We start from the raw sequence: 57,274 nt of genomic DNA on the forward strand, positions 1-57,274 counted from the left end.
GAGCCGAGGAGACACTCCGGCGGGGCACCGCCCCACACCACCAAGCCCCGCCGGCGATTGAGGCGCGGGGCCCGGGGCAGCGCCCCAGCACCACCCACCCGCCGCAGCCGAACCGCAGGGCCCGCAGCGCCCCAGCACCACCGGCCAGCCGCAGCCGAACCGCAGGGCCCCGGCACCAACCGGCCCGCCGAACCCGGCGGCGGGGGCCGGACCCCTACGGGAGGACCGCCAGCCCGTCCAGTTCGACCAGCGCCGCCTCGTCCCAGAGGCGGACCGCGCCCACGACCGCCATCGCCGGGTAGTCACGGCCCGCCAGCCTCCGCCAGATCCGGCCCAGTTCGGCCGCGTGCACCCGGTACGCGGCCACGTCGACCGCGTACACCGTCACCCGCGCCAGGTCCGCCGGGGCACCGCCCGACGCGGCCAGGGCCGACAGGAGGTTGGCCAGGGCCGTCTCGAACTGCTCCGGCAGGGTCTCCCCCACCACCTTGCCGGCGCCGTCCAGCGCGGTCTGGCCCGCCAGGAACACCAGCCGCGAGCCCGTCGCCACCACCGCGTGCGAGAAACCCGTCGCCGGCGACAACTCCGCCGGGTTGATCCGCTCAAGGCTCACTGACCGGACACCTCCCCCTCCAACGCCCCGTACAGCTCCTTCGCGATGATCGTGCGCTGCACCTCGCTCGCCCCCTCGTAGATCCGCGGCGCCCGCACCTCCCGGTAGAGGTGTTCCAGCAGGTGCCCGCGCCGCAGGGCGACCGCCCCGTGCAGCTGGACCGCGTGGTCCACCACGTACTGGGCCGTCTCCGTGGCCAGCAGCTTCGCCATCGCCGCCCGCCTCGGCACGTCCGCCGCGCCCCGGTCGTACGCCCCCGCCGCCGCGTACACCAGCAGCCGTGCCGCCTCCGTACGGGTGGCCATCTCGGCCACCCGGTGCGCCACCGCCTGGAGGTCGCTCAGCGTTCCGCCGAACGCGGTCCGCCCGGCCGTGTGGGCTAGCGTCGCGTCCAGTGCGGCCCGGGCCATGCCCACCGCGAACGCGCCGACGCTGGGCCGGAAGAGGTTCAGGGTGCCCATGGCGACGCGGAAGCCCCGTCCGGGCTCGCCGAGCAGGTCCTCCGGGCCGACCGGGACCCCGTCGAAACGGAGGGATCCGATGGGGTGCGGGGCCAGCATGTCCAGCGGCTCGCCGCTGAGGCCCTCTCGGTCCGCGGGGACCAGGAAGGCCGACACCCCCTTCGCACCCGGCCCTTCACCCGTACGGGCGAACACGGTGTAGAAATCCGCCTCGGGTGCGTTGGAGATCCAGCACTTCTCGCCGCTGAGCCGCCACCCGCCCCCGCCCCCGGCGGCCCCGGCGGCGCCGCCCGCCGGATCGCGCTCCGCGGCCAGCGCCAGCGCCGCCGCGTCCGAGCCCGCCCCCGGCTCGCTGAGTGCGAACGCGGCCACGGCCCGCCCTGCCCGCACGTGCGGCAGCCACCGCTGCCGCTGCGCCTCGCTCCCCGCCCGCAGGACCGGGTACGCCCCCAGTCCCTGCAGGGCCAGCGCGGTCTCGGCCTCCGTGCAACCGTAGGCCAGGGACTCCCGCAGCAGGCACAGCTCCAGCGCGCCCGAGGCGAACACCCGCTCCAACAGGCCCAGCTCACCCAACGCCGCCAGCAGCGGCCGGTTGACCCTGCCCGGTTCCCCCTTCTCCGCCAGCGGCCTCAGCCGTTCGGCCGACAGTGCGCGCAACCGCCCGCACCACTCCTCCTGGTCCACACCGAGCGCGAATCCGGTCATCCGAACATCCCCGCATCTATCGCGTCCTGTTGACTGCCGTCATCATCACGATACGCTCCAAGGAGTACCTCCCGGCGGTCGCCGGGAGAAACGACCGCACGGCCGGCCCCACCCCACTCCGGACCGCTGCAAGGGGGGCGAACCCGCCTTGGACCTCAAGCCTTCCGCTCACGTCGACACCTTCGCCCGCGACCATCTGCCACCCGCGGACGCCTGGCCGGAGCTCCTCTTCGATCTGCCCGAACTGGCCTATCCCGACCGGCTGAACTGCGGTGCCGAGCTGCTCGACGCCACCATCGCCCGGTTCGGGGACGCCGGCGCCGACCGCCCGGCCTTCCGTGACGGCGCCGGCGAGGTGTGGACGTACGGCGGACTGCGCGACCGCGTGGACCGCCTCGCCCACGTCCTCACCGCCGACCTCGGCGTCGTGCCGGGCAACCGGGTGCTCCTGCGCGGGCCCACCGGCCCCTGGCTCGCCGCATGCTGGCTCGCGGTGATGAAGGCGGGCGCGGTCGCCGTCACCGTCCTGCCCCAGCAGCGCGCGCAGGAGCTGGCGACGGTGTGCGCGATGGCCCAGGTCCGGCACGCCCTGTGCCATGCGGGCGTGCTGGACGACCTGGTGAAGGCCGAGGTGCCGGGGCTGCGGATCACCGCCTACGGGGGCGGTGCCCCGGACGACCTGCTGAGACTGGCCGAGCGCCACGACGCGCCCTTCCCCGCCGTCCCGACCTCCGCCGACGACGTCGCCCTGATCGCCTTCACCTCCGGGACCACCGGCCGGCCCAAGGGCTGCATGCACTTCCACCGCGACCTGCTCGCCGTCGCCGACACCTTCTCCCGGCACGTGCTGCTGCCCCGCCCCGACGACGTGTTCGCGGGCAGTCCTCCGCTCGGCTTCACCTTCGGCCTCGGCGGGCTCGTCGTCTTCCCGCTGCGCGCCGGCGCGTGCGCGCTGCTGCTGGAGGACGCGGTGCCGCGCCGGCTGCTGCCCGCGCTCGCGGAGCACCGGGTGACGGTGCTGTTCACCGCGCCCACCGCCTACCGGGCGATGCTGGACGCCCTCGGCCCGTACGACGTGGGCATGTACGACCTGTCGGCGCTGCGCCGCTGCGTCTCGGCCGGGGAGAACCTGCCCGCCGCCACCTGGCGGGCCTGGTATGACCGCACCGGCCTGCGGATCGTCAACGGCATCGGGGCGACCGAGCTGCTGCACATCTTCATCTCCGCCGCCGACGAGGACATCCGGCCCGGCACGACCGGCAGGGTGGTGCCCGGCTGGGAGGCCCGGGTGGTGGACCGGGCCGGACGGCCGGTCGCGGACGGCGAGCCGGGGCTGCTGGCCGTGCGCGGCCCGGTGGGCTGCCGCTATCTGGCCGATCCCCGGCAGGCGGAGTACGTGCAGGGCGGCTGGAACCTGACCGGCGACACCTACGTGCGCGATGCCGAGGGCTACTTCCGCTACGTCGCCCGCGCCGACGACATGATCGTCTCGGCGGGCTACAACATCGCGGGCCCGGAGGTCGAGGAGGCCCTGCTGCGCCACCCGGACGTGGTGGAGGCCGCGGTCGTGGGCCGCCCGGACGAGCGACGCGGGCAGGTCGTCGTGGCGTACACCGTCGTCCGTGAGGGCGTGGTCCTGACCGAGGACGCCCTGCGCACGTTCATGCGGGCGGAACTGGCCCCGCACAAGTGCCCGCGCTCCTTCGTCTTCCTCCCCGCGCTCCCCCGGACGGCCACGGGCAAGCTCCAGCGCTTCCGGCTGCGCGATCAGGAAACCCGGCCCGGTCGGCGAGACGCCCTAGAGTGAAGCCGTGGTCGAGCAGCACACTCCGCGATCCCTGATCGTCACGTTCTACGGAGCCTACGGGCGGGCCTTCGGGGGCCCGGTCCCGGTGTCCGCGCTGGTCCGCCTGCTGGGCGCGGCCGGCGTGGACGCCCCGTCGGTCCGCTCGTCGGTGTCCCGGCTGAAGCGGCGCGGCTTCCTGCTGCCCGCGCGGGCGGCGGACGGCGCGGCGGCGTACGAGCTGTCCGGCGAGGCGCGCCGGCTGCTGGACGACGGTGACCGCCGGATCTACGGCGGCCCGCAGCCGTCGGACGAATGGCTGGTGGCGGTGTTCTCCGTACCGGAGCAGGAGCGGAGCAAACGGCACCTGCTGCGCTCCCGGCTGGCCGGGCTCGGCTTCGGCGCGGTGGCGCCGGGCGTGTGGATCGCGCCGGCCCGGCTGGCGGAGGAGACCGCTCACACGCTGGAGCGGCTGCACCTGACGCCGTATGTGGAGCTGTTCCGCGGCGATCACCTGGGCTTCGCCCCGGCCGCCGAGGCGGTGGCCCGCTGGTGGGACCTGGCGGCGCTGGCCAAACAGCACGAGGAGTTCCTCGACCTGCACGAACCGGCCCTGCGCGCCCTCCAGTCGGGCCACCTGCCGACACCGCAGGAGGCGTACCGCGGCTACCTTCTCGCGCTGGACAGCTGGCGCCGTCTGCCGTACGCCGACCCGGGCCTGCCGCGCGAGCTGCTCCCGGCGGGCTGGCCGGGCGACCGGGCGGCGGCCGTCTTCGCGGAGCTCCACGCCCGTCTGCGGGACATCGGGGCGCGGTTCGTGGAACTGCAGGCGCCCACGTGAAATGACGTGCGGGCGGCCCGGCCGTCGCGGCAGGATGAGCCATGACCTGGACCTTCACCACCGATCTGGCCGCCTACCGGGCCGCGGCGGGCCCGGCCGTGGCCGCGCAGCCCGTGTCCAACACCCTGTTGCTGAGCGTCGCCGACGCGCTGGAGCGGCGCGGGCTGCACACCTTCGGCCCCGAGTCCCCCGTCTTCGGCTGGTGGACCGGGCCCGACGGTGTCGTCTCCGGCGCTCTGGTGTGCACTCCACCGCACCCGCTGCAGCTCGGAGCGCTGCCCGGGGAGGCGGTGCGCGCGCTGGCCGACGCGCTCGCCACCGAGCCGCTGCTGGTCGGGCTCCCGGGGATCAACGCCCGCCGCCCGGATGCTGAGGCACTGGCGGCGGCCTGGGGCCGGCCAACCGTCGTCGCCGAGGAGCTCCGGCTGTACCGGCTGGCCGGCCTGGTCGCACCGCTGCCCTTCCCGACCGGCCGGGCGCGGGTGGCGTCCGAGGAGGATGTGCCCCTGCTGGTCGAGTGGATGGAGGCGTTCCACACCGAGCTGGAGATACCGGCCGGGGCTTGCGAGGCGCTCGTGCGCGACCGGCTCTCGTACGGGGGCCTCCGGCTGTGGGAGGACTGCGGTGTCCCCGTCTCGCTGGCCGCCTTCTCCCGTCCGATCGGCTCCGCCTCCCGTGTCGGGCCGGTGTACACCCCGCCCGGGCTCCGGGGCCGCGGGTACGCCGCCGGGGTCACGCACGCGGTGAGCGGGGCGGCGTACGCGGCTGGAGCCTCGGAGGTCGTCCTCTTCACCGACCTCGCCAATCCGACGAGCAACGGGCTCTACCTGCGGTTGGGTTACGTGCCGGTGGAGGACCGCGCCCGGATCGAGGCGGCCTGACCGGCGTCAGCCGCGGCCCGTGGGGGGTTTGCGGCTGCCGGCGCGGTACGGCGTCGGCCAGGGGGCGGCCGGGCCTTCGTAGGACTGGTCGGCGGCCGCGTGCAGGGTCCAGTGGGGGTCGTAGAGGTGGGGGCGGCCGAGGGCGCACAGGTCGGCGCGGCCCGCCAGCAGCAGGGAGTTGACGTCGTCCCAGGAGGAGATGGCCCCGACGGCGATGACGGGGACGCCGAGCGCGTTGCGGATCCGGTCGGCGTACGGGGTCTGGTACGAGCGGCCGTACTCGGGGGCCTCGTCCGCGACGACCTGGCCGGTGGAGACGTCGATGGCGTCCGCGCCGTGGGCGGCGAACGCGGCGGCGATCTCCACGGCCTCCTCCGGTGAGGTGCCGCCCGGTGCCCAGTCGGTGGCCGACAGGCGCACGGTCATGGGCCGGTCCCCGGGCCAGACGGCGCGGACGGCGTCGAAGACCTCCAGCGGGAAGCGCAGGCGGTTCTCCAGGGAGCCGCCGTAGGCGTCGTCGCGGTGGTTGGTCAGCGGCGAGAGGAAGCCGGATAGCAGGTAGCCGTGGGCGCAGTGCAGTTCGAGGAGGTCGAAGCCGCAGTCCGCGGCGCGGACGGCGGCCGCCGCGAAGTCGGAGCGCAGTGCGGCCAGGTCCGCCCGTTCCAGGGCGCGCGGGAGCGCCGAGACGCCCGGCCGGTAGGGCAGGGCCGAGGCGGCCACCAGCGGCCAGTTGCCGTCCGGGAGGGGGTCGTCCATGCCCTCCCACATCACCTTGGTGGAGCCCTTGCGGCCCGCGTGGCCGAGCTGGACGCCGAGTGCGGCGCCGGGCGCCGAGGTGTGGACGAAGTCGGCGATGCGCCGCCAGGCGGCGGCCTGCTCCTGGGTGTAGAGGCCGGCGCAGCCGGGGGTGATGCGGCCCTCTTCGCTGACGCAGACCATCTCGGTCATCACCAGGCCGGCCCCGCCGAGGGCCCGCGCGCCGAGGTGGACGAGGTGGAAGTCGCCGGGCACGCCCTCCTCGGCCGAGTACATGTCCATGGGAGAGACGACGACCCGGTTGCGCAGGGTCAGGCCGCGCAGGGTGAGCGGGGTGAACATGGGCGGGGTGGTCTCGTCCGGGCAGCCGAAGTCCCGTTCGACGGCGCGGGTGAAGCGCTCGTCGCGCAGCCGCAGGTTGTCGTGCGTGACGCGGCGGCTGCGGGTGAGGAGGTTGAAGGCGAACTGCCGGGCGGGCTGGTCGACGTATCCGGCGAGTTCCTCGAACCACCGGCTGCTGGCGGCCGCGGCCCGCTGGGTGCTGGCGACCGCCGGGCGGCGGGCCGTCTCGTACGCGGCGAGGGCGGCCGGTACGTCCCCTCCGGCCGCGTCGACGGCTTCGGCGAGGGCGAGGGCGTCCTCCACCGCGAGTTTGGTGCCGGAGCCGATGGAGAAGTGGGCGGTGTGCGCGGCGTCGCCGACGAGCGCCACGTTGCCGTGGGACCAGTGCTCGTTGACGACGGTGCGGAACTGCGTCCAGGTGGAGCGGTTGCCGTGCAGCGGGCGGCCGCGCAGGGCCTCGCTGAAGATCTTGGCGCAGCGGGCCGCCGATTCGTCCTCGTCGCAGAGGTCGAGGCCCGCAGCCCGCCAGACCTCCTCCCGCATCTCGACGATGACGGTGGAGGCGTCCGCGGCGTACGGGTAGGCGTGCAGCTGCATGACTCCGTGCTCGGTCTCCGCGATCTCGAAGCGGAAGGCTTCGAAGGCGAAGTCGGCGGCGAGCCAGATGTAGCGGCAGCGGCCGGCGGTCAGCGTGGGCCGGTAGTGGGCGGCGTCCGCTTCGCGGATCGCGCTGTGCACTCCGTCCGCCGCGACGACCAGGTCGTGGGTGGTACGCAGCCGGGTGACGTCCGGGGCTTCGGTGCGGAAGCGGAGCCGGACGCCGAGTCCGGCGCAGCGCTCGTGCAGGATCTCCAGCAGCCGGCGCCGTCCGATGGCGGCGAAGCCGTGGCCGCCGGAGGTCAGCAGCCGTCCGCGGTGCACCACGTCAACGTCGTCCCAGCGCACGAATTCCCTGCTCAGGGCGCTATGGACGACGCTGTCGGCGCGTTCGACGCCGCCGAGGGTCTCGTCGGAGAGGACCACGCCGAAGCCGAAGGTGTCGTCCGGGGCGTTGCGTTCCCACACCTCCACGGTGTGGCCCCGGCGGGCCAGCAGCGCGGCGGCGTACAGCCCTCCCGGTCCGCCGCCGACGACGGCGACCCGCAATGCGCTGCCGTGCGGCATGGCGTTACCTGCCCTTCCACTCCGGCTGCCGTTTCCCGGTGAAGGCCGCGTGGAACTCCGCGTAGTCCTGGCCGTTCATGAGCAGGGCCTGGGTGGCGGCGTCGAGCTCGACCGACGCGGCCAGCGGCATGTCGAGTTCGGCGGTGAGCAGCGCCTTGGTCTGCGCGTGGGCGAGGGAGGGGCCCGCGGCGAGGCGGGCGGCGAGTTCGGCGGCCCGCACGTGGGCCTTGCCCTCGTCGGTGAGCTCGCTGAGCAGGCCGATCCGCTCGGCCTCGGCGGCGTGGACGGGCTCGCCGAGCATCAGCAGGCGGGTGGCGTGGCCGAGGCCGACGACGCGGGGCAACAGGTAGGCGGCGCCCATGTCGCCGCCGGAGAGGCCGACGCGGGTGAAGAGGAAGGCGAAGCGGGCGGTGGGGTCGGCGATCCGGAAGTCGGCGGCGAGCGCGAGGACGGCGCCGGCGCCGGCGGCCACGCCGTGCACGGCGGCGATCACCGGGAAGGGGCATTCGCGGATCGCGCGGACCACTTGGCCGGTCATCCGGTTGAAGTCGAGGAGCTGGGCGGTGTCCATGGCGAGGGTGGCGCCGATGATCTCGTCGACGTCTCCGCCGGAGCAGAAGCCGCGGCCCTCGCCGCCCAGGACGAGGGCGCGCACGGAGCGTTCGCGGGACAGTTCGGCGAGCAGATCGCGCAGGTCGGCGTAGGCGCCGAAGGTGAGTGCGTTGATCTTTTCGGGGCGGTCGAAGGTGACGGTGGCGACGCCGTCCTGCCGGGTGAGGCGGAGGTGGTGCCACCGTTCGGTCGCTGGAGTGGAACCGGTGAAGGGGCTCACCCGATCGACGTTATCACCAGATCGTGACCACCGTCAGAGAAGCGCTACACATGGGGGACCTGCCGCCGGCCGGCCCCACCTGCCGAAGGTCCCCGCCTCCCTCGCGGCGCATTCACCCGGCCGACGTGTGAACGCGGCGCCCGGCGCGCCGACCGGCCTCGTACGACTATGCGTCATTCGGGCCGGGACGGCCGAGGGTGGCGACGAGCACGGCCTTGATGGTGTGCAGCCGGTTCTCGGCCTCGTCGAAGACGACGGAGTGCTCCGACTCGAAGACCTCGTCCCTCACCTCCAGCGAGTCGAGCCCGTGCCGCTCGTGGATCTCCCGGGCCACCTTGGTGCCCAGGTCGTGGAAGGCCGGCAGGCAGTGCATGAACTTCACGTCCGGGTTCCCGGTGGCCCGCAGCACGTCCATGGTGACGGCGTACGGCGCCAGGGCCGCGATCCGCTCGTCCCAGACCTCCTTGGGCTCCCCCATGGACACCCAGACGTCGGTCACCACGAAGTCGGCCTGGGTGACCCCCGCGTCGACCTCCTCGGTCAGGGTGATCCGCGCACCGCTGTCCGCCGCGAGCCTGCGCGCCTCGGCCACCACGTGCTCGGCGGGCCAGTAGCTCCTGGGCGCGACGATGCGGACGTCCATGCCCAGCAGCGCGCCGGTCACGAGGTAGGAGTTGCCCATGTTGAAGCGGGCGTCGCCGAGGTACGCGAAGGAGATCCGGTGCAGCGGCTTGGCGCTGTGCTCGGTCATGGTGAGGACGTCGGCCAGCATCTGGGTGGGGTGCCAGTCGTCGGTCAGCCCGTTGAAGACGGGGACGCCGGAGTGCGCGGCGAGCTCCTCGACGGCCGCCTGGCTGTCACCCCGGTACTCGATGCCGTCGAACATCCGGCCCAGCACCCGGGCGGTGTCCCGGACCGACTCCTTGTGCCCCATCTGCGAGCCCGTCGGGTCGAGGTAGACGGTGTGGGCGCCCTGGTCCGCGGCGGCGACCTCGAAGGCGCAGCGGGTGCGCGTCGAGGTCTTCTCGAAGATCAGCGCGATGTTCCTGCCTCGAAGCAGAGGCTGCTCGATCCCGGCCTTCTTGGCCGCCTTCAGATCGGCGGCGAGCTCAATGAGGCCGCGGAACTCGGCGGCCGAGAAGTCGAGCTCCTTGAGAAAACTGCGGCCTTTGAGGTCGGGGGCCATGGGGTCGCTCCAGCGTCACGGTGACAGGGGATACTGGAAGTCTATACGACGCACTGTATTGGTATACAGACCTGCGGGGGTCCCGCGCGTGTGACCTTTTCCCCACTCCGCCCCGCAGGACCTGCTCAGACGGGGTCCCGCTCCACCGGGCAGCTCATGCAGCGCGGCCCGCCCCGGCCCCGCCCCAGCTCGCTGCCCGGGATCTCGATCACCTCGATGCCCTGCTTGCGCAGGTGCGTGTTGGTGGTCACGTTCCGCTCGTAGGCGACCACCACGCCCGGCTCGACGGCGAGCACGTTGCACCCGTCGTCCCACTGCTCGCGCTGCGCCGAGTGCACGTCCTGGGTCGCGGTCAGCACCCGGATCGAGTCGAGCGACAGCGCCGCGGCGATGGCCAGGTGCATGTGCTCGGCCGGATGGTCGGTCACCTTCAGCTCGGTGGCGCCGTCGCCCGGCTCGATCGTGTAGGAGGGGAGCATGCCGAGCCCCTCGTACTGAGTGAACGTATCTCCGTCGACCATCGTCATCACGGTGTCCAGGTGCATGAAGGCCCGGCGCTTCGGCATGTCGAGGGCCACGATGGAGGTCGCCGAACCGGCGGCGAACAGACCTCGCGCCAGCATCTCCACCGCTTGCGGCGTGGTCCGCTCGCTCATCCCGATCAGCACCGCGCCGTTGCCGATGACGAGGACGTCCCCGCCCTCGATCGTCGAGGGGTAGTCCGCCTGCCCCTGCGACCAGTAGTGGAAGGCGCCGGAGGTGGTGAAGAGCGGGTGGTGGCGGTAGATCGCCTCGAAGTGCACGGTCTCGCGCTGCCGGGCGGGCCAGCGCATCGCGTTGATGGACACTCCGTCGTAGATCCAGGCGGAGGTGTCGCGGGTGAAGAGGTGGTTGGGCAGCGGCCCGAGCAGGAAGTCGTCCAGGTCCAGGGCGTGGAAGCGCACCGACACGGGCTCGGCGTGCCGTTCCAGGAACTCCCGCTTGGTCATCCCGCCGACCAGCGCCTCCGCCAGGTCCGCCGAGGCCAGCCCGTCGAAGACCGACCGCAGGTGGTCGATGGCGAGCGGCCCGTACTCCTTCTCGTCGAACACCCGGTCCAGGACGAGGCGCCTGGCCTCCGGGACGTCCAGGACCTCGCACAGCAGGTCCCCGAAGAGGTGGACCTCCACGCCCCGGTCCCGCAGCACGTCCGCGAAGCCGTCGTGCTCCTGGCGGGCCCTGCGCACCCACAGCACGTCGTCGAAGAGGAGCGCGTCCTTGTTGCCGGGTGTGAGCCGCTTCAGCTCCAGGTCGGGCCGGTGGAGGATGACGCGGCGAAGCCGCCCGGTCTCGGAGTCGACATGGAATCCCATGCCGTACACGTTCGCAGACCGGGCGGCCTTTTGAGGTGGCGTCGACTCAGCGGGGCAGGGCGACACCGAGAAGTGCCTCCGGCGCTCCCGTGACCTCCGGCGCGAGGAGACCCAGCTTGGGCGTGGTCAGGTTCGGCAGGCCGAAGTTGGAGCCGTCCGGCATCGTGAGCGGGGAGCCGACGACCGCGCCCGGGGTACGGGTGCGGACGGTGGTGGCGGGCGACTCCAAGGACCCCTCTCCGTCCGTCTCCGGACGGCCCGCCAGGTTCGGCAGCGGGGAGGTGACCAGGGTCTCGCCGAGCTCCGTGGCGACCGGGACCGCCGGGAGCAGTGGCGAGGGGAGCATGTCCCCCTTGTGCATGCGAGGAGCCTCGGGCGCTCCGACGACCGGCAGCGGCACCGCGGTGGCGATCCGCGGCACGTCCAGGCCCGTCGTGGTCTCCACACCCTCGAGCGGGACACCCACCGGCACCCCGTCGGCGACGGCCGGGGTGGCCACACCGGCCGCGGCCATACAGGTCAGGAGCGCCGCAATGCTTCCGCGCGCGGTCATCTTCATAGGTGATGTTCCGTCCTTCCAGGCTGGCGGTCATTCCGCTGCCCTGGATGAACGATCCCGCCGGTGGTTTCCCCGGCGTTCTCCACGAAAGTTCCCCCATACGACCTAATTCAGGGCCGTACGGGGGCTTCGCCTTTACGTCTTCCTTCACGCGGCCCTGCAACCGGCCGCCGGCGTCGCCGCGGTCACAGCCGCGGGTCGACCGGCTCCGACTCCAGCGCCAGCACGGCGAAGACCGGCTCGTGGACCCGCCACAGCGGCTCCTCGGCCGCCAGCCGGTCCAGCGCCTCCAGCCCGAGCGCGTACTCCCGCAGGGCGAGCGAGCGCTTGTGTCCCAGGAACCGGTCCCGCAGCCGCTTCAGCTGGTCCGGACGCGTGTACTCCGGGCCGTAGATGATCCGCAGGTACTCCCGTCCGCGCACCTTGATCCCCGGCTGGACCAGCCGGCCCTTGCCGTCCCGGGCGTAGGCCTGGAGCGGCTTGACGACCATGCCCTCACCGCCGGCGGCCGTCAGCTCCAGCCACCAGTCGGTGCCGGCCCGCACGGAGTCGGCGTCCCCGGTGTCGACCAGGATCCGGCCGGTGCGGCGCAGCAGGCCCGTGCCGCCCGGGGTGCCCGGATCGTCGGCCGCGACCAGCCGGTCAAGCCAGGCCAGCTGCTGGTCGTGGGGTACGGCGGCCAGCTGCCGCCCTGCCGCGGCCAGCAGCTGGAACGGCGCGAACCGTACGCCGTCGAGCCCGTCGGTGGTCCAGCAGTAGCGGCGGTAGGCCTCGGTGAACGCCGCCGCGTCGGCGGCCCGGCCGCGCTGGCGCTCCAGCAGGGCGCCGGTGTCGGCGCCGCGGGCGGCCGCCGCCTCCAGGGCTGCGAGGGCGCCGGGGAACACGGCGCGCGAGGCGGCGCCCACGGCGGCGTACTGGTTGCGCAGCAGGCCGCCCGACTTCAGCGACCAGGGCAGGAGTTCCCCGTCGAACAGCAGCCAGTCGGTGCCCAGTTCCTCCCACAGCCCGGCACCGGTGACGGCCGCGCGCAGCCGCGCCAGCACCTCCTCGGTGACCTCGGGGTCGCGGAAGAAGGGCCGCCCGGTGCGCGTGTAGACGGAACCGGACGGGCCGTCGACGCCGAACCGCTCGCGGGCGGCGTCGGCGTCCCTGCAGAGCAGGACGGTGGCGCGGGAGCCCATGTGCTTCTCCTCGCACACCACCTGCGTGATGCCGTCCTTGCGGTACTGGTCGAAGGCCTCGGCCGGGTGCTCCAGGTAGCCCTCCTCGCGGGAGGTCGCGGTCGGCGCCATGGTCGGCGGCAGGTACGGGACCAGCCGCGGGTCGACGGCGAAGCGGCTCATGACCTCCAGGGCAGCGGCCGCGTTCTCCTCGCGGACGCCCACGTTGCCCAGGTGCCGGGTCTCGACGACCCGGCGCCCGTGCACGTCGGCCAGGTCCAGCGGACGTCCGTCGTGCCCGCCCGGCACCTCGGTGACGAGCGGCTTGACCGGCTCGTACCAGACCTTCTCGGCCGGTACGTCGACCAGTTCGCGCTCGGGCCAGCGCAGGGCGGTCATCCGGCCGCCGAAGACGGCGCCGGTGTCGAGGCAGATGGTGTTGTTGATCCAGGCGGTGTTCGGGACGGGGGTGTGGCCGTAGACCACGACGGCCTTGCCGCGGTAGTCCTCGGCCCACGGGTAGCGCACGGGCAGGCCGAACTCGTCGGTCTCGCCGGTGGTCTCCCCGTACAGGGCGTGCGAGCGGACCCGGCCGGAAGTGCGGCCGTGGTACTTCTCGGGCAGGCCTGCGTGGCAGACCACCAGCTTCCCGCCGTCGAGGACGTAGTGGCTGACGAGGCCGCGGATGAACTCCCGCACCTCCTCGACGAACTCCTGCGGCTCGTGGGAGAGCTGCTCGATCGTCTCGGCGAGGCCGTGGGTCTGCTGGACCTTGGAGCCCTTGAGGTGACGGCCGAGCTTGTTCTCGTGGTTCCCGGGCACGCACAGGGCGTTGCCGGACTTGACCATGCCCATCACGCGGCGCAGGACGCCCGGGCTGTCGGGGCCGCGGTCGACGAGGTCACCGACGAACACGGCCGTGCGGCCCTCGGGGTGGACGCCGTCCTCGTAGCCGAGCTTGGCGAGCAGGGTCTCCAGCTCGGAGGAACAGCCGTGGATGTCACCGACGATGTCGAAGGGTCCGGTGAGGTGGGTGAGGTCGTTGAACCGCTTCTCCAGGACAACCTCGGCGGTCTCGGCCTCCTCGACGGAACGCAGCACGTGCACCTTGCGGAAGCCCTCGCGCTCCAGGCCGCGCAGGGAGCGCCGCAGGTCGCGGCGGTGCCGCTGGATGACCGCGCGGGGCAGGCCGGCCCGGTCGGGGCGGGCCGCGTTGCGTTCGGCGCAGACCTGCTCGGGCATGTCCAGGACGATGGCGATGGGCAGGACGTCGTGCTCGCGGGCGAGCTGGACCAGCTGCCGGCGGGCGTCGGCCTGGACGCTGGTCGCGTCGACGACGGTCAGGCGGCCGGCGGCGAGGCGCTTGCCGGCGATGTAGTGCAGGACGTCGAAGGCGTCCCGGCTCGCGCCCTGGTCGTTCTCGTCGTCGGACACCAGGCCGCGGCAGTAGTCGGAGGAGATGACCTCGGTGGGCTTGAAGTGCTTGCGGGCGAAGGTGGACTTGCCCGAGCCGGTGGCCCCGATCAGGACGACGAGGGACAGGTCGGTGACGGGAAGGGTCCGGGGCCGGGGGGCCCTCGTGCTCCGGGTGGCCTCGGAGGTCTCGGTGCCGGTCATGCCGCCTCGCCCTCCTTCGGGGTGTCGGTGGTGGTGCTGTCGGTGCTGTCGCTGTTGTCAGTCTTGTCGGTCTTGGCGGTGTTGTCGCGGGTCTCGGTGGCGGCGTCCTGGGTGAAGACGGCCATCTGGGTCGGCGGCCCGACCTCGGGGTCGTCGTCGCCCACGGCGACGTACGCGACCGCGTAGCCGAAGCGCGCGGCGACCTGCCCGGCCCAGGCGCGGAACTCCTCGCGGGTCCACTCGAAGCGGTGGTCACCATGCCGGACGTGCCCGGCCGGGAGGGTCTCCCAGCGGACGTTGTACTCGACGTTCGGGGTGGTGACGAGGACCGTGCGGGGACGGGCCGAGCCGAACACGGCGTACTCCAGCGCGGGCAGCCGTTCCAGGTCCAGGTGTTCGACGACCTCGCTGAGCACGGCCGCGTCGTAGCCGGCGAGCCGCTTGTCGGTGTAGGCGAGCGAGCCCTGGAGCAGGGTGACGCGCGAGCTCTGCCGCTCGCCCATCCGCTCCAGCCGCAGCCGGCGGGCGGCGACGGTCAGGGCCCGCACGGAGACGTCCATGCCGACGATCTCGGTGTACGCGGGGTCCCCCAGCAGCGCCTGCAGCAACTGCCCCTGTCCGCAGCCGAGGTCGAGCACCCGCTGGGCGCCGGCGGCGCGCAGGGCGGCAAGGACCGCGTCGCGCCGCTGCACGGCGAGCGGTACGGGCCGCTCCTGCGTGTCGCGGGTCTCGTCGACGGCGTTGTCGAGCTCCTCGACCTCGCTGCCGTCGGACTCGGCGAGGCGCACCAGCTCCAGCCGCTCGACGGCTTCCTGGGTCAGCCGCTTGTGGCGGGCCAGGTAGCGGGAGCTGATCAGCGCGTGCTCCGGGTGCGCGGCGAGCCAGCCCTCTCCGGCGCGCAGCAGCTTGTCGACCTCGTCGGGGGCGATCCAGTAGTGCTTGGCGTCGTCGAGGACCGGCAGGAGCACGTAGAGCTGCCGCAGGGCGTCGGCGAGGCGCAGCTCACCCTCCAGTACGAGGCGTACGTAGCGGGATTCCCCCCACTCGGGGAACTGCTCGTCGAGCGGTACGGCCTCGGCCCGTACGAGGTCCCAGCCGAGCGGGTCGAAGAGCCTGTGCACCATGGCGGCGCCGCCGCGCGCGGGGAGGACGGGGATCTCCACGCGCAGCGGGCGCGCCTGGTCGGGGAGTTCGGGGCGCAGGACGCACTGCCCCTTCAGGGCGGTGCGGAACACCCCGCTCAGCGCGACGGCGAGCAGCGAGGACGCGGCGTACGGCCGGTCGTTGACGTACTGCGCGAGCGCGGCGTCGGGTGCTCCGCCGCGGCCCTTGCCCTTCCCGCGGCGGACGAGCGCGACGGGGTCCACCTCCAGCAACAGGGCCGCCGTGCACCGCTCGGCCGTGGCCTCGGGGTAGAACACGTGGGCGGTGCCGTGGGACTGGTTCTCCACGCGGACCCGATCCGGGTGTTTGTGCAGGAGAAAGCCCAGGTCAGTCGCCGGATTCTCGGCGGTCCCGGTGGTGGTGATCGTAAGGAACATGCGGTTCAGCATGACTGTCGGATCACGCTCGGGCCAACGGATTTCGAGCGAAAACAAGTACGATCTTCAACCTCCTGGATAAGCTCGCGCGCTCCGCACCCTGCACAGCCTCCAGGAGCGCCATGTACCCGCCCCCTCATGCCTGCGCCCCCGCACCGGTGCCCGTGCCCGAACCTCCGCGCCGCTGGTGTCAGCACCCCGCCCTGATCATCACGGCGCTCGTCGTCCTTCCGCCCGTGAAGGCGGCCGGCGCGGCCCCCATCCGCCGTGGAGACCCCGGGTACGGCCGGCACCTCGACCGCGACGGCGTCGGCGTCGGCGCCGGCTGCGAGCGTTAGCCGACGCGGCCGGGCCCGCCGGTCCCTCGGGCCAGGTCCGCGATGTGGTCGGGGCCGATGCGGCAGCAGCCGCCGACGAGGCGGGCTCCGGTGCGGCGCCAGGCGGTCGTGGGCCACGGGGGCATGGTCGCGGGGGCCCGCCAGGTGCCGGTGGCCCCCTCCCAGACGGAGCCGTCGTTGGGGTAGGCCAGCAGGGGTTTGGCGGTGGCGGCGGCCGCCGCCCGGAGGGCCGGGAGGACCTCGGCGGGGTCGCAGCAGTTGACGCCGAGCGCGATGACCTGCGGGGCCCCTGCGGCGAGCGCGAAGGCTTCGGGCAGCGGGTGTCCCGAACGGGTGCGGCCCCCGGCCACGGTGTAGCTCAGCCAGGCCGGGGCGCCGGTCTCGGCGAGGACGGTGAGCACGGCCTCGGCCTCGTCCGGGTCGGGGAAGGTCTCGACGGCCAGTACGTCGGGGCCCGCGGCGAGCAGGGCCTCGATGCGGGGGCGGTGGAACGCCGCGAGTTCGCGCACGCTCAGGCCGTACCGGCCGCGGTACTCGGAGCCGTCCGCGAGCACCGCTCCGTACGGGCCGACCGAGGCGGCCACCCACACGTCGTGGTCGGCGGCCTCGGCCGCCCGGGCGGCGAGCGCGACACTGCGGTGCAGCAGGGCGGTGGTCGCGTCGCGGTCATGGCCGCGGGCGGCGAAGGCCTCGTAGCCGACCTGGTAGCTCGCGGTGGTCAGCACCTCGGCGCCGGCCCGCGCGTACGCCGTGTGGGCGGCCTCGATCTGGACCGGCCGCTCGTCGAGGACGCGGGCGGTCCAGAGGCCTCCCGTGAGGTCGCAGCCCTGGGCGGCGAGCTGGTTGCTGAGCCCGCCGTCCAGGACGACGGTCCGGTGGGCCAGTGCTTCGGCGAGCGGGCCGGTCGCGCGCGGCATGGGTGTCCCCCTGGGGAGTGTGGTCGAAGTGGCGCCGACCGCCCGTGGGGCGGTGGTCGGCGGGGTCTGCTGCCTGCGGTCGCAAGGCGGAGGAGGGAACCGACGCGGAGCGTCGGTGACCGACGAGACGGGTCTCTGCCGACCCGACCTAGCGGAGCTGTGAGAGCACCTGGGCGGAGATGAGCTCCAGGTGGTCGAGGTCGTCGAGGTCGAGCAGCTGGAGGTAGACGCGGGAGGAGCCGGTGGCGGCGTAGGCGCCGATCTTTTCCACGACCTCGGCCGGGGAGCCGGCCAGGCCGTTGGCCTTGAGCTCGTCGACGTCCCGGCCGATGGCGGCGGCCCGGCGGGCCACCTCGGCGTCGTCCTTGCCCACGCACACCACGAGGGCGTTGGAGTAGACGAGGTCGTCGGGTCCGCGGCCGGCCTGTTCGGCCGCCTCCCGGACCCGGCCGAACTGCCGCGCGCTGTCCGCGATCGACGCGAACGGCATGTTGAACTCGTCGGCGTACCGTGCGGCGAGCCGGGGGGTGCGCTTGGCTCCGTGGCCGCCGACGAGGACGGGGATCCTGGCCTGGACGGGCTTGGGGAGCGCGGGCGAGTTCTCCACCCGGTAGTGGTCACCCGCGTAGTCGAAGGTGGCGCCGGGCGCGGTGGCCCACAGGCCGGTGACGATGGCGAGCTGCTCCTCCAGCCGTGACATCCGGTCCGCCGGGAAGGGGATCCCGTAGGCCTTGTGCTCCTCCTCGAACCAGCCGGCGCCCAGCCCCAGTTCGATGCGGCCGCCGGACATCTGGTCGACCTGCGCCACCTGGATGGCGAGGACGCCGGGCAGCCGGAAGGTACCCGCCGTCATCAGGGTGCCCAGGCGGATCCGGCTGGTCTCACGGGCCAGGCCGGCGAGGGTGATCCAGGCGTCGGTGGGACCGGGCAGTCCGTCGGCGGTGCCCATCCGCACGTAGTGGTCGGAGCGGAAGAACGCATCGAAGCCCAGGTCCTCGGTGGCCTTGGCGACGGTCAGGAGGGTGTCGTAGCTCGCACCCTGCTGGGGCTCGGTGAAAATGCGAAGATCCATAACCCCATCCTGCCCGCCGCGCCCCGCCAGGGTGAATCTGCGTCAACCTGACGTGTCGGCGCCCGGAGCCTCCAGTGACCAGCCCGGAGGGGGATCGTTTGCTCGGACGGAGCCGGACCGCCCGGCCCGCGTGCCGGCGGTCTCTCGCCGGTGCGTCCACCGCCCCCTTCCCCCTCGGAAGGGCCAGGGCCGAGGAGGCCGCCATGTCCCACGAGGCCGTGCCGCAGACCCCCCGACAGACCGGCTGGACCGGACAGGCAGCACACGACGCACAGCCCGAGTCCACTGTGCCCGACCAGAACGCCGGCGCACCGAGGGGCCTGTTGCAGCAGATGGAGGAGCTGATGGCGGCACTCGACGCCGACCTCTCGCAGCTCGACGCCGATCTCCAGTCCTCCACGGGCCGCACCACCGAGGGCGAGCGCCCGTCCCACCGGTCCTCCTGACCGTGCGGGTCCGTCGCGCACGGCGGGACCCGGCCCGCGCGCGTGCCGTGCCGCCCGCGCGCGTGCCGTGCCGCCCGTGCCGGAATGTGCCCGGCTCAGGCCACGCCCGAGGCGGACCCCCGCTCGCGCACCGCCATGCGGCGCAGGATCGCCCGAACCCGGTCGCTCGACTCGTCAGCCGCGTCGATCGACTCTATGCACTGCCAGTACAGGGCCTCGTCGTCGGTGGCGCAGGCCACCCCGACCAGGGCTATCCCCACTTCACCCAGCAGCGCCTGGAGTCCGAGCAGCGCCTGCCGGACATCCGACACGCCGCCCAGCTGTGCGGCCCGCGGCGGATACTCCGGCGCGCTGCCCTCGCCGCGCAGGGCCGCCCGGTCCAGGACCCCGCATCCTCTTCCTCCCGCTTCCCCCAGCCCCCGTGCCTCCGATCTCAGCTCCGGCGGCCCGGTGACCGCCAGCCAGCTCCCGATCCCCTGCGCGAGTGCCTGGGCCTGCCAGGCCTCGCCCACTATGTCCCACGCAGCCCCGCTCTGTGCCAGCGCGTGCCGGCCGGCCGCGATGAGCCGTACCGCATCCATATGCCGTCCCCCGTCCGCACGACATCCCGCCATCCTCACCACTACCCAGAGTGAGGGCAACGGGCCAGTAAAGCCAGGGGTATTCGGAAAATGTGGACAGAAACGTGATTGTGGAAGAGTCCATCACTCCGAAGAGTGACGATTCGGTGTCGGACCACCCGTTACGGGGAAGCGGAGTTCATTCCTCTCGATCTTCGCGGCGAGCGCATCCAGCACATCCACCCCGAGAACCTCACAGAACTGCAGCAGATACGCGAGTACGTCGGCGACCTCATCCGCCACGCGGTGGGCGGATTCCGGTTTCTCCATGACCTTCGCCGACTGTTCCGGTGTCAGCCACTGGAAGATCTCCACCAGTTCGGCCGCCTCCACGCTCAGCGCCACCGCCAGGTTCTTGGGCGTGTGGTACGGCTCCCAGCCGCGCGCCGCCGCGAACCGCGCGAGCCTGCGCTGCAGCAGGTCCAGCCGTTCATCGGGCCGCCGCTCGGGCGGTCGGGGCCCCTGCGTCTCCGTCTCGTTCATACCGACAGGTCTACCACCGACACGCCCGCCAGGGAGCGGGCGGCGGCCACGGTCCCCTCCCCCACGGCCGCCACCAGCCGGACGTGGCCGCGGCCGCAGGACAGCAGCGCCAGCCGCAGCAGTTCGGCGCTCTGGCTGCCGTCCAGGCCGTGGTCGAAGCCGTCGGCCAGGACGGTCAGCGCCTGCCGTGCGGAGAGCAGTTCGGCGGCGGGGTCCATGTCCAGCACCCCCGGCCCGGTGAGCAGGACCAGCGCGAGCGCGAGGAAGCGGAGTTCGCCCGAGCCGAGCCGGGCGAGTTCCGTGGCGGGGCGGCCGGGTCCGCGGTCCAGGACCGCGGTGACGGCGCCGCCCTCCGGAGCGCGTACGTCGAGCCCGGTCACGGGCCCCGAGCAGCCAGTACGCGCGGCCTCGGCCAGCAGCGCGTGGCGGGTCCCGCACTCGTCGCGGGTCCGGCGCAGGACGTCCGCCAGGTTGGCGCAGTCGCCCAGCAGCCGGCCCTCGCCCCGCGGGACGGGCGCGCGCATCCGGTCCGGGCGCGGATCGCAGGCGAACACCGAGCGCAGGGCCACCACGACCTGCTCGGCCGCGGCCAGCACCTGCCGCTGGCCGGCCGTGGACCCGGCGACGCGCAGCGGGAGCAGCGCGGTGCCGAGCCGGTCGTCGGGCAGCGGGGCCCGGGTGACGCCGACCGCGCCACCGGTCAGCCAGGCGGCCTGCACCGAGCGCCGGCCGGGGTCGCGCAGGGCGGTGGCGAACAGGATCTGCCCGTCCTGCGAGAGCCGTTCGCCGACGATCCGCAGGGCGGGTTCGGCCTGGACGGCGAGGTCGAGCCGGACCGGTCCGGCGGGGCCGTCGACCGTACAGCCGAGGCGGAAGCCGCGCCGTCGCTGCGCGTCGGGGAGCGCCCGGTCGGGGATGAGGGCGCCGGCGTCGGGGAACGCCTCGTCGAGGGTGGCGCCGGCGCCCAGCCCGGTCAGCGCCCCGTAGGCGGCCAGGGCCTGGGACTTGCCGCTGCCGCTGGGCCCGGCGAAGAGGGTGACGGGCCCGAGCGGGAAGGCCGCCGACCGGTGCCGCCCGAAGGCGGAAAGCCGCAACTCGGTGATCACGGGCCGAGCGTGTCGCTGCGCGGGCTCGGCAGGACGACCGGAGCCGCGGGGGGCCGCCTGCGCCGGCACGACCGGATCACCGACCGTCCCGACCGTCCCGGCCGTCCCGACCGACACCGCAGCGGGGGCGGCCGGGAACGCGGGCACCGCAGCGGAGACGGCGGAAGCCGCGGAGACGATCGGTGTCCCGGGATGGCCGGCCGGGGCCGCGGACGCCGCCCGGTCGCCGGCCCGCAAAGGGCCGACCGGGGCGCCGCCCGTGCAACCGGTCGGCGACGCAGGAGACTTCGGCGGGTCCAGGTGCAGGGGCGGGGCCGGTTCCGGGGGCGTCGCCGCGGCAGGACCCGGCCGCGCCCCGGCCGCGGAAGCGGCGGAGGTGCCGGAGGTCGCGGAGGCCGCGGAGGTCGCGGAGGTGCCGGAGGTCGCGGAAGCCGCGGACACGGTTGGCGCGCCGGAAGGCACGGGCGGGATCGGGGCCCGCGGTTCCGTGGCCGCGGGCCCGTCGGCCGGTCCGGTCCCGGGAAAATCGACACGGGTGCGGGTGGCGTCGCCTAACGCGACGGCGGTGGCGTCCATCCGCCGGACGGTACGGGCCGCCGGGCCCCCCGCGGCCCCGGCGAACCGTTCCTGCGTACGGACCTTCCTACGATCGGGGGACGGCCGCGGCCGCGATCCCCTCGACCTCGGTCCCCACGGGCGCCAGCAGGAAGACGTTCCGGTCCACCCGGTGCATCCCACTGCCCAGCCCGAAGACCACCCCGCTGCTGAAGTCGAGGATCCGCTTGGCCACTTCGCTGTCCGCACCGGTGAGGTCCAGCAGTACCGGGATCTGCGCGATCAGGTACTCGGCCACCTCCCGCGCGTCCGCGAAGATCTGGACTCTGATCACCACGAAGCGCCGCTGCTCCGCCGCCGCCGCCCCGGGCGACTTGGGAATCGTGCGGTGGTCCACCCGGGAGGGCCATTCGTTGCGACTGCGCAGCGGTACCACCTGCGCGAGCCCCTCCCACTGTTCGTCGGTGACGTCGTACCTGCTCACCGGGCCGCCTCGGCCGCGCGCTTCATGTGCATCCCCCCATCCTCTCGTGTTTCACCCGTTCAGCCCAACAACGACACGAACCGTGCCGGGTACTCTCAGGGACCAGGATGAGTTAGGTTAGGCATGCCTAACTCACATGGACGATGGAGAGATCCGCATGCGCCTGTTCGGTGACCCCGCAACGTCGGCCGCCCTGCCCACCGCCGCCGAGCGGATCCGGTCGGTCCTGGCCGCCGCCCACTCCATGACGGTGGTCACCGACGGCCTGCGCACCGAGGTCCGCCACCTCGACGGCGGCGACCCCATGGGACGCCTGCACCTGCACCCCGCCGAGCCCGGCGGTCACGCCGAGCACCGGCCCGCCATCCGGCTGGAGTTCACCGACGTCGCGCCCACCCCCGTACGGGACCGGGTGCGCGCCCGCGTCACCGTGCTGGGGCGGCTGCTCACCCCCTACTCCGATCTGTCCGCCGAGTCCGGCGCCGACTCCACCTGCATGGAGTTCGAGCGGGCAGAGCTGGAAACCGCGGAGGGCATCGCCCACGTCGGCCTGGAGGAGCTCGACGCGGCCCGGCCCGACCCGCTGGCCCCGTACGAGGCGGGCATGCTCACGCACCTCCTCGACGACCACCACGACCTCGTCACGCTGCTGCTGCGCCTGGTCCACCCCCAGCCCACGGCCGCGGTGGTGCGCGCCCTGCCGCTCGCCATGGACCGCTACGGGATCACCCTGCGCCTGGAGGAGCGGCGCGGCCACCGCGACGTACGGCTGGCCTTCCCTTCGCCCCTCGACGACGTCGAGCAGTCGGGTGCGCAGATCCAGGCGCTGTTCGCGGCGGCGCGCAGGCGCTCGCACCGCAACACGCTGCCGGCCTGAGCGGTCCGGAGGCAGCGGGTGGGGAACGGCCTGTACCGAACGGCCGGTGCGCTGGTCGGCGCGGAATAGCCGGCGCGGAATAGCCGGCGCGGGAGCCGCGTTGGGCACGATCATGAAGGCCATCACATACAGCGCATATGGAACTCCCGCCTCCCTCAAGCTCGTTGACGCCCCCCAGCCCAAGGTGGGGCCCGGCGAGGTGCTCGTCCGCGTGAAGGCCGCCGGGGTCAACCCGGTGGACTGGAAGCTCGCCGCCGGATACCTCGATCCCATCCTCGAAGTCCGCCACCCGGTCATACCCGGCTGGGACGTGGCCGGTGTCGTCGAGGCGGTCGGCCAGGACACCTTCGACTACGCCGTGGGCGACGAGGTGTACGGCTACGTCCGCAAGGAGTGGGTGGAGCTGGGCACCTACGCCGAACTGGTCGCGGCCCCCGTGCGCACCCTCGCCCGCAAGCCGCGCGAGCTGACCTTCGAGCAGGCGGCCGGCCTTCCGCTGGCCGGTCTCACCGCGTACCAGTCGCTGACCCGCGTCGGTGTCGAGGCCGGCGAGACCGTCCTCATCCACTCCGCGGCCGGCGGTACGGGCTCCTTCGGCGTGCAGATCGCGGTCGCCCTCGGCCTGCGGGTCATCGGCACGGCCGGCGCGCACAACCACGACTACCTCCGCTCGCTCGGCGCGGAGCCCGTGCTCTACGGCGAGGGGCTGGCGGACCGGGTCCGCGAGCTCGCGCCCGAGGGCGTGGACGCGGGCCTGGACTTCTACGGAGACGGCGTCGTCGAGACGCTGCAGTCGCTGGTGAAGCGGCGCGACCGGGTGGTCTCCATCGCCGACCAGGAGGCCGCCGCCAAGGGCGCCCACCAGCTGTGGGTGCGCCCGGACACCGCCGATCTGACGTTCCTCGCCCAGCTGGCGGACGCGGGGAAGCTCACGGTGAACGTGGAACACGCCCTGCCGCTCGCCGACGCGGCCAAGGCCTGGGAGCTGAGCGCGGCCGGCCGCACCCGCGGCAAGATCGTCCTGACGGTCTGACGCCACGGCGCGTGCCGCCGGAGTTCCCCACGCCGGCGGCACGCGTCCGTTCCGTTCGGACGCCGGTGTCGTCCGTCACGAGGCAGCTGTCACGTACCGGTTGGCCGGGCGGGGCAGGCCGTAGTTCTCGCGCAGGGTGCGGCCGGTGTACTCGGTACGGAAGAGCCCGCGGCGCTGGAGGATCGGCACGACCTGGTCGACGAAGTCGGTCAGGCCCGTGGGCAGCACCGGCGCCATGATGTTGAAGCCGTCGGCGGCGCCCCGCGTGAACCACTCCTCCAGCTGGTCGGCGATCTGCTCGGGGGTTCCGGCGAAGACCCGGTGGCCGCGGCCGGCGCCGAGACGGGCGATGAGCTCGCGCAGGTTGAGGCCGTCACGTCGGGCGAGTTCGGCGACGAGCGTGAAGCGGCTCTTGTTGCCGTTGATGTCCCGTTCCTCGGGCAGGTCGGGCAGCGGGCCGTCGAGCGGCAGGCCGGTGAGGTCCACACCCAGCATCCCGGAGAGCTGGGCGAGGCCGTACTCCGGCACCTGGAGGTCGGTGAGCTCCTGCTCCAGCGCCTTCGCCTCGGCCTCGGTGGATCCGATGACGGGTGCGATGCCGGGCAGGACGAGGAGGTCCGACTCGGCGCGCCCGTACCGGGCCAGGCGGGACTTGAGGTCCTTGTAGAAGGTCTGGCCGTCGGCGAGGGTCTGCTGGGCGGTGAAGACGGCTTCGGCGTACTGGGCGGCGAACTCCTTTCCGGACTCGGATGACCCCGCCTGCACGAGAAGCGGATAACCCTGCGGCGAACGCGGCACGTTGAGCGGCCCGGCGACGCCGAAGTACTGGCCGCGGTGCGCGGCGGGATGCAGCTTGTCAGTGTCGGCGTAGATGCCGGCTTCCTTGTCGAGGACGATCGCGTCGTCCTCCCAGCTGTCCCAGAGCTTGGTGGCGACGTCGAGGAACTCGCGGGCCCGGTCGTAGCGCAGGCTGTGTTCCAGGTGCTCGTCCCGGTTGAAGTTGCGCGCCTCGTCGAGGGTGCCGGAGGTGACGATGTTCCAGCCGGCCCGGCCGCCGCTGATGTGGTCCAGGGAGGCGAACTTCCGGGCGAGGTTGAAGGGTTCGTTGAAGGTGGTGGAGACGGTGGCGATGAGGCCGATGTGTTCGGTGACGGCGGCGATGGCGGAGAGCAGGGTGAGCGGCTCGAACCCGCCGAGGGCGTTGTAGCGGGCCTTGCCCCAGAGGGCGAGCCCGTCGGCGAAGAAGATGGAGTCGAGCCTGCCGCGCTCGGCGGTGCGGGCCAGTTCCTGGAAGTACTTCAGGTCGGTGACGCGTTCGGGGCGGGCGGCGGGATGGCGCCAGGCGGCGTCGTGGTGCCCGGCGTTCATCAGGAAGGCGTTGAGGTGGAGGGTGCGGGCGGCGGCGGGAGCGGCAGCGGTCATGGCGGGTCCTCGTGGTTCCGGGTCGTGGCGTGATGCGTCGGGAAGGGGCGTCGGGACGTCAAGGCGTCGTGGCGTCAGGGCGTCAGGGCGTCAGGACGGGACGCGCCAGGTGCTCAGGCGGCGTTCGATCGTGACCAGCAGCTGGTTGAAGGCCACGCCGATGGCGGAGATGGTGACGATGCCCGCGTACATCTGCGGGATCGCGAAGTTGAACTGCGAGGCGTTGATCAGATAGCCCAGGCCCGCCTTCGCGCCGATCATCTCGGCGGCCACGAGGACCAGGATGGAGACGGCGCCGGCGAGCCGGATGCCGGTGAAGACGGCCGGTACGGAGGCCGGCAGGATCACCTTCTGGAAGAGCCTCGGGGTGGATAGGTCCATGGAGCGGGCCAGCCGGACGAGGGTGGGGTCGGCGTTGCCGACGGCGCTGATGGTGTTCAGCAGGATCGGCCACACGCAGGCGTAGACGACGATGGACACCTTCGAGGTCTCGCCGATGCCGAGCAGGAGCACGAAGACCGGCAGCAGGGCCAGCGCGGCGGTGTTGCGGAACACCTCCAGCAGCGGGCCGAGGAGGGCGGCGACCGGCCGGTACCAGCCGATGAGCAGCCCCAGCGGGACGGCCACGACGACGGCGATGCCGAAGCCGCCGAAGGAGCGGACCAGGCTGGCCCAGGTGTGCCGGCCGAGCTGGCCGTCGCGCAGCAGCTCCCACCAGGCGACGGCCACCTCGCTGACCGGCGGCAGGAAGGTGGGGTCGGCCAGGCCCAGCCGGGGCGCGGTCTCCCAGACGGCGAGGAGCGCGAGGATCGCCGCCGAGCGCAGGGCGAGGGCGCGCAGCCGGCGCCCCAGCGCCCTGAGGGGATGCCGGGCCGGGCGGCCGCCGGCCTTCCCCACGGCTTCGTCCGGCAGCGGCCGCGGCGCGGGCGCGGAGCCGCGTACCTCCACGGCGGGGGCGGGCGGGGCGGGCAGCACGGCGGGGGCAGCGGTGTCGGTTCCGGTGCTCATACGGAGGCCTCCTCCTTCTCCAGTTGCTGGGCGCGGGCCACCTCGTCGTGGAGGAGGGTCCAGATGTCGTGGCGGTAGCGGGCGAACTCCGGGCTGGAACGCAGTTCCTCGCCCTGCGGGCCGGTGGCGGTGCCCGTGCCCGGTCGCTCGCCGAAGGCGACGGGGACGATCTCCTTGATGCGCCCCGGCCGCGAGGTCATGACGGCCACCTTCTGGCCGAGGTACACGGCCTCCTCGATGCCGTGCGTGATGAAGACGACCGTCTTGCCGGTGCGCTGCCAGATGCGGCGCAGCTCGTCCTGGAGGGACTCGCGGGTCTGCGCGTCGAGGGCCGCGAACGGCTCGTCCATCAGCAGCACGTCCGGGTCGTACGCGAGCGAGCGGGCGATGGTGACGCGCTGGCGCATGCCGCCGGAGAGCTGGTGCGGGTGCCGGTCCTCGAAGCCGCTCAGCCCGACGAGGTCCAGGAACTCCCGGGCCCGGGACTTGCGTTCGCGGCGCGGGACGCCGGTCGCCTCCAGGCCGAACTCGACGTTGCCGAGGGCCGTCCGCCACGGCAGCAGCGCGTACTGCTGGAAGACGATGCCCCGGTCGAGGCCCGGCCCGGTGACCGGTTCGCCGTCGAGCAGGATGCGGCCGGCAGTCGGGGTGGACAGTCCTCCGAGGAGGTCCAGGAGGGTGGACTTGCCGCAGCCGCTGGGGCCGACGACCACGAGGAACTCGCCGCTCTCGATCTCCAGGTCGATGCCGTCGAGGGCGGTGAAGTCCCCGAAGGTCTTGCGGACCCCTTCGAACACGATCTTCGCCATGGCCGTCGTCACCCCTTTCCGTCTCCGTTGAACTCGTTGGTGTAGAGGTCGGTCGCCTTCAGCCGGCCCTCCTTGATGTCGCCGCGCTCGGCGAGCCAGTCCAGCCAGACCTGGAACTCCTTGTCGGATATCCGGCCCCCGGTCTCCGCGACGCCGTACGAGCGCCAGTACTTGAGGGTGGCGGTGTCCTCGTTGCGGCCGCGCTTGGTGACGATCTCCGTCATCCGGGCGATGACCTGCTCGTGCGGGGTGGTGCGGGACCACTCGATGGCCTTGCCCACTCCGGTGACGAAGGCCCGGACGGTGTCGGGGTTCTCCTTGACGAAGCGCTTCGTCATCACGTAGCTGCCCGCGCTGAACGGGCCGAGCAGCTCGAAGTCGGTGAAGAGGGGGCGGATCCCGCCGGTGGCGAGCGCCTTGTCGCGCAGTACGCCGCCGAGTACGGCGACGTCGATCTGCTTCTGCCGCAGGACCTGTTCGGTGTTGACCGGCGGGACGACCAGCGACTCGACCTTGGCCGTGTCCGCCTTCGACACCCCGTTGCGCCCCAGGTATATCTCCAGCATGGCCTGGGCGTGTGCGCCCAGGGTGTTCATGCCGACCTTCTTGCCGATCAGGTCGCGGGCGGACCGGACGGGGCTGTCCTCCAGCACGTAGTAGCCGCTGTAGGAGTGCTGGTCGGAGCCGTAGTAAGAGATGACCGAGGTGATCGGGGCCTTGCTGCTCGCCAGTTTCACGACGGCGCCGTTGAAGGCGCCGCCGAAGTGGATCTGGCCGGTGGCGGCGGACTGGATGTCCTGCGGGCCGCTGATGGTGTTGCCGACCCACTCCAGCTTGACGTCGCCGAGGTAGCCGAGGTCGGCGGCGAGTTCGGGGAGCGTGACGGCCCCCACGTTGCCCTGGTACTTGAGGGTGGTGACCTGGCCGCCGGAACCGGAGCCGGATCCGCCGCGGGCGGTGGCCGTGCCGCAGCTCACCGCGGCCGCCGAGATGCCGAGCAGGGTCAGGAACTGGCGCCGGGAGGTGGTGGTCGAGGTGAGGGCTGCGGGCATGGCGGATCCTTGTCGGTACGGGTCGTGAGGGCGGGGACGGACTTACGGGGCGCCGGTCAGCACGGTGGCGGCTGCGAGCGGAGCGGCCGGGGCCAGCACATCGGCTTGGGCCGGCGGATCGGCGGGGGCCGGCGCATCGGCAGGGGCCTGCGGGGTGGCGGCGCGCAGGGCGTCCGCGAACTCGTCGACGGCCTGGAGGAGGTCGATCTCCGCCTCGGGACGCAGCCGGTCGGGGCCGGAGCCGCGCTCGACGGAGGAGTCCAGGACGAACCGGCCGGCGGTGACGTGCCGGGCGCCGAGGGCGGAGAGCACGGGGCGCAGGGCGTAGTCGATGGTCAGGACGTGCGCGAGGCTGCCGCCCGTGGCGAGGGGAAGAACCGTTTTGCCGACGAGGCCGTCCTGCGGGAGCAGGTCGAGGAAGGCCTTGAGCAGGCCGGTGTACGAGGCCTTGTAGACCGGGGTCGCGATGATCAGGCCGTCGGCCTCGGCGACGGCTTCGAGGGCGCGGCGGATCTCGGGCTCGCCGCGGCGTGCGGCGAGCAGGTCGGCGGCGGGGAGCTCGCGCACGGCCAGGCGGGCGGTCTCGAAGCCGGCGTGGGACCGGGTCAGGTGGCGCAGGGCGTGGTCGGCGACGACCGCGGTGCGGGAGTGGGCGGAGGGGCTGCCGGTGAGGGCGAGCAGCTTGGGCACGGGGGCTCCTTGGGCGGCGTACGGTCTGTGCCGGATCAGACGGCGGGGGCGTCGGAGGTGGAAGCTCCGGAGGCGATGCCGAAGGAGGGGTCCGGGACGGTCTCCGGGCTGATGAGGCGGGACGGGGCTCCGTCGGGGCCGACCGGGACGTCACCGTCGACGGTGACGCGGCGCAGGGTGCGCTCGTGGTCGTCGGAGTCGTCCACGCCGTAGTGCTGGGTGGCCCGGTTGTCCCAGATCGCGACGTCGCCCGGCTGCCACTGCCAGCGGACGGTGTTCTCGGGGCTCTCGATGTGCGACTGGAAGAGGTCGAGGAGCGCCCGGCTGTCACGGCCGGTGAGGCCCTGGATCCGCTGGACGAAGTTGCCGAGGAGCAGGATGCGTTCGCCGGTCTCGGGGTGGACGCGGACCACCGGGTGCTCGGTGAGGAACTTGGTGGAGGTGAACACCTCGCGGTACTCGGCCAGGGCCTCGGGGAGGGCGTCGGGCCTCAGGGCGGCGTAGTCGTACTCGTTGGAGTGGACCGCGCGCAGGCCGTCCGCGAGGGCGCGGAGCGGCTCGGGGAGCCCGGCGTAGGCGGTGGCCGTGTTGGCCCAGAGTGTGTCGCCGCCGTACGGGGGGATGGTCACGGCGCGGAGGATGGAGAAGGCGGGGTAGGCGGGGACGAAGGTGACGTCGGTGTGCCACTGGTTGGCGCGGGCGCCGTGGTGGGAGTCGATGCCGAGGGCGTAGCGGCCGTCCGCGGAGGGGACGGTGGGGTGCGCGACCGGCGCGCCGAGCCGCTCGGCGAAGGCCTCGTGGGCGGCATCGTCGAGGTGGCCCTGGTTGCGGAAGAAGACGACCTTGTGGGCCAGGAGGGCGGCCCGGATCCCGGCGACGTCGGCGTCGGGCAGATCCCCGCCGAGCCGCACGCCACCGATCTCGGCGCCGATGCGTCCGCCGATCTTCGAGACGGTGAGGGTGGGGATGGAGGTGGGGGTGTGGGTGGCAGTGGCCATGGTGACTCCTTGATGGGGGGGGCGGGCCGCGGGGTTATTTCCGCAGCGGAAGAAACGGAGCGAGACGGTGGGGCGCTGTGCTGTGCGGATGGTGTGCGGGGCGGTGCGGTTCGGTGCGCGGGTGCTGCGGATACGGGTGCGGTGCCGTCGCCGTGCGCTGCGGTGCGGATGGGGTGCGGTGCGGGTTCGGTGCCGGTTCGGTGCGCAGGTGCTGCGGGTACAGGTGCGGTGCCGTCGCCGTGCGGTGCGGGTTGGGTGCGCGGGTGCTGCGGATACGGGTGTGGTGCCGTCGCCGTGCGGTGCGGGTTGGGTGCGCGGGTGCTGCGGATACGGGTGTGATGCTGTCGCGGTGCGGTGCGGTGCGGTGCGGGCCGTGCGCTGCGCAGTGCGGATGGGGTGCGGTGCGGGTTGGGTGCGCGGGTGCTGCGGATACGGGTGTGGTGCGGTGCGGTGCGGGGGCGGTGCTGTCGCCGTGCGCTGCGCTGCGGATGGGGTGCGGTGCGGGTTCGGTGCGCGGGTGCTGCGGATGCGGGGCGGTGCTGGGGGGCGTTCGGGGAGGTGGTACGGGCCGGGGTGTGCGGACCGGGGGCGGAAGTCCCCCTGTCCGGCGGTCCGGTGGCCTGCGGGCCGCCGCCCCGGGCCGATCCGCCGGTCGGCCGCCGGGGCCCGCAGACCACCGGGTTCGTGACCCGGTCGGCCCGCCGGGCGCTACGAACCGATCGGTCCGTGGAACATCGGCCCCCCGGGCTCGCGACGGGGCCGGCCGTCGGCCGGCCCGCGCACCGACCGCCGCCGTCCGGCGGAACGGGGGTCCGCTGCACCGGAGCCGTCGGGCCGGTGGGCCCGCTCGGCCATGGGCCCGGGGCTGCTGCGAGCCGCGGACCTAACGGATCGCGGCCGGCAGGCTGACCGGTCCACCGGACCGGCGGCCGGGCGTGAACCGCCGTATCGCGGGGGCGGCCGGGGATCTACCGGGACCGTGGGGTCAGGGGCGACAGGGGGCCGGACAGCGGCCCGGACACTGGCCCGGCGCGGTGCAGGGGCCGGGGGTGCGGAGCCGCGGGGCGAGGCGTTCGTTCGCGGACATGTCCCGGAGCGTGTCAGCGCCTCCGACCCGGGTCAACCCCCGTCCGCGGCCACCGGACGCGCCTCTCGCCGGCTCTCGCGTCCACCCCGTACACCCCCTACGACCTGCCCTTTCACCCGTACTCCGCCTCACGCCCCACCCCGCCCCCGCGGCCGAAAACCGTGGCTGGATTTCATGCCCCCGCAATGCGGCCGCCACGCGTTCGCCGGATCCGGCCCGGGCCGCGCCCCCACCCCCGCCCCGCCGGGCCCGGCGAGGCGCGGCGCCGGGCGCCCCGGGGTCGGTGGGACATGTCCTGAGCGGGCGCGTCGCCGGACACCCCCGGGCACCGGCCCCGGATGCGCCGCCGCGGATCTCCCCGCACGGCAGCCCGACCCGCCAGGCGACCCGCCGCCGCCCAGGGCCACCGGGACGCGCGCCTCACCAGACGGAGCTCCGCCCGGTGCCGTGCCGGACGGACACCCCCGGGCACCGGCCCCGGATGCAGCCGCCGCGGATCTCCCCGCACGGCGGCCCGACCCGCCAGGCGACCCGCGCGGTGCCGGACGCCGCCCGTCGAGCACCCCGCAGGGGCTCGGTAGGGGAACCGGCATCATCGGGGGACGTACCCCGCCCCCGAGGAGACCGAGTGACGCGTATGGCCGGTGACAGCCGGACGGCCGCCAATGCCGCCGCCGTGCTGCGGACGGTGCTGGACCACGGACCGGTCGCGCGCAGTGACATCGCCGGGCACAGCGGGCTGAGTGCGGCGGCCGTGTCGCGGCAGGCCACCGGGCTGCTCCGGGCCGGGCTGCTGCGCGAGCTGGCCGGGCCCGGCGGCGGGGTGGGGCGGCCGCGGGTTCCCCTGGACCTGCACACCGGGGCCGTCGGCGGGCCGGTCGCCGCCGGCCTGCACATCGGTGTGCCCGCCTCGACCTTCAGCCTCGTCGACCTGCGGGGCCGGCTGCTGGCCCGGCGGGCCTTCCCCCACGAGGGGCGGGACCCGGCCGGGCTGTCCGGCGAGATCACCGCCGAACTGCGCCGCTTCCTCGCCGCGTTCGACTCGGGGCGGCCGCTGCTCGGGCTCGGTGCGGCACTGGGCGGCTGGGTCCGGCCCGACGAGGGCGTCGTCGTACACCACCCCGTGCTGCGGTGGCGGCGCAGGCCGCTCGCCGCCGAGCTGTCCGACGCACTCGGGCTGCCGGTGCGGATCGACAACCACGCCCGGGCGGTCGCACGGGCGGAGATCCTGTTCGGCCGGCCCGAGGCCCGCCGGAGCCTGGTGCACCTGTTCATCGGCAACGTCGTCGACGCCGCGTTCGGGACCGAGGGGGCCGTGCACCAGGGTCCGGGCTCCGCGGCCGGCGACGTGGCGCACCTGCCGGTGCCCGGGGCGTCCGTCCCGTGCGCGTGCGGACGTACCGGCTGCCTGCAGGCGACCGCGTCCGACACCGCGCTCGGCGCCGAGGCGGTGCGCCGCGGCATAGTGCCGGACCCGTCCGTGCCGCTGCTGGTGGACGCCGCCGCCACCGGCGACCCGCGCGCCGACCTGCTGCTGCGCGAACGGGCCCGGGCGGTGGGCCGTGCGGCGTCCCTTCTGTTGGATGTCTTCAATCCGGCGGTCATGGTCGTGACCGAGCTGGCGAGCGTCCTGCACGAGGGGTACCTGGAGGAGCTGCGGGCCGCCGCGATGGAGCTTTCGCACGTCTGCGACGACCCCGAACGGATCGTGGTCCCGCACGCCGGTCCGGCCGTGCTCCCGGAGGCCGCCGCAACCGTGCTGCTCAGCCGGGTGTTGCAGGATCCCCTCGGCACGGTCCGAGAGGGGGAGATCACACCCGTCGGTATGGTGCCACCTGAGCGCACTCCCCTACATTCGAGCCATGACGGTCCTGCCTGACGACGGGCTCTCCCTGGCCGCCGAGTTCCCTGACGCGACGCATGAGCAGTGGCAGCGCCTTGTAGAAGGCGTACTGCGCAAGTCGGGCAAGGAAGCATCCGGCGAGGCTGCAGAAGATGCGCTGTCCACCCGACTCGAGGACGGGCTCACCACCCGCCCGCTGTACACCGCGCCGCCCGACGGGACGGTTCCCGACACCGGTTTCCCCGGCTTCGCCCCCTTCGTCCGCGGAGGCAGGCCGGAAGGCACCACCGCGAACGGCTGGGACGTGCGCCAGCGCCTCGCGGGCACCGATCCGCAGCGCCTGAACGAGGCGGCCCTCGCCGACCTGGAGAACGGGGTCACCTCCCTCTGGCTCACGGTGGGCCGCGGCGGCATCCCGGCCGACGGTCTCGCCCGCGCCCTGGACGGCGTCTACCTCGACCTCGCCCCGATCGCCCTGGACGCCGGCGCCGACTACGCCGAGGCCGCCCGCGCCCTGCTGGACCTGTTCGCCGACCGCTCGGTGGCTCCGGAGGCCGTGCGGGCCTCCCTGGGCGCCGACCCGCTGGGCCACGAGGCCCGCACCGGCGAGGCGCTGGACACGGCCGCCGCCGTCGAGCTGGCGCGGGAGGCCGCCGCCGGTCTGCCGGGGGTGCGCGCACTGACCGTGGACGCCCTGCCGTACCACGAGGCCGGCGGCAGCGCCGCCGAGGAGCTGGGGCTGTCGCTGGCCACCGGCGTCGCCTACCTGCGCGCCCTCTCCGCAGGTGGGCTGAGCGTCACAGCCGCTCTCGGACAGCTGGAGTTCCGCTACGCCGCCACCGCGGACCAGTTCCTCACCATCGCCAAGTTCCGTGCCGCGCGCCGGCTGTGGGCGCGGATCGCCGAGGCCTCGGGGGCCCCGGAGGCCGGTGCCCAGCTCCAGCACGCCGTGACCTCGCCGGTGATGATGACCCGCCGCGACCCGTGGGTGAACATGCTGCGCACCACCGTGGCGTGCATGGCCGCGGGCGTCGGCGGCGCCGACTCGGTCACCGTGCTCCCCTTCGACAACGAGCTGGGCCTGCCGGACGCCTTCGCGCGCCGCATCGCCCGCAACACCTCCACCATCCTGCTGGAGGAGTCGCATCTGGCCCGGGTGATCGACCCGGCCGGCGGTTCGTACTACGTCGAGCGCCTCACCGACGAACTCGCCCACGCCGCCTGGGAGTTCTTCCAGACCCTGGAGAAGGCCGGTGGTCTGGCGGCCGCCCTGCGCTCCGGGACGGTCGCCGAACGGCTCGCCGCCACCTGGGCGGAGCGTTCCGAGAAGCTGGCCAAGCGCCGCGAACCCATCACCGGTGTCAGCGAGTTCCCCCTGCTGTCGGAGAAGCCCGTCGTACGCGAGCCCGCGCCCGCCGCTCCCTCGGGCGGCCTGCCGCGCGTACGGCGCGACGAGGCGTACGAGGCCCTGCGCGCCCGCAGCGACGCACACCTGGCGGCGACCGGCGCCCGGCCGAGGGTCTTCCTCGCCGCGCTGGGCCCGGCGGCCGCGCACACCGCGCGCGCCACCTTCGCCTCGAACCTGTTCCAGGCGGGCGGCATCGAACCCGTGCACGACCCGGTGTCGGTGGACCCGGCGACGGCCGCCGAGGCGTACGCCGCGAGCGGCGCCGACGGCATGGCCGTGCTCTGCTCCAGCGACGCGCTGTACGAGGAGCAGGCCGCGGCAGTGGCCGAGGCCCTGCGTGCGGCGGGCGCCACGACCGTCTTCCTCGCCGGCCGGCCGGGCACCGCAGAGGCATCCGTGGACGAGTACGTCTTCGCCGGCTGTGACGCCGTCGCCGTGCTGTCCTCCGTACTCGACCGGATGGGAGTGCCCGCATGAGCATCCCCGATTTCTCCGAGCTGGCGCTCGACCCGACCGCGGCCCCCGGGGTGACTGAGGAGCAGTGGCGCTCGTCGGTGAAGGAGTCCACCGGCACCGCGGCCGCCGACCTGCTGTGGGAGACGCCCGAGGGCATCGGTGTCAAGCCGCTGTACACCGGGCGGGACGTGGAGGGCCTGGACTTCCTTCACACCTACCCGGGCGTGGCCCCGTACCTGCGCGGCCCTTACCCGACGATGTACGTCAACCAGCCCTGGACGATCCGGCAGTACGCCGGCTTCTCCACGGCCGAGGAGTCGAACGCCTTCTACCGGCGCAACCTCGCCTCCGGCCAGAAGGGCCTGTCGGTGGCCTTCGACCTGCCGACCCACCGCGGCTACGACAGCGACCACCCGCGGGTGACGGGCGACGTCGGCATGGCGGGCGTGGCGATCGACTCGATCTACGACATGCGGCAGCTGTTCGACGGGATCCCGCTGGACAAGATGTCGGTGTCGATGACGATGAACGGCGCGGTGCTGCCGGTCCTCGCGCTGTACATCGTGGCGGCGGAGGAGCAGGGCGTCTCCCCCGACAAGCTCGCCGGGACCATCCAGAACGACATCCTCAAGGAGTTCATGGTCCGCAACACCTACATCTACCCGCCCAAGCCCTCGATGCGGATCATCTCCGACATCTTCGCGTTCACGTCGCAGAAGATGCCGCGGTACAACTCGATCTCCATCTCCGGCTACCACATCCAGGAAGCGGGGGCCACGGCCGACCTGGAGCTGGCCTACACCCTCGCTGACGGTGTGGAGTACCTGAGGGCCGGGCAGGCGGTGGGGCTGGACGTGGACGCGTTCGCGCCGCGCCTGTCGTTCTTCTGGGCGATCGGCATGAACTTCTTCATGGAGGTCGCGAAGCTGCGCGCGGCCCGCCTGCTGTGGGCGCGCCTGGTCAAGCAGTTCGACCCGAAGAACGCCAAGTCGCTCTCGCTGCGCACCCATTCGCAGACCTCGGGTTGGTCGCTGACCGCGCAGGACGTCTTCAACAACGTGACGCGCACGTGCATCGAGGCGATGGCGGCGACCCAGGGCCACACCCAGTCGCTGCACACCAACGCCCTCGACGAGGCGCTCGCGCTGCCGACGGACTTCTCGGCGCGCATCGCCCGCAACACCCAGCTGCTGCTCCAGCAGGAGTCGGGAACCTGCCGGTCGATCGACCCGTGGGGCGGCAGCGCGTACGTCGAGAAGCTGACGTACGACCTGGCGCGGCGGGCCTGGCAGCACATCGAGGAGGTCGAGGCGGCCGGCGGCATGGCGCAGGCCATCGACGCGGGCATTCCGAAGCTGCGCGTCGAGGAGGCCGCGGCGCGTACGCAGGCGCGGATCGACTCGGGCCGTCAGCCGGTGATCGGCGTGAACAAGTACCGCGTGGACAGCGACGAGGCGATCGAGGTCCTCAAGGTCGACAACTCCTCGGTGCGCAGCCAGCAGATCGCCAAGCTGCGGCGGCTGCGGGAGGAGCGCGACGAGGCGGTCACGCAGGACACCCTGCGGGCGCTGACGAACGCCGCCGAGCGCGGCGACGGCAACCTGCTGGCGCTGGCGGTGGACGCGGCGCGCGCCAAGGCGACCGTGGGTGAGATCTCGGACGCACTGGAGAAGGTGTACGGACGGCACGCGAGCCAGATCCGTACGATCGCGGGCGTGTACCGAAACGAAGCAGGCGAGTCCCCGTCGGTGGAGCGCACCCGTGCGCTGGTGGACCGGTTCGAGGAGGCGGAGGGGCGTCGTCCGCGCATCCTGGTGGCCAAGATGGGCCAGGACGGGCACGACCGCGGCCAGAAGGTGATCGCGACCGCGTTCGCCGACCTGGGCTTCGACGTGGACGTCGGCCCGCTGTTCCAGACTCCGGCGGAGGTGGCCCGCCAGGCCGTCGAGGCGGACGTCCACGTGGTGGGCGTCTCGTCGCTGGCGGCCGGCCACCTGACCCTCGTACCGGCGCTGCGCGAGCAGCTGGCGGAGGAGGGCCGCGAGGACATCATGATCGTCGTGGGTGGGGTGATCCCGCCGGCCGATGTCCCGACGCTGCTGGAGATGGGCGCGACGGCGGTGTTCCCGCCCGGAACGGTCATCCCGGACGCGGCCCACGACCTGGTGACGCGGCTGGCCGCGGACCTGGGCCACGAGCTGTAGGCGGCCGCCTGTGCCGAAGATCGACATCGAGGCCTACGCGAAGGGGGTGCTCGACGGGAAGCGCGCGTTCATCGCGCGCGCGATCACTCTCGTCGAGTCCACCCTGCCCGCTCACCGGGCGCTCGCGCAGGGCCTGTTGACGGAGCTGCTGCCGCACGCGGGCCGGGCCCGCCGGATCGGCATCAGCGGGGTGCCGGGGGTGGGCAAGTCCACCTTCATCGACGCGTTCGGCACGATGCTGACGGGGCTCGGCCACCGGGTGGCGGTGCTCGCGGTGGACCCGTCGTCGACGCGCACGGGCGGCTCCATCCTGGGCGACAAGACCCGGATGGAGCGGCTGTCGGTGGATCCGGCGGCGTTCGTGCGGCCGTCGCCGTCGGCGGGCACGCTGGGCGGGGTCGCCAAGGCCACCCGCGAGTCGATGATCGTGATGGAGGCGGCGGGCTACGACGTGGTCCTCGTCGAGACCGTCGGCGTGGGCCAGTCGGAGACCACGGTGGCGGGGATGGTCGACTCCTTCCTGCTGCTCTCCCTGGCCCGTACGGGCGACCAGCTGCAGGGCATCAAGAAGGGCGTCCTGGAACTGGCCGACGTACTGGCCGTGAACAAGGCGGACGGCCCGCACGAGCGGGACGCGAAGGCCGCGGCCCGTGAGCTGTCGGGCGCGCTGCGGCTGATGCACCCGGTGGACGCGGCGTGGACGCCGCCGGTACTGACGTGCAGTGCGCGGGAGTCGACGGGGCTGGACGAGGTGTGGAACCGCCTGGAGCAGCACCGGACCCTGCTGGAGGCGGGGGGCCGGCTGGCGGCGAAGCGGGCGGCCCAGCAGGTGGAGTGGACCTGGTCGATGGTCCGCGACGAACTGCTGGAGCGCCTGCGGGCGGATCCGGCGGTACGCGACCTCGCGCCGGAGCTGGAGGCCGCGGTCCGGGCCGGCTCGGTCACCCCGACGTCGGCGGCGGACCGCATCCTGGCGGCGTTCGGTAACCCGGGGAACTGACCGGGTGACCGGGCGGCGCCCCCTGCCGGCGCCGCCCCGTCACCCGGTCATCCGAAGAAGACCCTCGCGGACGGCGGCAGCAGCTCGGCTCCGCGGACCCGGTCGCGGCTCGCGAGGATCTGGATTTCCTTCAGGCCCGGGAGTCCGCCCAGCGGCCCGATGTCGATACCGGTGTCGCCTTCCGGCGTGAACTTCCCCGGGAAGCGGCACTCGCCGAGCCCGGGGAACGCCAGCGGCAACCGGCGGATCACCATCCGCAGTACCTTCTCGCCGCACGTACCGTCCAGAGTGAGGCTGTACACACCCGGGAGCGTCATGCCCGCCGGCATGGCCCGGATCGAGGTGGCGGACACCCTGAGGCTGCCGAGGCGGGGCAGGCCCCGGATCTCCTGCCAGCCGGCGGCCGAGGCCGGACTGGACTCGGCATTGAGCACGAGGCGCACGAGCGCGGGGAGGGAACCGAGCCCGTCCAGTCCGTGCGCGGGGCTCGTTTCACCGCGTACCAGCAGTCCCCGAAGAGGGGCGCTCGTGGGCAGCGAGCGCGGAGACCAGCTCAGACCGGTGGGACCGTCCACGGTCAGCACCTCCAGGTGGCCCAGCCGGGCGACGGCGCGCAGGTCGAGATCCGGCCGGCCCGTCACGATGTGCAGTCGACGGATCGGCAGGCCGCCGATCGCGGAGAGGTCCGTCAGGTCCGGACAGCCGTCGATGTCGAGGGTGTGCAGGGCGGACTGCCCACGCAGGCATTCCAGACTGGACAAGGTCGCTTCGCCCGCGAACGTGATTGCCTGGAGGCTGTGCCGGCCGAGGTAGGCCGCCAGGGCCCCGCAGGACACGCCGCTCCTGACGATCAGGCCCTCCGGCCGGACGGCGAGACGTTCCAGCTGGTCCAGCTGGTCGTCGGACCGGACGGTGTACTGCAGACCCGCCGGATCCAGCTGTGCGACGACCTCGTCGGCGTACTCGGCGCTGTCGAAGCGCGGCCAGGCCAGCAGGAGTTCGGACCGGACCGGCGGCCAGGGGTGTTCCACGAACTGCGCCAGGTAGGACACGGCGGAGTCCGAACCGACCCTGGAGGCCGCGATCACCACGTGGTACGCGTCCATGTCGTCGAGCTTCTCCGGGCCCGGGAGCAGGCTCAGGAGCAGCGGGCCGACCTTCGCCAGGGCGCGGGCCTCCTCGGCGTTCGCCGGGGGGACGAGGGTGGCGGTGCGTGCTTCGACGGCCGCGCGTACTTCGGGGTCGAGGGTGGTGGCGTGCTCCAGGCAGACGGCGGCGAGCAAATAGATGCGGGCGCGGGTGCGCTCGTCGGAGGAGTTCTCGCCGCGGGCGAGGAGGTCGCGGATGATGGTGACGCGTTCGGCGGGGCGGGCGAGGGCGACCGCCATCCGGATGACGTCCTCCCACTGGTCATCGTCGGCGTGGCCGGTGAGGAGCCCGAAGTCGCCTTCCTCGACCGCGGCCCGCGCGCCCAGGAAGTCCTGGAAGGTGCGGTGGACGAACTCGACCGTGCCGGGTCCCGGTTCCCTCAGGAGCCCGCTGCGCTGGAGGAAGTGCTCGAAGACGACGGGCGCGTCACCCAGGGCGGCCGCTTCCTGGACCGCGGGCAGTGCGCGGGCGATGATCTCCTCGGCGCGGGAACGGTCCATCTCCGTGCGGCCGTTTTTGATCAGCCAGTACGCGAGGCGTTGCAGCAGGTCGAGTTGCGGCTCCTCCCGCAGGTCCGGGACGTCCATGTCGCGTTCGCGGTCGCGGCGGCTCAGCAGCATGGACAGGGCGGCCTCGTACAGGTCCTTGCGGCCGTGCGGGAGGTAGCCGTTCCGGTCGCGGTGGAGGGCGCAGATCAGGCCGCACATCAGGGGGTTGGTTGCCAGGCGTCCGAGGTCGGGCTTGGTGCGTACGGCGGTGAGGAGCTGGCTCTCGTACGTCTGGAGTGTCGCGTCCGCGTCCGCGCCCTCGTGGGCGGCGGTGTGCCAGCGCCGGATGAACGTGGCGACCTCTGCCCGGCCCATGGCGGACAGGGTCAGCTCGGTGAAGTCCTCCTCGGCGAGCCAGTCCGCGCCGACGGCGGAGGGGCGCGAGGTGACGAGCCAGTGGTTGTCCCCGCCGTAGGCGTCCATCAGGTCCCGCAGCCAGCCGCGGGTGCGTTCGCGTTCCGTGTCGGGGATCTCGTCGATGCCGTCGACGAGGACGAGGCCGCGGCCGGCCAGGAGGACGCGGTGGGCCCAGCCGTCGGGCTGGGCGGACATGAGGGGACAGCCGGCGGCGGTCAGGAAGTCCCGGGGAGCGGGCAGCCGTTCGCCGTGGCGGGTGAGCATGCGCAGTGGCAGGACGAAGGGGATGCGGTCGTCCAGGTACTCCGTCTGCGGGGTGAGGTCCTGCCGGGCGGCGGTGACGGCCAGCCACTGGACGAGGGTGGTCTTACCGGACCCGGCTTCCCCGCGGAGCAGTACCCGAGGGTTGTCGGCCAGGGCCTGGTCGGCGGGTCGCGGCACGAGGGTCTGGAACAGCTTCCGAAACGCCCGGTCAAACTGTTCCCGGTCCAGTCTGTGGTCCGCCGAAAGCCCGGCGCCCGCCTCCTCGGCGGACCGGCTGCCTTCCGGCGGCTGCGAGAGTACCGCCCGTGTCTTCCGCGCCGCCTGGGCAAGCGACTGGGCCGCCGAGAGCCGTGCGATGGATGCCGACGTGATCACGTCTGTGACGGCACCGCACTCGCTCTGCTCCGCACCGGCCGGACCCGGGTGGCTGCTCCTCGTCCGCCGAGAGCGCGCGAGCGGCGCCGCCTCCAGGCTCAGGTATGCCGCGTCCAGGGGCCACCGTGTCGGGGAGTTGCTGAGGTCGATGCCGTAGATGGTCAGCTTGCCGTGCTTCTTCTCAACGTACGGGAGGTACATCTGCTCGAACGCGGCGTCCTCGGCTCCGGGTAGCGGGTCGCGCCGGATCAGCTCGTCGACTTTGGCGGTCAGTTCGGCGATCCCACGGGTCTGCTCCACCATGGCGTGGGCCACGAAGGTCGAGCGCTGCGTGAAGAACTGCAGGATGTGCAGGCAGGCGGCGTCGACGAGGCGCTCGTAGAAGTACGTGGCGTCGGCGGTCAGCTCCCGCTCGGGGTGGCCGCTCACGGCGCGCAGCTCGCGCGCGAAGGCCGCGGAACCGAGCCGGACGGCGTCCAGGTCGCTCATGGTCAGGTCACCGAGGCCCCGCAGGGTCTGCGCGAGGGCGTCGGTGACGGCTGGCTGTTCGTCCTCGGCGATCGGGCGCTCGCCCGTGCGCAGGGCCTGTTTCACCAGCTTGGCGGCCAGCGTACGCAAGTCGGATTCCGTCAGGGAACGCTTCTCGCCCGTGAAGGACACGTAGCCCGAGAGTCGGATCGGCCGGTCGACGACGCCGGCGCCTGCGCCCTCGCTGACGAACAGCTTCTTCACGAGGGGTCCGATGGCCGCCGAGGCCAGCCTGATGCCGATGGTGCCGGGCTCCATGCAACCCCCCGCAGCGTAGCGACCGTTGACCGGAGCCTAACGGTCGCCTACGCCGCCCGGGGCGTTATGCCTCGACGAGTACCGGGCCGGCCGGAGTGAGGGACTCGCGCAGGACGCGGACCTGTTCGGCGGTGTCGTCGGTGGCGAGGAGGGCGGAGAGGACCGCGATGCGGGCCTGTCCCGCGCGCAGGGTGCCCGTCGGAACGGCGCCGGCCGCGACGAGGTCCACCGCACCGCCGTGCGTGTAGATCTCGGTGACGGGCCCGGCCATGACGCGCGTGGTGAGGGCGACCAGCACCCCGCGGGCGACAGCGGCACGCACCGCTTCCACGATCTCCGGGGTGGCGTTGCCCGCGCCGGTACCGATGAGGACGATGCCGCGGGCGCCGGCCTCGACGGCGGCGTTCAGGAGCGCCGGGTCGGCGTCGGCGTGGTGCATCACCATGTCGACGCGCGGCGGGAGTTCGGGCATGGCGGGCAGCGGGAGCGCGGCCGGCCGCCGGGGCGTGCGCAGCATGGCGACCTTGCCGAAGCCGATCTTCCCGAGCAGTTCCTTGGAGGGGTCTGCGAACGCGTCCAGGTCCACGGCCTGCGTCTTCACGGTGCCGCGCGCGGCGTGGACGCGTCCGGCGAAGGCGATCAGGACGCCGAGCCCTCGGGTGGTGGCGGCGGTGAGCAGCGCGTCGTACAGGTTGCCCGGTCCGTCGCCGTCGGCGGTGCCCATGGGCCGCTGCGAGCCGGTGAAGACGACGGGGCGCGGGTCGTGGTGGTGGAGGTCGACCAGGAACGCCGACTCCTCCAGGGTGTCGGTTCCGTGGGTGACGACGATGCCGTCGACGCCGGGGTCGGCGAGCACCTCGTGCACGGTGCGCAGGAGGGTGAGCTGGTGGGCCGTGGTGAGGCGGGGGCTGTTCACGCTGAACAGGTCGACGACCTCGACGGTCATGCCCTCGGGCAGCGGCGCCGTGGCGATGACCTCGCTCCCGTCGGCGTCCGCGGCGAAGCCGGAGCCCTGCCAGCGGCTGGCTATCGTGCCGCCGGTGCTGATGACGACGATCCGTCCCATGCTGCGTGGCCGCCCTTCTCACTCGTACATTTGTACTCAAAGCAGCAATGATAGAGCGATCTGTGCGCAATATGCTTGCGTCTTCCTCCGACGGGGGCGAGGAGTCGTGGGCGATAATTGCGCCATGGACGCCATCGACCGCGATATCTTGCGCGAGCTCCAGGCCGACGGGCGGCTGAGCAACCAGGAGCTCGCCCAGCGCGTGGGGCTGACCCCGTCCCCGTGCATGCGCCGGGTGCGCCAGCTGGAGCAGGACGGGGTGATCCAGGGCTATCGCGCGGTGATCGACCCCGAAGCGGTCGAGCGCGGCTTCGAGGTGCTCGTCTCGGTCGAGGTGCGCCGTGACCGCGAGGCGGTCGAGGCCTTCGAGGCCGCCCTCCAGGACATCCCCGACGTGATCGAGGCCTACCGCCTCTTCGGGAGCCCCGGGTGCCTGCTGCGGATCGCGGTCGCGGACCTGCGCGCGTACGAGCGGCTGTGGATCGAGAAGCTGACCGCCCTCACGGGCATCACCGAGGTCAACTCGCAGATCATCATGAAACGCGTCAAGGAGCCGACGGGCCTGCCGGTCGACGGCTGACTGCCGTGATCGTCCGATGAGTGGCGATCGCTGTGGCGGGCGGCCTGTGACGACTTCCGGACCGTCGCGGAGGGCTCCGGGTCCCTCGACGCCCGGGTGGAGTTCAGGGACGGGGCCATGCAGCGGAAACGCCCGGGCGCCGACGGCTCTCGGGGCCGTCGGCGCACGGGCGTCGCGTTCCTGCGGAAGGGGTCAGCGCAGGGCGTCGGCCTCGTGTTCGCGGCGCCGCTGGGAGGGCAGGACGGGGGCGGTCCGGCTGAGCTTCTCGCCTTCGACGTCCATGTTCGGCAGCACCCGGTCGAGCCAGCGGGGCAGCCACCAGGCCGACCGGCCGAGCAGGGCGAACAGGGCGGGGACGAGGGCCATGCGGACGAAGAAGGCGTCGAAGAGGACGGCGATGGCGAGGCTGAAGCCGACCATCTTGACGAAGACGTTGTCCTCCATGATGAAGCCGGAGAAGACGCTGACCATGATGATCGCGGCGGCGCCGACCACCCGGCCGCCGTAGCGGAATCCGGTGACGACCGCGTCCTTGGGCTGCGCCCCGTGCACGTAGGCCTCCCGCATCCGGGTCACGAGGAAGACCTCGTAGTCCATCGCGAGGCCGAACACGACACCGATCATGAAGATCGGCAGGGTGCTCATGATCGGGCCGGGCTGTTCGACGCCGAAGAAGTCCCCGAGCCAGCCCCACTGGAAGACGGCGACGACCGCGCCGAGGGCCGCGCTCACGGAGAGCAGGAAGCCGAGGGCCGCCTTGAGCGGGACGAGCAGCGAACGGAAGACCAGGACCAGCAGGAGGAAGGCGAGGCCGACGACCAGACCCAGGTAGGGCAGCATCGCGTCGTCGAGGGTCTGGGAGAAGTCGATGAACAGGGCGGTCTGACCGGTCACCAGGATCTCGGCGCCGCCGTTGCTCGCGCCGAGGGTGCCGGCGACGCCCCTGATGTGTCCGACGAGTTCCTCGGTCTCGGTCTCGGTGGGGCCGGTCTTCGGGACGACGGTGAGCACCGCGGTGTCGCCCTTGTCGTTGGGCGTGGCGGGGGTCACCGTGGCGACGCCCTCGACCCCGGCGAGCTCCTTGCCCACGCCGCCGGCGGCGGTCGCCGCGTCCTTGGCCTGGACGGTGACCGTCAGCGGGCCGTTGAACCCGGCCCCGAAGGACTCGGACAGCATGTCGTAGGCCTTGCGCTGGGTGGTGTCCGGCGCCATGGTGCCCTCGCCGGGCAGGCCGAGCTGGAGGCTCGCGGCCGGTACCGCGACGGCGCCGAGGCCGACGACACCGAAGAGGAGGACGACGAGCGGGCGGCGGACCACGAACCGCGCCCAGCGGGTGCCCAGGTTGGGCTTGTGGCCCTTGGCGGCCCGCTGGTCGGCCTTGCGCTGCTGGCGCTCCGTGAGGGGCTTGCCGCTGTACTGCTTGCGGTCTCGGCGGGGCATGACCTTGATCGGCGCGAACCCGAGGAGGGCCGGGACGAAGGTGACCGCGATGAGGACCGCGACGGCGACCGTGCCGGCGGCGGCGAGGCCCATCTTGGTCAGCATCGGGATGTTCACGACGGTGAGGCCGGCGAGGGCGACGATGACGGTGAGGCCGGCGAAGACGACGGCGGAGCCGGCCGTTCCGACGGCCCGTCCCGCGGCGTCCTGGCGCTCGCGGCCCTCGGCCACTTCGGAGCGGTAGCGGGAGACGATGAACAGGGCGTAGTCGATGCCGACCGCGAGGCCGATCATCAGCGCGAGGGTGGACGTCGTGCTGGACAGACCGAGGGTGCTGCCGAGCGCGGTGATGGCCGCACCGCCGATGGCGACGCCCAGGATGGCCGTGAGCAGGGGCATGCCGGCGGCGATCATCGAGCCGAAGGTGAGGACCAGGACGATCGCGGAGATCAGGATGCCGATGCCTTCCGCGCCGCCGCCCGGTGCTCCGTCGACCTTGACGGCGTCACCGCCGGCCTCGACGACGAGTCCGGTGGCCCGGGCGTCCGCGAGCGCCTTGTCGAGGCCGTCGTGGGCCTCGTCCGTCAGCTTGAGCGCAGTCAGCTTGTAGGTGGCGACGGCATAGGCCGTGGTGCCGTCCTGGCTGATGGCGTTGGTCGCGAAGGGGTCGGACGCGGAAACCACGTCGGGTGCCTTGGCGAGCGCCCCGACGAGCGTCTCGACCTTGGCCTTCTGGGCGGGGTCGGAGAGCTTCTCGCCGCCGGGCGTACGGACGACCACGCGGGCGGTGGCGCCGTCCACGCTCATGGCCGGGAACTTCTCCTTCAGCAGGTCGAAGGCCTTCTGGGACTCCGTACCCGGCATCGAGAACGTATCGGCGGGCGGTGCCGGCGCGGTGGAGGCCGCGAAACCGACCCCGACCAGGACGGCGACCCACAGCAGGGCGACCAGGCCTCGTCGCCGGAAGGCGAATCGACCCACTTTGTAAAGGAAAGTGGCCATGACGAAAGGAACTCCTGTTTGAATGGATGTGCGAGCGGGAGCGGGGGTGGTTCCGGTGCGGCAGGGCGATCGGCTCGGCCGGCCGCGGGCCCGGCCCTACGGGGCGCCTTCGGTGACGCCATCATGGCACACTGATGGCGCCACTGTCGCGCCATTTCTGCGCCATGGGGCCGGAGTGGCCGGATGAGGCGGTGCTATGCCCGGCCGTAGGGGGCCTTCGGAGCGGGTGGCCAGAACCGGCCGGCCTGGTCGATCGCGGCGCGGGACGCCCCGTGATCCGGCCAGGGACCTGATGGGGTAAGGCAGTTGATATCGGCCATTACTCGCTGCGGCACTCGGCGCCGCCCCGTGGCATCGCTCGACGCACCCTGGCGCCACCATGGCGCCACAGTGATCGGTGGACCACCGGTCCGGCACGACCGCCGCGGTCACGGCCCCACCCCGTCCGCTCGCGCCGCCGGGCCCGCCTCCTGGTCCGCTTCCGGATCCGGCACGATCACCGTGCCGACCCCGTCGTCCGTGAACATCTCCAGCAGGACCGCGTGCGGGACCCGTCCGTCGATCACGCGCGCGGTGCCGACGCCGCCCCGGACGGCGTGCAGGCAGCCGGTCATCTTGGGGACCATCCCGTCGCCGAGCTCCGGCAGCAGCTTCTCCAGCTCGCGGGCGGTGAGCCGGGCGATGACCTCGCCGCTCGCCGGCCAGCCCGCGTACAGCCCCTCCACGTCGGTGAGCATCACCAGCGCCTGGGCGCGCAGCGCGGTGGCCAGCGCGGCCGCCGCCGTGTCGGCGTTGACGTTGTAGACGTGGCCGTCCTCGGCACTGCGGGCGACGGACGAGACGACCGGGATGCGGCCGTCGGCGAGGAGGGCCTCGATGGCGCCGGTGTCCACGCGGGTGATGTCGCCGACCCGGCCGATGTCCACCGGTTCGCCGTCGACCCATGGCACGTGCCGGACGGCGGTGAGGGTGTCGGCGTCCTCGCCGGTCATGCCGACGGCCAGCGGCCCGTTAGCGTTGATCAGCCCGACGAGCTCGCGCTGGACCCGCCCGGCGAGCACCATCCGGACCACGTCCATCGCGGGCGGTGAGGTGACCCGCAGGCCGGCCTTGAACTCGCTCGCCAGACCCCGCCGTTCGAGTTCGGCTCCGATCTGCGGGCCGCCGCCGTGGACGACCACGGGCTTCAGTCCGGCGTAGCGCAGGAAGACGACGTCCCGGGCGAATGCCGCGGTCAGCTGCTCGTCGACCATGGCGTGCCCGCCCAGTTTGATGACCACGGTGCGGTTCTGGTGGCGGGTCAGCCATGGCAGCGCCTCGCAGACGGACCGCGCCTTGTCCAGGGCGGTCCACCGACGGGTCGTCATGAGAACCTCGTGCGCAGGGTGAAGAGAACGGCCGGCCGCGCTGGCGACGCTCATCGGCACAACTCCTTCTGTGGAGGGCTCCGGCTCCCGGGGACGTGAAGGACCACGGCACGGAGCCGTGGTCGCCCGTCCAGCATTGCGCGCGAGAAGGCGCGGCCGGAAGTCCATTCCGCAGAACTCGCCCAGAACCAAGGAGAATTGGTGCACGGTGTTCAGGGCTCGGATCCGTCCCGTCAACAGGACGGCGGGACGAACGCGTCGACGGTGCCTGCGGGGTGCCTCATCCGCGCACCGGGCTGCACCGGGCGGCCGAAAGGTGCCATGATCGGGCACGGCGGTCTCGCCAACTCCATCCCCCTTAATGGATGACGGTCCGTTTCCCGTCCGGGAAGCGGACCGTGAACGGCTTGAATTGGAGTGGATTCATGAGCAGCAACCCGTTCGACGACGCTGACGGCCGGTTCTACGTCTTGGTGAACGACGAGGGCCAGCACTCACTGTGGCCGTCGTTCGCCGAGGTTCCCGCCGGCTGGCGCATCGTTTTCGGCGAGGAAAGCCGCCAGCTGTGCCTGGAGCACGTCGAGGCGAATTGGACCGACCTGCGGCCGCAGAGCCTGCGCGACGCGATGGCCGCGGACCGGGTTTCCGCCGACGCCGCGTGAAGTGAATCCGGCTCTCCGCGTATGGCGTGGAACGGCCGATGAAGTACGAGAAGGGTGGGCCCCGGTGCTGTTCGTCCAGCACCGGGGCCCACCCTTCGGTCGTGCCGGGGTGTACGGGTCAGGCCCGGACGGCCGCGCCCGCGCCTGCGGCCTCGACGGCACGCGCCCCGGCCAGTTCCTGCTCGGCCCTGCGCAGGACGATGGAGTCGGCGATCTCCCCGCTGCGCACGGCGATGTTCGACAGCAGGGACGACGACAGGCCGTGGGTGTGCTCGGTGCCGCCCTGGAGGTAGATCCCGCAGGACAGGCCCGACGCGGTGACGAGGCGGTAGTCGCGCTCCACCCGGTGGCGGCCGGTCTCGTCCCGCAGGAAGTGCCGGTCGAAGTCGCCGAGCAGGCCGGCGGGATCCATGCCCTCGTAGCCCGTCGCGAAGACGAGCGCGTCGACGTCCAGCTCCTGCGGCTCGCTGTCGAGCAGCGAGTTGAGGGTGAGCCGCGTCTCGTTGCCGACCCTGCCGACCTCGGCGACCCGTGTGAGGTTGAGGAAGTGGAGGCGCTTGTCGCCGCGTACCTCCTCCTCGTACGAGCGCTGGTGCAGGGCGCGGATCACCTCGTCGTCGACGACGGAGTAGTTCGTGTTGCGGTGGTAGTGCCAGAAGGCCTCCCGCGCCTGGTCGGTGCCGAAGTAGTACTCGTCGACCGCGGCCGGGTCGAACACCTGGTTGGCGAAGGGCGTGTCGTCCGCGACGGAGTACCCGTAGGACGGGATGACCGCGCTGACGCGCGCGTGCGGGAGCATGTCGTACAGGAACCGGGTGATCTCGGCCGCGCTCTGGCCGGCGCCGACCACCGCCACGCTCTTGAGCTCGTTGGGGTCGAGACCGCGGAACCTCTCCAGGAACTGCGAGCTGTGCCAGACCCGTTCGTCCGCGGTCACCCCGGCCGGCAGGCGCGGCACCAGGCCGGTCGATATGGCCACGTTGCGCGCCTTGACCAGCCGGACGTCGCCGCCGGCGCCCCGCACCTCCAGCTCGAGGTGCTCGGAAGAGCCGGAGCCGGCGTCCCCGGCGGGCCGTATCGCGGTGACCTCGGATCCGTAGGACACCCGGTCGGCGAGGCCGGCCGCCGCCCATTCCAGGTAGTGGTGGAATTCCTGCCGGGTCGGGAAGAAATCCTGGTTGTTGACGAACTGCACCAGGCGCCCGGCCTCGTGGAGATACGAGACGAAGCTGAACCGGGACACCGGATTGCGGAAGGTGGCCAGGTCCTTCAGGAACGAGATCTGCATGGTGGTCGACGGCAGCAGCATGTTGCGGTGCCATCCGAACGACGCCTGACGCTCGAAGAACACGGCCTTCACCGGACGGTCCGGAACGTTGGCCCGGTGCTCTTCCAGAGCGATTGCGAGCGCCAGGTTGGACGGGCCGAAGCCGATGCCGACCACGTCGTGAATCTCGTGGTTATGCGTACCCGTTGTACCCATAGACAATTCTCCCGCTAGCGTCTTGGAATCTCGACCGGTGATCCGGGAGACCTTTGTTCAGTATTGCGCCGGAGAACGTCCCGGCGCCAACCTGAAGACACTGACAAAGCAATCGAGCGGCTTCAGCGCGAACCGGATGCCGAAGGCCGCTGTCCCGGTGACGGGACAGCAGTACGGTCGGTCCGGATTTCATGTATTCACACAGCCCGCCGACCGAAAGGGTGAATTCCGGATGTTCGTCCCCAGCAACTACCGTGAACCCGACAGTTCATGGATGACCGATCTGATGCGCGACAATCCATTGGCCCTGGCGGTGACCAACGGGCCCGTCGAAGACGGCCCGTTCGCCACGCATCTTCCGGTCATCGCCGATCCGCTGGCGAACGACGAATGGGCCCCCGACCTTTCGGGTGCCAGGCTCCTCGGCCACATGAACAAGGCGAATCCGCACTGGGCGGCAATCAAGACGGGCGGCATCGTCCTGCTGACCTTCACCGGCCCGCATTCCTATGTTTCCCCGACGGTGTACGAGAAATCACCGGCGGCCCCGACGTGGGATTTCACCTCGGTGCACGTGCGCGGCGTGGTGGAGAAGATCGAATCGAGCGAGGAGACGATGGACGTGGTGCAGTCCACCGTGCGCGCCTTCGAGGAGGCGAAGTTCGGGACGGGCTGGGACATGACCGACTCGATCGGCTACTTCCACCAGCTCCTGCCGGGCGTGGGCGCCTTCCGGATGACGGTGACCGGCGCCGAGGGCATGTTCAAGCTCAGCCAGGAGCAGCCCGCCGACGTACGCGGGAGGGTGCTGGACTCCTTCACCCACAGCGGGTGCACTCGGCAGCGCGACGCGGCCGACCTCATGCGGCAGCTGCCCTGATCACGTGGACACCCCCGCAGGGCCCGCACTCCCCCGCGGAGTGCGGGCCCTGCGCGCCGCGGGCGGCCGCGCGGTGCGTCAGGCACCGGAGGCCGGTCCTTCGAACCCGCCCCGCTCCGCGGGCGGCTTCGGCCCCTCGATCTCCAGCGGCCCCTCGCTCTCCAGCGGCCCACCGGGCCCGGGCGGCGCCATGAGCTCCGCCGGCCCGTCCGCGGCGTCCTCCAGCCTGCCCAGTTCCGCCAGGGCCTGCTTCGCCGCACTGTCCAGGGTGACGAGCACCCAGCGCTCGAAGTCGACCCCCGCCTGCTCGGCCGCCCGGTGCCACCACTGGAGACGGCTGCCCGGCACTTCCAGCCTCCGCGTCGGTTCCGCGGGGACCCGGACCCGGTCCTGGCTCTCGCGTGCGGCGCGGATCGCGCCGCGCAGTTGCTTGGTGGTCCATCTGCGCTGCTCGGCCCGGTCGAGCCAGGCCTCCTGCTCGTCGTGCGGCAGGGACGCCAGCTCGGCGTGGTGCTGGAAGCTCAGGGAGCCGCGCCGCCGGGTGAAGTCGAAGCGGCGGGAGACCCAGGCGTAGTTGCGCAGGGTCTGGTACTGGAGCCCCGCGGCCCGGATCCCGCGCTGGTAGCGGTCGGTGTAGTGGTCCTTGCCGTACACGAGCCAGTCGCCGAGCCACCAGGATGAGGAATCCACAATTCCGGACAGCTGGCGCCCGGCCTTCTCCCAGTCGTCGAAGGACATCCCGGCCGGCATCTGCAGACCCACCTTCGTGGTCAGCACCTGACCGCGCCGCGGATCCTCACCCATGCCCATGCCCATGCCCCTGCGCGGTCTCGGCGCGGACTCGGGGCCGGGACGGATCTGCCCCGTTCGCGATCCCTCGACGTCGCCGGCCTGAATCGCCATCGTGCCTCCATGTGAAGGGGTCCACAGAACAGGTGTGGAGGCTCGCAGCACGTGCTAAAGGCGTGCCAAAGTCGCCCGTCCGGCCGTCGCGGGGCCGCCGCGGAGCCGCCGGCTCCCTGGCGGCCCGGCAGCGGCGCCGTCCCGTCGACGGGACGGCGCGACCGACCCATCGAACAACTGAACAGCTGTTGTCCGCTGCCGCCTTCTGTCGCCGCCGTTCTGTTCTCCGCCTCCCGGGCGAGAGGTATGTTCATTCTCGGCCAGAGTTTCTCCGCAGCGGCTCAGCAGAATTCCCGCAGCCGCCGGCTCGGCTTTTCACGAGGCATCAGAGGTAAAGCGGAACGGCCATGGCCATTTTCCCCGCGCCCGCACTGCGCCTCCCTATTCAGCTAATTCAGTCGATTCAGCAGGAGCAGGAGGATCGGAAATGACGCACTCCCGGGCCCACAGGTCGCCCGTCTCGTCCCGCGCGGCGCGGCTCAAGGGCAGCGGACTGACCGAGGTGTTCATGCTGGCGCGGACCCGTGACGCCGTCGATCTGGCGGTCGGCACCCCCGGCCACCCCGAGACCTCCGCGGACATGATCGAGGAGGCGGCCCGCGCCATGCGGGCCGGCCACAACCAGTACGAGCACCCCAACGGGGACGCAACCCTGCGGCAGCGGATCGCGGAGGCCCTCGGCACCCCCACCGACCCGGACACCGAGGTCACCGTCACCGCGGGTGCGACAGAGGCCCTCTTCGTCGCCCTGCTGGCGACCGTAGACCCCGGTGACGAGGTCATCCTCTTCGACCCCGGCTTCGACCACTTCACCGCCGCCGTCGAACTGACCGGGGCCGTACCCCGGTACGTACGGCTGCACGCGCCCGAGTGGCGCTTCGACCCCGCCGAGCTGGCCGCCGCCTTCTCCTCCCGCACCCGGGCCGTCGTCCTGAACACCCCCGGCAACCCGACCGGCCGCGTCCTGACCGGCCAGGAGCTGGGTGAGATCGCCGAGTTGTGCGAGCGCTGGGACGTCACCGTGATCTCCGACGAGGTCTACCGCGCCTTCACCTTCGACGGCCGCCCCCACGTCTCCGTGGCCGACGTCCCCGGACTGGCCGAGCGCAGCATCGTCGTCGGGTCCCTCTCCAAGAGCCACGCCGTCAGCGGATGGCGGCTGGGCTTCCTGCGGTCGGACCCGGTGCGCACGGGCGCGCTGCGCCAGGTGCACGAACTCACCACGCTGGGTGCCGCCGTCCCCCTTCAGGTGGCCGCAGGACGGACCGCCCACGGCGTCGACCTGGCCGTCGCGGCGGCCGAGATGGCCGGGCGGCGCGACCTCGCCCAGGACGTCTTCTCGCGCATGGGCATGAAGTTTGCCCCCGCGGAGGGCGGTTGCTTCCTCTTCGCCGACATCGGCCCGCTCACCGGCGGCCGGCAGGACAGCCTCGGCTTCGTCCGCGAACTCCTCGACCGCACCGGGGTGCTGGTCGTACCCGGGACGCCCTTCTTCGCCGACCCGGCCGCCGGGGAGCAGTACGTGCGCATCGCGTTCAACCGGCAGGCCGCGGTCCTGCGCGAGGCCGAGCGCCGCCTCTTGAACACCTGATCGCCGACCAGAACGGGGAGGAAAGGCATGAAGCACCGCAGCGCCGGCCCGCTGGGCCCGCTCCCGGAGTTCCTCGGTCAGTACGTGACCGGGGAGGGGCAGGTCCCGGACGGCATCGACGTCGTCCCCTTCTTCACGCCCGCCGGCGACAAGATGTGGCTGGTGTGCGACTACGCACTGGCCCGCCGGGTCCTGACGGACAAGAGGTTCAGCCGCGCCGAGGCCGTCACGCCGCAGGCCCCGAAGCTCAACGACGCACAGCCCGTACCGAACTCCATGATGAGCATGGACGGTGCGGATCACTCCAGGCTGCGGCGCGTCGTGACCAAGGCGTTCACCACCGGCCGCACCGCCGCCATGGCCCCGGCCGTCGAGGAGCTGGCCGACCGCCATCTCGACGCTCTGGCCGCGGCGGGGCCCGGCACCGACTTGATCGAGACGCTCGTCGCACCGCTGCCGCTGGCCGTCCTGTGCTCGCTGCTCGGCGTTCCCCCCGAGGACGCCACCCGCTTCCGCGACTGGGTCGAGGTGCTGTTCGACATCTCCGCCAGCACCCCGCAGGAGAAGGCCCGGCGCCGCCTCGAACTCATCGACTACATGGCCGACCTGATCGACCGCAAGCGCCGCAGGCCCGAGGACGACCTCCTCACCTCCATGATCGCGGCGCACCAGCAGGGCGACCTGTCCATGGGCGAGCTGCTCACCATGGGACTCACCCTGCTGATGGCCGGCTACGAGACCGTCGTCGGGCAGCTCGGCCTGTCGGCGCACGCCCTGCTCCGCGATCCGGCGGCGTACCGGGAGCTGTGCGAGCGGCCGGACCGGCTGGCCCCCACGGTGGAGGAGCTGCTGCGGCTGACTCCCTCCACCCCGATCAGCTTCCCCCGGGTCGCGGTGGAGCCCGTACCGCTCGGCAGCGTCACGGTCCAGGCCGGGGAGGGCGTCATCGTCTCCCTGCTGCACGGGAACCGGGACGGCAAGACCTTCGCCGAGCCCGGGCTGCTGGATCCGCAGGGGCACGACGCCGCGCACCTGACGTTCGGCCACGGGGTGCACCGCTGTCTGGGCGCACCGCTGGCCAGGCTCCAGCTGCAGATCGTGCTGGAGCGTCTGATGCGGCGGTTCCCGACCCTGCGGACGGCCTCGGGCCCCGACGCCGTGGTCTGGAAGGACGGCCTCGGTACGCGGGGGCTGGCCCGGCTGCTCGTGGACTGGTAGCCGAGCCGCCGCGCGCCGCGCGCGCCGCCGGCCGGTCGTACAGGCGGGTCGCCTCCCGGGTGTTCCGGGCGTCCCCCTCGAAGTGCTGCTCCCCGGAACACCTTTGGACTTGGAGTGAGGATCCGCATGTCTGTCGAGACCACCCGCCGCGATGCCGAGTTCGCCGGGGCCGCCGGGGAGCCCGTCGCCGTCATCGGGCTGTCCTGCCGCGTCCCGGGAGCGGACGGAGCCGAGGGCTTCGACCCGGCGTTCTTCGGCATCGGGCCGGAGGCGGCCGCATCGGTGGACGAGCGTCAGCGGCTCCTGCTGCAACTGTGCTGGGAGGCCCTGGAGGCGGCCGGTACCGTCCCGGCCTCGCTGCGCGGCTCCGGTGGTACGGGGCTCTTCCTCGGCGCGGACGCCGAGGGCGTCGCCGGCGGGGTCGCGGCCGTGTTCGGCCTCACCGGTACGCACCGGACCGTACGAGCGGGCGCGGCGTCCGCCCTGGCGGCGGTGCACCTCGCGGCCGAGAGCCTGCGCGCCGGCGAGAGCACGATCGCCCTCGCGGGCGCGGGCGCCCCGGACGGGGCCGTGGCCGTACTCAAGACGCTGGCCCGGGCCGAGGCGGACGGCGACAGGATCCTCTCCGTGCTCGGCGCCACAGGCCCGACGCCGGACCAGACCCCACCCCGCCCTTCGACCGGGGCCGACGCGGAGGACGCCACCGTGGCCGTGGCCATGGACGAAGGCGAGGCTCCCACCGCAGGCGCTGACACCGCCGCAGGCGGGGTTACCGCTACAGGTGGGGCCGGCGCCGCAGGTGGGGGTGCCGAAGGCGAAGCTGGGACAGGGCGGGGTGGTGGTCGGCTCGGGGCGGTTCTGCGGGGGACTGCCGTCGGGCGGGTGGGGGCCGTGCGGGCGGTTGACGGTGACGGGGTGGTCTGGTCGGTGGAGGCCGAGGCGGCTCCCGGCGTACAGGAACGTTCCAGCGGCCCGTCGGCGGCCGGCTTCCGGGCCGGCGTGCTGCCGTGGCTGGTCTCCGGGCACACCGCGGCGGCCGAGCGCGCGCAGGCGGGGCGGCTGCTGGACCGGCTCCGGCTCACCGACGGCGCCGGCGGACGCCCCGGCACGGCCGATGTCGGGCACTCCCTGGCGGTCTCGCGCACCGCGTTCGCGCACCGTTCGGTCCTGCTGGCCGCCACCGAGGCCGAGTTCGCCGAGGAGCTGGCCGCGCTCGCCGAGGGCCGCCGCGGCCCCGGACGTGTCAGCGCCACGGCCGCGCCGCGCGACCGGACCGTCTTCGTCTTCCCCGGCCACGGCGCGCAGTGGCCCGGCATGGCCGCCGGCCTGCTCGACGGCTCCGATGTCTTCCTCGCCGGCGTCCGGGCCACCGCCGAGGCCCTCGCCCCCTACGTCGACTGGTCCCTGGAGGACGTACTGCGCGGGGCGCCGGGCGCGCCCGCACTCGACCGCATCGACGTCATCCAGCCCGCGCTGTTCGCGACCTCCCTCGGCCTCGCGGCCCTGTGGCGCTCCTTCGGCATCGAGCCGGCCGCGGTCGTCGGGCACAGCATCGGCGAGATGGCCGCGGCCGTCGTCGCGGGCGGGCTCAGCCTGGAGGACGGCGCCCGGGTCAGCGCGCTCTGCGGCAGGGCGCAGGCCCGGCTCGCGGGCCGCGGCTCCATGCTCTCGGTCCTGCTGCCCCTCGACGAGGTGCGGTCGCGCACAGCCCCGTACGGCGAGCGGCTGTCCGTCGCGGGCGTCAACGGGCCGCGGTCGATCGCCGTCGCCGGTGACCTGGACGCCGTCGAGCGGCTCCAGGAGGAGCTCACCGCCGACGGCGTACGGGTCAGACGGGTCGCCATCGACTACGCGGCGCACTCCGCGCACATCGACGAGATCCACGAAGAGCTGCTCGCCGTGCTGGCACCGGTCCGGCCGCGCAAGGGGACCATCCCCTTCTACTCGGCCCTGACGGGCGCGCTGCTGGACACGCGCTCGCTGGACGCCTCGTACTGGTTCCGCAGTCTGCGCGAGCCCGTGCTGTTCGAGAGCTCGGTCCGGTGCGTGGCCGGCCACGACCTCTTCGTCGAGGTCAGCCCCCACCCGGTGCTGACCCTGCCCCTCGAACAGAGCTTGGAGACAACCGGCTCCACCGCCGTCGCGGTCGGTTCGCTGCGGCGCGGGGCGGACGGGCCGCACCGCTTCCTGACCTCCGTGGCCGAGGCGTACGCGCACGGCGCCCCCGTGGACTGGAGCCCCGTCTTCCCCGCCGAGGCGGCGGTCGTCGACCTGCCCACGTACCCCTTCGGCCTCCGTGCCCCCGACGCCGCAGGCGACCGCGACCCCTTCGAGGCCGGCGGGGACCCGGAGCGCACGGCCCGGTTCCTGATGGACCTGGTGCGCAACGAGGTGGCCCTGGTCCTCGGGCGCGGCAAGGGCGCGGACATCGACCCGGCCCGCACCTTCCAGGAACTCGGATTCGACTCCGCGACCGCGGTGGAACTGCGCAACCGGCTGGTCGCCGCCACCGGTCTGCGCCTGCCCACCACCCTCCTGTTCGACCGGCCCACCCCCGAGAAGCTGGTCGCCCGGCTCGCCGAGCTCTCCGGGACGGTGCCCGCGCACCAGCCCGTCTCCCGGGCCGTCCCGCGCCGGAACCACGGCTCCGACGAGCCGATCGCGATCGTGTCCATGGCGTGCCGCTTCCCGGGCGGGGTGGAGTCCCCGGAGGACCTGTGGCGGCTGCTCGTGGAGGAGCGCGACGCCGTCTCCGAGTTCCCGGGCAACCGCGGCTGGGCGCTGGAGACCCTCTTCGACGGGGATCCCGACCGCGCGGGCACCTCGTACACCCGCCAGGGCGGGTTCCTGCACGACGTCGACCGGTTCGACGCCGAGTTCTTCGGGATCAGCCCGCGCGAGGCCGCCGCCATGGACCCGCAGCAGCGCATGGTCCTGGAAACCGTGTGGGAGGCCGTGGAGCGCGCCGGGATCGACCCGGCAGCGCTGCGCGGCAGCGGGACGGGGGTGTACGTCGGCGCGATGGCGCAGGACTACGGGCCGCGCCTGCACGAGGCGGGCGAGGGCGTCGGCGGCTACCTGCTGACCGGCACGTACACGAGCGTGGTCTCCGGCCGCGCCTCCTACACCCTCGGGCTGGAGGGCCCGGCCGTCACCGTCGACACGGCGTGCTCGGCATCGCTGGTGGCGCTGCACATGGCGGCGCAGGCGCTGCGGGCCGGGGAGTGCGAACTGGCCCTGGCCGGCGGTGTGACGGTGATGGCGAGCCCCGGCATGTTCGTGGAGTTCAGCCGTCAGCGCGGTCTGTCGGTGGACGGTCGCTGCAAGTCGTTCGCGGAGGCGGCGGACGGTACGGGCTGGGGCGAGGGCGCCGGCATGCTGCTCCTGGAGCGGCTCTCCGACGCACGGCGCAACGGCCACGAGGTCCTCGCGGTCATCCGCGGGTCGGCCGTCAACCAGGACGGCGCCAGCAACGGGCTGAGCGCCCCCAGCGGCCCCTCCCAGGAGCGGGTCATCCTGGAGGCCCTCGCCGCCTCCGGCCTGTCGGCCGCGGACGTCGACGCCGTCGAGGCGCACGGTACGGGCACCCGGCTCGGCGACCCCATCGAGGCCCAGGCGATCCTGGCCACCTACGGCCGGGACCGCGAGGCCGGCCGGCCGCTGTTCCTGGGCTCGCTGAAGTCCAACATCGGGCACACCCAGGCCGCCGCCGGCGCGGGCGGCGTCATCAAGATGGTCATGGCGATCCGCAACGGCCTGCTCCCGCGCACCCTGCACGTGGACACCCCGACCTCGCACGTCGACTGGTCGAGCGGCGCGGTCTCGCTGCTGACCGAGGCCACGCCGTGGCCGGAGGCCGACCGGCCGCGCCGGGCCGGCGTCTCCTCCTTCGGCGTCAGCGG

44 protein-coding genes (1 of these 44 cut by a window edge) are annotated in these 57,274 nt (G+C 72.9%); 17 read left to right on the forward strand and 27 right to left on the reverse strand.

Going from position 1 to position 57,274, the window contains the following annotated elements; translation table 11 throughout:
* Positions 1-214 precede the first annotated feature (214 nt).
* Together AB0F82_RS32425 and AB0F82_RS32430 are read right to left on the reverse strand one after the other, a co-directional pair.
* The gene (locus tag AB0F82_RS32425) at positions 215-613 is read right to left on the reverse strand and encodes a RidA family protein (RefSeq protein ID WP_356811709.1); all 399 of its coding nucleotides are present in this window, start codon (positions 611-613) and stop codon (positions 215-217) included.
* On the reverse strand, positions 610-1,779 hold the full coding sequence (locus tag AB0F82_RS32430) for an acyl-CoA dehydrogenase family protein (protein WP_362633983.1): 1,170 nt from the start codon (positions 1,777-1,779) through the stop codon (positions 610-612). Before AB0F82_RS32430 ends, AB0F82_RS32425 begins: the two co-directional genes overlap by 4 nt.
* Before the next feature lie 148 nt (positions 1,780-1,927).
* On the opposite strand from AB0F82_RS32430, the gene AB0F82_RS32435 reads away from it, so the two are divergent.
* Genes AB0F82_RS32435 through AB0F82_RS32445 form a run of 3 tightly spaced genes read left to right on the forward strand, consistent with a single transcriptional unit; the run spans position 1,928 to position 5,284 of the window.
* Complete coding sequence (locus AB0F82_RS32435; protein ID WP_362633986.1) at positions 1,928-3,586, forward strand: AMP-binding protein; 1,659 nt, start codon at positions 1,928-1,930, stop codon at positions 3,584-3,586.
* 4 nt (positions 3,587-3,590) lie between these two features.
* Complete coding sequence (locus AB0F82_RS32440) at positions 3,591-4,403, forward strand: PaaX family transcriptional regulator (RefSeq protein WP_362633989.1); 813 nt, start codon at positions 3,591-3,593, stop codon at positions 4,401-4,403.
* A gap of 41 nt (positions 4,404-4,444) precedes the next feature.
* Complete coding sequence (locus tag AB0F82_RS32445) at positions 4,445-5,284, forward strand: GNAT family N-acetyltransferase (protein ID WP_362633992.1); 840 nt, start codon at positions 4,445-4,447, stop codon at positions 5,282-5,284.
* Positions 5,285-5,290: 6 nt separating this feature from the next.
* On the opposite strand, the gene AB0F82_RS32450 is transcribed toward AB0F82_RS32445, so the two are convergent.
* The 7 genes from AB0F82_RS32450 to AB0F82_RS32480 all read right to left on the reverse strand — a co-directional run bounded on the left by AB0F82_RS32450 (position 5,291) and on the right by AB0F82_RS32480 (position 15,793).
* Positions 5,291-7,546 carry a bifunctional salicylyl-CoA 5-hydroxylase/oxidoreductase gene (locus tag AB0F82_RS32450; protein ID WP_362633995.1) on the reverse strand — a complete coding sequence of 752 codons (2,256 nt, stop codon included), beginning with the start codon at positions 7,544-7,546 and terminating at the stop codon, positions 5,291-5,293.
* Between the two features lie 4 nt (positions 7,547-7,550).
* Positions 7,551-8,378 carry an enoyl-CoA hydratase family protein gene (locus AB0F82_RS32455; protein WP_362633997.1) on the reverse strand — a complete coding sequence of 276 codons (828 nt, stop codon included), beginning with the start codon at positions 8,376-8,378 and terminating at the stop codon, positions 7,551-7,553.
* A 166-nt stretch (positions 8,379-8,544) separates the two neighbouring features.
* Positions 8,545-9,564, reverse strand: a complete 1,020-nt coding sequence (gene argF, locus AB0F82_RS32460; RefSeq protein ID WP_362634000.1) for an ornithine carbamoyltransferase — start codon at positions 9,562-9,564, stop codon at positions 8,545-8,547.
* A 125-nt stretch (positions 9,565-9,689) separates the two neighbouring features.
* Positions 9,690-10,916 (reverse strand): arginine deiminase, encoded by a 1,227-nt coding sequence (locus AB0F82_RS32465; RefSeq protein WP_356811717.1) that lies wholly within the window; start codon positions 10,914-10,916, stop codon positions 9,690-9,692.
* Positions 10,917-10,962: 46 nt separating this feature from the next.
* On the reverse strand, positions 10,963-11,469 hold the full coding sequence (locus tag AB0F82_RS32470) for a hypothetical protein (RefSeq protein WP_362634003.1): 507 nt from the start codon (positions 11,467-11,469) through the stop codon (positions 10,963-10,965).
* A gap of 191 nt (positions 11,470-11,660) precedes the next feature.
* Positions 11,661-14,252: a polynucleotide kinase-phosphatase gene (locus AB0F82_RS32475; protein ID WP_362634005.1), complete on the reverse strand. Its 2,592-nt coding sequence runs from the start codon at positions 14,250-14,252 to the stop codon at positions 11,661-11,663.
* On the reverse strand, positions 14,249-15,793 hold the full coding sequence (locus AB0F82_RS32480) for a 3' terminal RNA ribose 2'-O-methyltransferase Hen1 (protein ID WP_362634008.1): 1,545 nt from the start codon (positions 15,791-15,793) through the stop codon (positions 14,249-14,251). The genes AB0F82_RS32475 and AB0F82_RS32480 overlap by 4 nt, the downstream gene beginning before the upstream one ends.
* 122 nt (positions 15,794-15,915) lie before the next feature.
* Here AB0F82_RS32480 and AB0F82_RS38795 point away from each other — a divergent pair, with 122 nt between their 5' ends.
* Positions 15,916-16,131 (forward strand): excalibur calcium-binding domain-containing protein, encoded by a 216-nt coding sequence (locus AB0F82_RS38795; protein WP_436842218.1) that lies wholly within the window; start codon positions 15,916-15,918, stop codon positions 16,129-16,131.
* On the opposite strand, the gene mmuM is transcribed toward AB0F82_RS38795, so the two are convergent.
* Entirely contained in the window at positions 16,128-17,048 is a 921-nt protein-coding gene (gene mmuM / locus AB0F82_RS32490; RefSeq protein WP_362634010.1) for a homocysteine S-methyltransferase, read from the reverse strand. The two genes, AB0F82_RS38795 and mmuM, sit on opposite strands and share 4 nt — an antisense overlap.
* Positions 17,049-17,196: 148 nt before the next feature.
* Entirely contained in the window at positions 17,197-18,120 is a 924-nt protein-coding gene (locus AB0F82_RS32495; RefSeq protein ID WP_362634015.1) for an LLM class F420-dependent oxidoreductase, read from the reverse strand.
* A 203-nt stretch (positions 18,121-18,323) separates the two neighbouring features.
* Here AB0F82_RS32495 and AB0F82_RS32500 point away from each other — a divergent pair, with 203 nt between their 5' ends.
* Positions 18,324-18,566 carry a hypothetical protein gene (locus AB0F82_RS32500; protein WP_362634080.1) on the forward strand — a complete coding sequence of 81 codons (243 nt, stop codon included), beginning with the start codon at positions 18,324-18,326 and terminating at the stop codon, positions 18,564-18,566.
* Positions 18,567-18,661: 95 nt separating this feature from the next.
* On the opposite strand, the gene AB0F82_RS32505 is transcribed toward AB0F82_RS32500, so the two are convergent.
* From AB0F82_RS32505 to AB0F82_RS32520, 4 genes are all read right to left on the reverse strand, one after another.
* The gene (locus tag AB0F82_RS32505; protein ID WP_356811723.1) at positions 18,662-19,147 is read right to left on the reverse strand and encodes a DUF6099 family protein; all 486 of its coding nucleotides are present in this window, start codon (positions 19,145-19,147) and stop codon (positions 18,662-18,664) included.
* A gap of 123 nt (positions 19,148-19,270) precedes the next feature.
* Positions 19,271-19,669, reverse strand: coding sequence for a nucleotide pyrophosphohydrolase (locus AB0F82_RS32510; RefSeq protein WP_362634018.1), 399 nt, complete (start codon positions 19,667-19,669; stop codon positions 19,271-19,273).
* Positions 19,666-20,892, reverse strand: a complete 1,227-nt coding sequence (locus AB0F82_RS32515) for an AAA family ATPase (RefSeq protein WP_436842221.1) — start codon at positions 20,890-20,892, stop codon at positions 19,666-19,668. The genes AB0F82_RS32510 and AB0F82_RS32515 overlap by 4 nt, the downstream gene beginning before the upstream one ends.
* A 526-nt stretch (positions 20,893-21,418) precedes the next feature.
* Positions 21,419-21,814, reverse strand: a complete 396-nt coding sequence (locus AB0F82_RS32520; protein ID WP_030031705.1) for a cell division protein SepF — start codon at positions 21,812-21,814, stop codon at positions 21,419-21,421.
* 157 nt (positions 21,815-21,971) lie between these two features.
* Between AB0F82_RS32520 and AB0F82_RS32525 the strand changes: the two genes are divergently transcribed.
* Both AB0F82_RS32525 and AB0F82_RS32530 read left to right on the forward strand, forming a co-directional pair.
* Positions 21,972-22,691: a DUF2470 domain-containing protein gene (locus AB0F82_RS32525; protein WP_362634024.1), complete on the forward strand. Its 720-nt coding sequence runs from the start codon at positions 21,972-21,974 to the stop codon at positions 22,689-22,691.
* 112 nt (positions 22,692-22,803) lie between these two features.
* Positions 22,804-23,724 (forward strand): NADP-dependent oxidoreductase, encoded by a 921-nt coding sequence (locus tag AB0F82_RS32530; RefSeq protein WP_362634074.1) that lies wholly within the window; start codon positions 22,804-22,806, stop codon positions 23,722-23,724.
* Positions 23,725-23,799: 75 nt separating this feature from the next.
* Here AB0F82_RS32530 and AB0F82_RS32535 read toward each other — a convergent pair whose 3' ends face one another.
* From AB0F82_RS32535 to AB0F82_RS32560, 6 genes are all read right to left on the reverse strand, one after another.
* Positions 23,800-25,146 carry an LLM class flavin-dependent oxidoreductase gene (locus tag AB0F82_RS32535; RefSeq protein ID WP_362634026.1) on the reverse strand — a complete coding sequence of 449 codons (1,347 nt, stop codon included), beginning with the start codon at positions 25,144-25,146 and terminating at the stop codon, positions 23,800-23,802.
* 90 nt (positions 25,147-25,236) lie between these two features.
* A complete protein-coding gene (locus AB0F82_RS32540) occupies positions 25,237-26,154 on the reverse strand; it encodes an ABC transporter permease (RefSeq protein ID WP_362634029.1) in 918 nt (305 codons plus the stop codon).
* Positions 26,151-26,963: an ABC transporter ATP-binding protein gene (locus AB0F82_RS32545; RefSeq protein ID WP_362634031.1), complete on the reverse strand. Its 813-nt coding sequence runs from the start codon at positions 26,961-26,963 to the stop codon at positions 26,151-26,153. Before AB0F82_RS32545 ends, AB0F82_RS32540 begins: the two co-directional genes overlap by 4 nt.
* An 8-nt stretch (positions 26,964-26,971) precedes the next feature.
* On the reverse strand, positions 26,972-28,015 hold the full coding sequence (locus AB0F82_RS32550) for an ABC transporter substrate-binding protein (protein ID WP_362634034.1): 1,044 nt from the start codon (positions 28,013-28,015) through the stop codon (positions 26,972-26,974).
* Positions 28,016-28,057: 42 nt separating this feature from the next.
* On the reverse strand, positions 28,058-28,705 hold the full coding sequence (gene ssuE, locus AB0F82_RS32555; protein WP_362634036.1) for an NADPH-dependent FMN reductase: 648 nt from the start codon (positions 28,703-28,705) through the stop codon (positions 28,058-28,060).
* Between the two features lie 35 nt (positions 28,706-28,740).
* Positions 28,741-29,703 (reverse strand): TauD/TfdA dioxygenase family protein, encoded by a 963-nt coding sequence (locus AB0F82_RS32560; RefSeq protein WP_362634039.1) that lies wholly within the window; start codon positions 29,701-29,703, stop codon positions 28,741-28,743.
* Between the two features lie 1,724 nt (positions 29,704-31,427).
* Here AB0F82_RS32560 and AB0F82_RS32565 point away from each other — a divergent pair.
* The 4 genes from AB0F82_RS32565 to meaB are packed head-to-tail and all read left to right on the forward strand — an operon-like array spanning position 31,428 to position 37,701.
* Positions 31,428-32,669, forward strand: a complete 1,242-nt coding sequence (locus AB0F82_RS32565; RefSeq protein WP_362634077.1) for an ROK family transcriptional regulator — start codon at positions 31,428-31,430, stop codon at positions 32,667-32,669.
* Positions 32,653-34,518: a methylmalonyl-CoA mutase small subunit gene (mutA, locus tag AB0F82_RS32570; RefSeq protein ID WP_356811732.1), complete on the forward strand. Its 1,866-nt coding sequence runs from the start codon at positions 32,653-32,655 to the stop codon at positions 34,516-34,518. The genes AB0F82_RS32565 and mutA overlap by 17 nt, the downstream gene beginning before the upstream one ends.
* Entirely contained in the window at positions 34,515-36,701 is a 2,187-nt protein-coding gene (scpA, locus tag AB0F82_RS32575) for a methylmalonyl-CoA mutase (protein ID WP_362634042.1), read from the forward strand. The genes mutA and scpA overlap by 4 nt, the downstream gene beginning before the upstream one ends.
* A 10-nt stretch (positions 36,702-36,711) precedes the next feature.
* Positions 36,712-37,701 (forward strand): methylmalonyl Co-A mutase-associated GTPase MeaB, encoded by a 990-nt coding sequence (gene meaB, locus AB0F82_RS32580; protein WP_356811734.1) that lies wholly within the window; start codon positions 36,712-36,714, stop codon positions 37,699-37,701.
* 47 nt (positions 37,702-37,748) lie between these two features.
* On the opposite strand, the gene AB0F82_RS32585 is transcribed toward meaB, so the two are convergent.
* Both AB0F82_RS32585 and AB0F82_RS32590 read right to left on the reverse strand, forming a co-directional pair.
* Positions 37,749-41,180, reverse strand: a complete 3,432-nt coding sequence (locus AB0F82_RS32585; RefSeq protein ID WP_362634046.1) for an NACHT domain-containing protein — start codon at positions 41,178-41,180, stop codon at positions 37,749-37,751.
* Positions 41,181-41,244: 64 nt separating this feature from the next.
* Positions 41,245-42,246, reverse strand: coding sequence for an asparaginase (locus AB0F82_RS32590; protein ID WP_356811737.1), 1,002 nt, complete (start codon positions 42,244-42,246; stop codon positions 41,245-41,247).
* Between the two features lie 124 nt (positions 42,247-42,370).
* Here AB0F82_RS32590 and AB0F82_RS32595 point away from each other — a divergent pair, with 124 nt between their 5' ends.
* Positions 42,371-42,826 (forward strand): Lrp/AsnC family transcriptional regulator, encoded by a 456-nt coding sequence (locus AB0F82_RS32595; protein WP_362634049.1) that lies wholly within the window; start codon positions 42,371-42,373, stop codon positions 42,824-42,826.
* 192 nt (positions 42,827-43,018) lie between these two features.
* On the opposite strand, the gene AB0F82_RS32600 is transcribed toward AB0F82_RS32595, so the two are convergent.
* Positions 43,019-45,268: an MMPL family transporter gene (locus AB0F82_RS32600; protein ID WP_362634052.1), complete on the reverse strand. Its 2,250-nt coding sequence runs from the start codon at positions 45,266-45,268 to the stop codon at positions 43,019-43,021.
* Positions 45,269-45,696: 428 nt separating this feature from the next.
* Positions 45,697-46,635 carry an acetylglutamate kinase gene (argB, locus tag AB0F82_RS32605; protein WP_362634054.1) on the reverse strand — a complete coding sequence of 313 codons (939 nt, stop codon included), beginning with the start codon at positions 46,633-46,635 and terminating at the stop codon, positions 45,697-45,699.
* A 425-nt stretch (positions 46,636-47,060) separates the two neighbouring features.
* Between argB and AB0F82_RS32610 the strand changes: the two genes are divergently transcribed.
* A complete protein-coding gene (locus tag AB0F82_RS32610; RefSeq protein WP_030651287.1) occupies positions 47,061-47,297 on the forward strand; it encodes an MbtH family protein in 237 nt (78 codons plus the stop codon).
* Between the two features lie 118 nt (positions 47,298-47,415).
* Here the strand turns inward: AB0F82_RS32610 and AB0F82_RS32615 are convergent, their stop codons facing one another.
* Positions 47,416-48,780: a lysine N(6)-hydroxylase/L-ornithine N(5)-oxygenase family protein gene (locus AB0F82_RS32615; protein ID WP_362634057.1), complete on the reverse strand. Its 1,365-nt coding sequence runs from the start codon at positions 48,778-48,780 to the stop codon at positions 47,416-47,418.
* A gap of 37 nt (positions 48,781-48,817) precedes the next feature.
* On the opposite strand from AB0F82_RS32615, the gene AB0F82_RS32620 reads away from it, so the two are divergent.
* Positions 48,818-49,660 carry an FMN-binding negative transcriptional regulator gene (locus AB0F82_RS32620; protein WP_362634060.1) on the forward strand — a complete coding sequence of 281 codons (843 nt, stop codon included), beginning with the start codon at positions 48,818-48,820 and terminating at the stop codon, positions 49,658-49,660.
* A gap of 78 nt (positions 49,661-49,738) precedes the next feature.
* Here the strand turns inward: AB0F82_RS32620 and AB0F82_RS32625 are convergent, their stop codons facing one another.
* Positions 49,739-50,563 (reverse strand): LmbU family transcriptional regulator, encoded by an 825-nt coding sequence (locus AB0F82_RS32625; RefSeq protein ID WP_362634063.1) that lies wholly within the window; start codon positions 50,561-50,563, stop codon positions 49,739-49,741.
* A 427-nt stretch (positions 50,564-50,990) separates the two neighbouring features.
* On the opposite strand from AB0F82_RS32625, the gene AB0F82_RS32630 reads away from it, so the two are divergent.
* The 3 genes from AB0F82_RS32630 to AB0F82_RS32640 form a co-directional block, all read left to right on the forward strand.
* The gene (locus AB0F82_RS32630) at positions 50,991-52,154 is read left to right on the forward strand and encodes a pyridoxal phosphate-dependent aminotransferase (protein ID WP_362634066.1); all 1,164 of its coding nucleotides are present in this window, start codon (positions 50,991-50,993) and stop codon (positions 52,152-52,154) included.
* A 27-nt stretch (positions 52,155-52,181) separates the two neighbouring features.
* Positions 52,182-53,372: a cytochrome P450 gene (locus tag AB0F82_RS32635; protein ID WP_362634069.1), complete on the forward strand. Its 1,191-nt coding sequence runs from the start codon at positions 52,182-52,184 to the stop codon at positions 53,370-53,372.
* A gap of 126 nt (positions 53,373-53,498) precedes the next feature.
* Positions 53,499-57,274, forward strand: part of the annotated coding region (locus AB0F82_RS32640; RefSeq protein ID WP_362634071.1) for an SDR family NAD(P)-dependent oxidoreductase (this coding region is incomplete at its 3' end). 5,055 nt of the annotated region lie beyond the right edge of the window; 3,776 of its 8,831 annotated nt are in view.

The organism is Streptomyces virginiae, assembly GCF_040638905.1.
GTDB classification, from domain to species: Bacteria; Actinomycetota; Actinomycetes; order Streptomycetales; family Streptomycetaceae; genus Streptomyces; species Streptomyces virginiae_B.

What these genes read in the sequence shown, in the direction of transcription:
- AB0F82_RS32510 (WP_362634018.1), bottom strand. Translation starts at nt 19,669, where the DNA reads ATGAACGAGACGGAGACGCAGGGGCCCCGACCGCCCGAGCGGCGGCCC.
- AB0F82_RS32585 (WP_362634046.1), bottom strand. Translation starts at nt 41,180, where the DNA reads ATGGAGCCCGGCACCATCGGCATCAGGCTGGCCTCGGCGGCCATCGGA.
- AB0F82_RS32540 (WP_362634029.1), bottom strand. Translation starts at nt 26,154, where the DNA reads ATGAGCACCGGAACCGACACCGCTGCCCCCGCCGTGCTGCCCGCCCCG.
- mutA (WP_356811732.1), top strand. Translation starts at nt 32,653, where the DNA reads ATGACGGTCCTGCCTGACGACGGGCTCTCCCTGGCCGCCGAGTTCCCT.
- AB0F82_RS32565 (WP_362634077.1), top strand. Translation starts at nt 31,428, where the DNA reads ATGGCCGGTGACAGCCGGACGGCCGCCAATGCCGCCGCCGTGCTGCGG.
- AB0F82_RS32600 (WP_362634052.1), bottom strand. Translation starts at nt 45,268, where the DNA reads ATGGCCACTTTCCTTTACAAAGTGGGTCGATTCGCCTTCCGGCGACGA.
- AB0F82_RS32535 (WP_362634026.1), bottom strand. Translation starts at nt 25,146, where the DNA reads ATGACCGCTGCCGCTCCCGCCGCCGCCCGCACCCTCCACCTCAACGCC.
- AB0F82_RS32550 (WP_362634034.1), bottom strand. Translation starts at nt 28,015, where the DNA reads ATGCCCGCAGCCCTCACCTCGACCACCACCTCCCGGCGCCAGTTCCTG.
- mmuM (WP_362634010.1), bottom strand. Translation starts at nt 17,048, where the DNA reads ATGCCGCGCGCGACCGGCCCGCTCGCCGAAGCACTGGCCCACCGGACC.
- AB0F82_RS32545 (WP_362634031.1), bottom strand. Translation starts at nt 26,963, where the DNA reads ATGGCGAAGATCGTGTTCGAAGGGGTCCGCAAGACCTTCGGGGACTTC.
- scpA (WP_362634042.1), top strand. Translation starts at nt 34,515, where the DNA reads ATGAGCATCCCCGATTTCTCCGAGCTGGCGCTCGACCCGACCGCGGCC.
- argB (WP_362634054.1), bottom strand. Translation starts at nt 46,635, where the DNA reads ATGACGACCCGTCGGTGGACCGCCCTGGACAAGGCGCGGTCCGTCTGC.
- AB0F82_RS32595 (WP_362634049.1), top strand. Translation starts at nt 42,371, where the DNA reads ATGGACGCCATCGACCGCGATATCTTGCGCGAGCTCCAGGCCGACGGG.
- AB0F82_RS32465 (WP_356811717.1), bottom strand. Translation starts at nt 10,916, where the DNA reads ATGGGATTCCATGTCGACTCCGAGACCGGGCGGCTTCGCCGCGTCATC.
- AB0F82_RS32430 (WP_362633983.1), bottom strand. Translation starts at nt 1,779, where the DNA reads ATGACCGGATTCGCGCTCGGTGTGGACCAGGAGGAGTGGTGCGGGCGG.
- AB0F82_RS32500 (WP_362634080.1), top strand. Translation starts at nt 18,324, where the DNA reads ATGTCCCACGAGGCCGTGCCGCAGACCCCCCGACAGACCGGCTGGACC.
- AB0F82_RS32450 (WP_362633995.1), bottom strand. Translation starts at nt 7,546, where the DNA reads ATGCCGCACGGCAGCGCATTGCGGGTCGCCGTCGTCGGCGGCGGACCG.
- AB0F82_RS32445 (WP_362633992.1), top strand. Translation starts at nt 4,445, where the DNA reads ATGACCTGGACCTTCACCACCGATCTGGCCGCCTACCGGGCCGCGGCG.
- AB0F82_RS32615 (WP_362634057.1), bottom strand. Translation starts at nt 48,780, where the DNA reads ATGGGTACAACGGGTACGCATAACCACGAGATTCACGACGTGGTCGGC.
- AB0F82_RS32635 (WP_362634069.1), top strand. Translation starts at nt 52,182, where the DNA reads ATGAAGCACCGCAGCGCCGGCCCGCTGGGCCCGCTCCCGGAGTTCCTC.
- AB0F82_RS32470 (WP_362634003.1), bottom strand. Translation starts at nt 11,469, where the DNA reads ATGACCGCGCGCGGAAGCATTGCGGCGCTCCTGACCTGTATGGCCGCG.
- AB0F82_RS32505 (WP_356811723.1), bottom strand. Translation starts at nt 19,147, where the DNA reads ATGGATGCGGTACGGCTCATCGCGGCCGGCCGGCACGCGCTGGCACAG.
- AB0F82_RS32610 (WP_030651287.1), top strand. Translation starts at nt 47,061, where the DNA reads ATGAGCAGCAACCCGTTCGACGACGCTGACGGCCGGTTCTACGTCTTG.
- AB0F82_RS32625 (WP_362634063.1), bottom strand. Translation starts at nt 50,563, where the DNA reads ATGGCGATTCAGGCCGGCGACGTCGAGGGATCGCGAACGGGGCAGATC.
- argF (WP_362634000.1), bottom strand. Translation starts at nt 9,564, where the DNA reads ATGGCCCCCGACCTCAAAGGCCGCAGTTTTCTCAAGGAGCTCGACTTC.
- AB0F82_RS32630 (WP_362634066.1), top strand. Translation starts at nt 50,991, where the DNA reads ATGACGCACTCCCGGGCCCACAGGTCGCCCGTCTCGTCCCGCGCGGCG.
- AB0F82_RS32560 (WP_362634039.1), bottom strand. Translation starts at nt 29,703, where the DNA reads ATGGCCACTGCCACCCACACCCCCACCTCCATCCCCACCCTCACCGTC.
- AB0F82_RS32495 (WP_362634015.1), bottom strand. Translation starts at nt 18,120, where the DNA reads ATGGATCTTCGCATTTTCACCGAGCCCCAGCAGGGTGCGAGCTACGAC.
- AB0F82_RS38795 (WP_436842218.1), top strand. Translation starts at nt 15,916, where the DNA reads ATGTACCCGCCCCCTCATGCCTGCGCCCCCGCACCGGTGCCCGTGCCC.
- AB0F82_RS32525 (WP_362634024.1), top strand. Translation starts at nt 21,972, where the DNA reads ATGCGCCTGTTCGGTGACCCCGCAACGTCGGCCGCCCTGCCCACCGCC.
- AB0F82_RS32475 (WP_362634005.1), bottom strand. Translation starts at nt 14,252, where the DNA reads ATGACCGGCACCGAGACCTCCGAGGCCACCCGGAGCACGAGGGCCCCC.
- AB0F82_RS32590 (WP_356811737.1), bottom strand. Translation starts at nt 42,246, where the DNA reads ATGGGACGGATCGTCGTCATCAGCACCGGCGGCACGATAGCCAGCCGC.
- AB0F82_RS32530 (WP_362634074.1), top strand. Translation starts at nt 22,804, where the DNA reads ATGAAGGCCATCACATACAGCGCATATGGAACTCCCGCCTCCCTCAAG.
- AB0F82_RS32480 (WP_362634008.1), bottom strand. Translation starts at nt 15,793, where the DNA reads ATGTTCCTTACGATCACCACCACCGGGACCGCCGAGAATCCGGCGACT.